This is a genomic window from Buttiauxella sp. A111, from assembly GCF_014189855.1.
Classification (GTDB): domain Bacteria; phylum Pseudomonadota; class Gammaproteobacteria; order Enterobacterales; family Enterobacteriaceae; genus Buttiauxella; species Buttiauxella selenatireducens.
Map to the genome: position 1 here is coordinate 460,081 of NZ_BJFN01000004.1, position 57,253 is coordinate 517,333.

General features: G+C 47.7%; 56 protein-coding genes and 1 tRNA gene (2 of these 57 running past the window's edge). 34 read left to right on the plus strand and 23 right to left on the minus strand.

Going from position 1 to position 57,253, the window contains the following annotated elements; genetic code table 11:
- The 6 genes from BSPA111_RS14430 to BSPA111_RS14455 form a co-directional block, all read right to left on the minus strand.
- Positions 1-1,381, minus strand: the 5' portion of a protein-coding gene (locus BSPA111_RS14430; protein ID WP_183271839.1) for an AAA family ATPase. Its footprint begins 53 nt before the window's first position; 1,381 of the gene's 1,434 nt are visible here — the first part of the coding sequence; the start codon lies at positions 1,379-1,381; the stop codon falls past the left edge of the window.
- Between the two features lie 233 nt (positions 1,382-1,614).
- A complete protein-coding gene (locus tag BSPA111_RS14435; RefSeq protein WP_183271840.1) occupies positions 1,615-2,220 on the minus strand; it encodes a hypothetical protein in 606 nt (201 codons plus the stop codon).
- A complete protein-coding gene (locus tag BSPA111_RS14440; protein ID WP_183271985.1) occupies positions 2,220-2,963 on the minus strand; it encodes an ATP-binding protein in 744 nt (247 codons plus the stop codon). The genes BSPA111_RS14435 and BSPA111_RS14440 overlap by 1 nt, the downstream gene beginning before the upstream one ends.
- A 2-nt stretch (positions 2,964-2,965) precedes the next feature.
- Complete coding sequence (locus BSPA111_RS14445; RefSeq protein WP_183271986.1) at positions 2,966-3,697, minus strand: helix-turn-helix domain-containing protein; 732 nt, start codon at positions 3,695-3,697, stop codon at positions 2,966-2,968.
- Positions 3,698-3,839: 142 nt separating this feature from the next.
- Entirely contained in the window at positions 3,840-4,160 is a 321-nt protein-coding gene (locus tag BSPA111_RS14450; RefSeq protein WP_183271841.1) for a CII family transcriptional regulator, read from the minus strand.
- Positions 4,161-4,197: 37 nt separating this feature from the next.
- Entirely contained in the window at positions 4,198-4,428 is a 231-nt protein-coding gene (locus BSPA111_RS14455) for a YdaS family helix-turn-helix protein (RefSeq protein ID WP_183271842.1), read from the minus strand.
- Positions 4,429-4,517: 89 nt separating this feature from the next.
- Between BSPA111_RS14455 and BSPA111_RS14460 the strand changes: the two genes are divergently transcribed.
- From BSPA111_RS14460 to BSPA111_RS14475, 5 genes are all read left to right on the plus strand, one after another.
- Positions 4,518-4,946, plus strand: coding sequence for a helix-turn-helix domain-containing protein (locus tag BSPA111_RS14460; protein ID WP_183271843.1), 429 nt, complete (start codon positions 4,518-4,520; stop codon positions 4,944-4,946).
- 293 nt (positions 4,947-5,239) lie between these two features.
- Positions 5,240-5,368, plus strand: coding sequence for a hypothetical protein (locus BSPA111_RS22685; protein ID WP_255459281.1), 129 nt, complete (start codon positions 5,240-5,242; stop codon positions 5,366-5,368).
- A 138-nt stretch (positions 5,369-5,506) separates the two neighbouring features.
- Positions 5,507-7,675 (plus strand): exonuclease, encoded by a 2,169-nt coding sequence (locus BSPA111_RS14465; protein WP_183271844.1) that lies wholly within the window; start codon positions 5,507-5,509, stop codon positions 7,673-7,675.
- 42 nt (positions 7,676-7,717) lie between these two features.
- Positions 7,718-7,975, plus strand: a complete 258-nt coding sequence (locus BSPA111_RS14470) for an excisionase (protein WP_183271845.1) — start codon at positions 7,718-7,720, stop codon at positions 7,973-7,975.
- Positions 7,956-9,095, plus strand: a complete 1,140-nt coding sequence (locus BSPA111_RS14475; protein ID WP_183271846.1) for a phage integrase Arm DNA-binding domain-containing protein — start codon at positions 7,956-7,958, stop codon at positions 9,093-9,095. Before BSPA111_RS14470 ends, BSPA111_RS14475 begins: the two co-directional genes overlap by 20 nt.
- Positions 9,096-9,334: 239 nt before the next feature.
- On the opposite strand, the gene BSPA111_RS14480 is transcribed toward BSPA111_RS14475, so the two are convergent.
- A complete protein-coding gene (locus BSPA111_RS14480; protein ID WP_183271847.1) occupies positions 9,335-9,691 on the minus strand; it encodes a D-Ala-D-Ala carboxypeptidase family metallohydrolase in 357 nt (118 codons plus the stop codon).
- 311 nt (positions 9,692-10,002) lie between these two features.
- On the opposite strand from BSPA111_RS14480, the gene BSPA111_RS14485 reads away from it, so the two are divergent.
- Positions 10,003-10,449: a DUF441 domain-containing protein gene (locus tag BSPA111_RS14485; protein WP_183271987.1), complete on the plus strand. Its 447-nt coding sequence runs from the start codon at positions 10,003-10,005 to the stop codon at positions 10,447-10,449.
- A 5-nt stretch (positions 10,450-10,454) separates the two neighbouring features.
- Here BSPA111_RS14485 and BSPA111_RS14490 read toward each other — a convergent pair whose 3' ends face one another.
- A complete protein-coding gene (locus tag BSPA111_RS14490) occupies positions 10,455-11,243 on the minus strand; it encodes a helix-turn-helix transcriptional regulator (protein ID WP_183271848.1) in 789 nt (262 codons plus the stop codon).
- A 97-nt stretch (positions 11,244-11,340) separates the two neighbouring features.
- Here BSPA111_RS14490 and BSPA111_RS14495 point away from each other — a divergent pair, with 97 nt between their 5' ends.
- Entirely contained in the window at positions 11,341-12,546 is a 1,206-nt protein-coding gene (locus BSPA111_RS14495; protein ID WP_183271849.1) for a CynX/NimT family MFS transporter, read from the plus strand.
- On the opposite strand, the gene BSPA111_RS14500 is transcribed toward BSPA111_RS14495, so the two are convergent.
- The 4 genes from BSPA111_RS14500 to cspA all read right to left on the minus strand — a co-directional run bounded on the left by BSPA111_RS14500 (position 12,547) and on the right by cspA (position 14,528).
- Positions 12,547-13,254 carry a CTP synthase gene (locus tag BSPA111_RS14500; RefSeq protein WP_183271850.1) on the minus strand — a complete coding sequence of 236 codons (708 nt, stop codon included), beginning with the start codon at positions 13,252-13,254 and terminating at the stop codon, positions 12,547-12,549. It lies immediately after the preceding gene.
- A 160-nt stretch (positions 13,255-13,414) separates the two neighbouring features.
- The gene (locus BSPA111_RS14505; protein WP_183271851.1) at positions 13,415-13,720 is read right to left on the minus strand and encodes a hypothetical protein; all 306 of its coding nucleotides are present in this window, start codon (positions 13,718-13,720) and stop codon (positions 13,415-13,417) included.
- A gap of 160 nt (positions 13,721-13,880) precedes the next feature.
- On the minus strand, positions 13,881-14,039 hold the full coding sequence (locus BSPA111_RS14510) for a YqaE/Pmp3 family membrane protein (protein WP_006687217.1): 159 nt from the start codon (positions 14,037-14,039) through the stop codon (positions 13,881-13,883).
- A 279-nt stretch (positions 14,040-14,318) separates the two neighbouring features.
- Positions 14,319-14,528, minus strand: coding sequence for an RNA chaperone/antiterminator CspA (cspA, locus tag BSPA111_RS14515; RefSeq protein ID WP_183271852.1), 210 nt, complete (start codon positions 14,526-14,528; stop codon positions 14,319-14,321).
- A 369-nt stretch (positions 14,529-14,897) separates the two neighbouring features.
- Between cspA and BSPA111_RS14520 the strand changes: the two genes are divergently transcribed.
- Both BSPA111_RS14520 and BSPA111_RS14525 read left to right on the plus strand, forming a co-directional pair.
- On the plus strand, positions 14,898-16,340 hold the full coding sequence (locus BSPA111_RS14520; RefSeq protein ID WP_255459282.1) for a lytic transglycosylase F: 1,443 nt from the start codon (positions 14,898-14,900) through the stop codon (positions 16,338-16,340).
- Between the two features lie 105 nt (positions 16,341-16,445).
- Complete coding sequence (locus BSPA111_RS14525) at positions 16,446-16,688, plus strand: DinI family protein (RefSeq protein ID WP_183271853.1); 243 nt, start codon at positions 16,446-16,448, stop codon at positions 16,686-16,688.
- Positions 16,689-16,976: 288 nt separating this feature from the next.
- Here the strand turns inward: BSPA111_RS14525 and BSPA111_RS14530 are convergent.
- Positions 16,977-17,052, minus strand: a tRNA-Thr gene (locus tag BSPA111_RS14530).
- A gap of 843 nt (positions 17,053-17,895) precedes the next feature.
- Between BSPA111_RS14530 and BSPA111_RS14535 the strand changes: the two genes are divergently transcribed.
- A complete protein-coding gene (locus tag BSPA111_RS14535) occupies positions 17,896-18,600 on the plus strand; it encodes an oligogalacturonate-specific porin KdgM family protein (protein ID WP_183271854.1) in 705 nt (234 codons plus the stop codon).
- Between the two features lie 247 nt (positions 18,601-18,847).
- Complete coding sequence (locus BSPA111_RS14540) at positions 18,848-19,297, plus strand: hypothetical protein (RefSeq protein ID WP_183271855.1); 450 nt, start codon at positions 18,848-18,850, stop codon at positions 19,295-19,297.
- A gap of 235 nt (positions 19,298-19,532) precedes the next feature.
- Here the strand turns inward: BSPA111_RS14540 and BSPA111_RS14545 are convergent, their stop codons facing one another.
- Together BSPA111_RS14545 and BSPA111_RS14550 are read right to left on the minus strand one after the other, a co-directional pair.
- Positions 19,533-19,709, minus strand: a complete 177-nt coding sequence (locus tag BSPA111_RS14545; protein WP_183271856.1) for a hypothetical protein — start codon at positions 19,707-19,709, stop codon at positions 19,533-19,535.
- Between the two features lie 228 nt (positions 19,710-19,937).
- A complete protein-coding gene (locus tag BSPA111_RS14550; protein ID WP_183271857.1) occupies positions 19,938-20,180 on the minus strand; it encodes a hypothetical protein in 243 nt (80 codons plus the stop codon).
- Positions 20,181-20,855: 675 nt separating this feature from the next.
- Between BSPA111_RS14550 and BSPA111_RS14555 the strand changes: the two genes are divergently transcribed.
- The 6 genes from BSPA111_RS14555 (at position 20,856) to BSPA111_RS14580 (ending at position 27,795) form a co-directional block, all read left to right on the plus strand.
- Entirely contained in the window at positions 20,856-22,193 is a 1,338-nt protein-coding gene (locus BSPA111_RS14555; RefSeq protein WP_183271858.1) for a carbohydrate porin, read from the plus strand.
- A 481-nt stretch (positions 22,194-22,674) separates the two neighbouring features.
- Positions 22,675-23,379 (plus strand): GntR family transcriptional regulator, encoded by a 705-nt coding sequence (locus BSPA111_RS14560; protein WP_183271859.1) that lies wholly within the window; start codon positions 22,675-22,677, stop codon positions 23,377-23,379.
- 8 nt (positions 23,380-23,387) lie between these two features.
- The gene (locus BSPA111_RS14565; RefSeq protein WP_183271860.1) at positions 23,388-24,344 is read left to right on the plus strand and encodes a sugar phosphate isomerase/epimerase; all 957 of its coding nucleotides are present in this window, start codon (positions 23,388-23,390) and stop codon (positions 24,342-24,344) included.
- Positions 24,345-24,469: 125 nt separating this feature from the next.
- Positions 24,470-25,723, plus strand: a complete 1,254-nt coding sequence (locus tag BSPA111_RS14570; protein WP_183271989.1) for an MFS transporter — start codon at positions 24,470-24,472, stop codon at positions 25,721-25,723.
- Between the two features lie 293 nt (positions 25,724-26,016).
- Positions 26,017-27,402, plus strand: a complete 1,386-nt coding sequence (locus BSPA111_RS14575; protein ID WP_183271861.1) for an FAD-binding oxidoreductase — start codon at positions 26,017-26,019, stop codon at positions 27,400-27,402.
- A 219-nt stretch (positions 27,403-27,621) separates the two neighbouring features.
- On the plus strand, positions 27,622-27,795 hold the full coding sequence (locus tag BSPA111_RS14580; RefSeq protein WP_183271862.1) for a hypothetical protein: 174 nt from the start codon (positions 27,622-27,624) through the stop codon (positions 27,793-27,795).
- A 153-nt stretch (positions 27,796-27,948) separates the two neighbouring features.
- Here the strand turns inward: BSPA111_RS14580 and icd are convergent, their stop codons facing one another.
- On the minus strand, positions 27,949-29,199 hold the full coding sequence (icd, locus tag BSPA111_RS14585) for an NADP-dependent isocitrate dehydrogenase (protein ID WP_064547705.1): 1,251 nt from the start codon (positions 29,197-29,199) through the stop codon (positions 27,949-27,951).
- A gap of 133 nt (positions 29,200-29,332) precedes the next feature.
- On the opposite strand from icd, the gene rluE reads away from it, so the two are divergent.
- Positions 29,333-29,965: a 23S rRNA pseudouridine(2457) synthase RluE gene (gene rluE / locus BSPA111_RS14590; RefSeq protein ID WP_183271863.1), complete on the plus strand. Its 633-nt coding sequence runs from the start codon at positions 29,333-29,335 to the stop codon at positions 29,963-29,965.
- Here the strand turns inward: rluE and BSPA111_RS14595 are convergent.
- Positions 29,960-30,457, minus strand: coding sequence for a methylglyoxal synthase (locus BSPA111_RS14595; RefSeq protein WP_183271864.1), 498 nt, complete (start codon positions 30,455-30,457; stop codon positions 29,960-29,962). The genes rluE and BSPA111_RS14595 overlap by 6 nt on opposite strands.
- Positions 30,458-30,571: 114 nt before the next feature.
- On the opposite strand from BSPA111_RS14595, the gene BSPA111_RS14600 reads away from it, so the two are divergent.
- From BSPA111_RS14600 to BSPA111_RS14640, 9 genes are all read left to right on the plus strand, one after another.
- Positions 30,572-31,021: an NUDIX hydrolase gene (locus BSPA111_RS14600; RefSeq protein ID WP_183271865.1), complete on the plus strand. Its 450-nt coding sequence runs from the start codon at positions 30,572-30,574 to the stop codon at positions 31,019-31,021.
- Positions 31,022-31,087: 66 nt separating this feature from the next.
- Positions 31,088-32,200, plus strand: a complete 1,113-nt coding sequence (gene mnmA, locus BSPA111_RS14605; protein WP_183271866.1) for a tRNA 2-thiouridine(34) synthase MnmA — start codon at positions 31,088-31,090, stop codon at positions 32,198-32,200.
- Positions 32,201-32,219: 19 nt separating this feature from the next.
- A complete protein-coding gene (gene hflD, locus BSPA111_RS14610; protein ID WP_183271867.1) occupies positions 32,220-32,849 on the plus strand; it encodes a high frequency lysogenization protein HflD in 630 nt (209 codons plus the stop codon).
- 20 nt (positions 32,850-32,869) lie between these two features.
- Entirely contained in the window at positions 32,870-34,240 is a 1,371-nt protein-coding gene (gene purB, locus BSPA111_RS14615) for an adenylosuccinate lyase (RefSeq protein WP_183271868.1), read from the plus strand.
- Positions 34,241-34,368: 128 nt separating this feature from the next.
- A complete protein-coding gene (gene phoP / locus BSPA111_RS14620) occupies positions 34,369-35,040 on the plus strand; it encodes a two-component system response regulator PhoP (RefSeq protein WP_183271869.1) in 672 nt (223 codons plus the stop codon).
- The gene (gene phoQ / locus BSPA111_RS14625) at positions 35,040-36,503 is read left to right on the plus strand and encodes a two-component system sensor histidine kinase PhoQ (RefSeq protein ID WP_183271990.1); all 1,464 of its coding nucleotides are present in this window, start codon (positions 35,040-35,042) and stop codon (positions 36,501-36,503) included. The genes phoP and phoQ overlap by 1 nt, the downstream gene beginning before the upstream one ends.
- A gap of 71 nt (positions 36,504-36,574) precedes the next feature.
- Entirely contained in the window at positions 36,575-37,696 is a 1,122-nt protein-coding gene (locus tag BSPA111_RS14630) for a cupin domain-containing protein (RefSeq protein WP_183271870.1), read from the plus strand.
- Between the two features lie 406 nt (positions 37,697-38,102).
- Positions 38,103-40,082, plus strand: coding sequence for an alkyl/aryl-sulfatase (locus tag BSPA111_RS14635; RefSeq protein ID WP_183271871.1), 1,980 nt, complete (start codon positions 38,103-38,105; stop codon positions 40,080-40,082).
- Positions 40,083-40,438: 356 nt separating this feature from the next.
- Positions 40,439-40,879, plus strand: coding sequence for a hypothetical protein (locus tag BSPA111_RS14640; protein ID WP_183271872.1), 441 nt, complete (start codon positions 40,439-40,441; stop codon positions 40,877-40,879).
- A 124-nt stretch (positions 40,880-41,003) separates the two neighbouring features.
- Here the strand turns inward: BSPA111_RS14640 and pepT are convergent, their stop codons facing one another.
- Positions 41,004-42,230 carry a peptidase T gene (gene pepT / locus BSPA111_RS14645; RefSeq protein ID WP_183271873.1) on the minus strand — a complete coding sequence of 409 codons (1,227 nt, stop codon included), beginning with the start codon at positions 42,228-42,230 and terminating at the stop codon, positions 41,004-41,006.
- A 289-nt stretch (positions 42,231-42,519) separates the two neighbouring features.
- Between pepT and potA the strand changes: the two genes are divergently transcribed.
- From potA to potD, 4 genes are read left to right on the plus strand one after another with little or no spacing between them, the layout of a single operon-like run.
- Positions 42,520-43,656: a spermidine/putrescine ABC transporter ATP-binding protein PotA gene (gene potA, locus BSPA111_RS14650; protein ID WP_183271874.1), complete on the plus strand. Its 1,137-nt coding sequence runs from the start codon at positions 42,520-42,522 to the stop codon at positions 43,654-43,656.
- Positions 43,640-44,497 (plus strand): spermidine/putrescine ABC transporter permease PotB, encoded by an 858-nt coding sequence (gene potB / locus BSPA111_RS14655; RefSeq protein WP_183271875.1) that lies wholly within the window; start codon positions 43,640-43,642, stop codon positions 44,495-44,497. Before potA ends, potB begins: the two co-directional genes overlap by 17 nt.
- Positions 44,494-45,270, plus strand: coding sequence for a spermidine/putrescine ABC transporter permease PotC (potC, locus tag BSPA111_RS14660; RefSeq protein ID WP_183271876.1), 777 nt, complete (start codon positions 44,494-44,496; stop codon positions 45,268-45,270). The genes potB and potC overlap by 4 nt, the downstream gene beginning before the upstream one ends.
- Positions 45,271-45,294: 24 nt before the next feature.
- The gene (potD, locus tag BSPA111_RS14665; protein ID WP_183271877.1) at positions 45,295-46,341 is read left to right on the plus strand and encodes a spermidine/putrescine ABC transporter substrate-binding protein PotD; all 1,047 of its coding nucleotides are present in this window, start codon (positions 45,295-45,297) and stop codon (positions 46,339-46,341) included.
- A 106-nt stretch (positions 46,342-46,447) separates the two neighbouring features.
- On the opposite strand, the gene cobB is transcribed toward potD, so the two are convergent.
- From cobB to lolC, 5 genes are all read right to left on the minus strand, one after another.
- Positions 46,448-47,269, minus strand: coding sequence for a Sir2 family NAD+-dependent deacetylase (cobB, locus tag BSPA111_RS14670; protein WP_183271878.1), 822 nt, complete (start codon positions 47,267-47,269; stop codon positions 46,448-46,450).
- 3 nt (positions 47,270-47,272) lie between these two features.
- Complete coding sequence (nagK, locus tag BSPA111_RS14675; protein ID WP_183271879.1) at positions 47,273-48,184, minus strand: N-acetylglucosamine kinase; 912 nt, start codon at positions 48,182-48,184, stop codon at positions 47,273-47,275.
- Positions 48,185-48,256: 72 nt separating this feature from the next.
- Positions 48,257-49,501: a lipoprotein-releasing ABC transporter permease subunit LolE gene (gene lolE, locus BSPA111_RS14680; RefSeq protein ID WP_183271880.1), complete on the minus strand. Its 1,245-nt coding sequence runs from the start codon at positions 49,499-49,501 to the stop codon at positions 48,257-48,259.
- On the minus strand, positions 49,501-50,205 hold the full coding sequence (gene lolD, locus BSPA111_RS14685) for a lipoprotein-releasing ABC transporter ATP-binding protein LolD (protein ID WP_183271881.1): 705 nt from the start codon (positions 50,203-50,205) through the stop codon (positions 49,501-49,503). Before lolD ends, lolE begins: the two co-directional genes overlap by 1 nt.
- Positions 50,198-51,397: a lipoprotein-releasing ABC transporter permease subunit LolC gene (gene lolC / locus BSPA111_RS14690; protein ID WP_183271882.1), complete on the minus strand. Its 1,200-nt coding sequence runs from the start codon at positions 51,395-51,397 to the stop codon at positions 50,198-50,200. The genes lolD and lolC overlap by 8 nt, the downstream gene beginning before the upstream one ends.
- A gap of 297 nt (positions 51,398-51,694) precedes the next feature.
- Here lolC and BSPA111_RS14695 point away from each other — a divergent pair, with 297 nt between their 5' ends.
- The 3 genes from BSPA111_RS14695 to BSPA111_RS14705 all read left to right on the plus strand — a co-directional run.
- Positions 51,695-52,768 carry an acyltransferase family protein gene (locus BSPA111_RS14695; RefSeq protein WP_183271883.1) on the plus strand — a complete coding sequence of 358 codons (1,074 nt, stop codon included), beginning with the start codon at positions 51,695-51,697 and terminating at the stop codon, positions 52,766-52,768.
- 150 nt (positions 52,769-52,918) lie between these two features.
- Entirely contained in the window at positions 52,919-56,365 is a 3,447-nt protein-coding gene (gene mfd / locus BSPA111_RS14700; protein ID WP_183271884.1) for a transcription-repair coupling factor, read from the plus strand.
- A 214-nt stretch (positions 56,366-56,579) separates the two neighbouring features.
- On the plus strand, positions 56,580-57,253 hold the 5' portion of the coding sequence (locus BSPA111_RS14705; RefSeq protein WP_183271991.1) for a L,D-transpeptidase family protein. The gene runs 247 nt beyond the window's last position; the window shows 674 of its 921 coding nt (coding positions 1-674); it begins with the start codon at positions 56,580-56,582; the stop codon falls past the right edge of the window.

Below are 57,253 nucleotides of genomic sequence, written 5' to 3' on the forward strand. Positions count from 1 at the left end.
CAAATATAAATGGAGAGTGTGTAATTGCTATAACTTGAGAGACTGTATTACATTGATCCACATCAGGGAGTAGTAGTTTTTGCCATGGCAATGACAAGGATAATTCAGGCTCATCTATTAATATTATTTTATTATTATTATCGTACAAATAAAGAATAGACATAAGAGAAATAACCTGTTTCTCACCCGATGAAAGATCATTTAAAGCAATTCGTTCACCTGAAAAATCATCATATACGACAACTACTAATTTAGATTGATCAAATGTTAAAAATTTCGAGTCACCAGCACTTTTTAAATACTTATTACATATGGCAACAAATGTTTCTATTTTGGACTCTTGCTCCTTAGTATCCTGAATTATAGGATTCAACTGAGAAAGGAAATAATTTAGATATTCATTATCTTTAATTCTATCTTTGGCATATAACTCTCGTAGAGCTTGGATAAGGGGGGCTGTTTTTTCAGGGACTGGGCCTGTATTTATATTAGATGATTGAGGTTTATCAATACGACTGAGAAACCTTGCCAAATCTCCAATTTCTGGTAAAACATACTTTTCAGCATCTTTTATCTTATGCTGATAACGAATGAGATCGTCTAACATTGTTGCGCTAAGTTCTCTATATCCAGCACTAGATTGACGTTCAATATCAAGTGTTATTGAACTGAGTGTTTCTTCAACGTCTCGTAACCCAAACGATATTTTATCTTGGTTATGAAATTTTGCATTACTACGTCTTGACATGCCTCTTCTGCGAGAATCTATTTTATTTTCAACATCAAATGATTTTTCGACTCTTCGGTAGGTTGGTAAATAAATCACTTCATAGCCAGATAGGCAATTAGACAACTCACTTAACTCAACACTATTTTTAAAGGAAAATACATCAGTATTATTCTTAAGCTCTTCAAGTCTTTCCAAAAAATCATTCATTTCACAAGAAGACTCAGCCCACAACCTATTAATAACACTATCATCTCTAATTGAAGAACCCGTTACATGACCTTTAATACTTTGTAGTACATCATGTATTGAATGGTCATCCCAAATGTCATCATCCATTAACTCCAAAGTGGATGTGATAATATTTTGCATTTCCAGAGGAGTTTCTTTGATTGAATCTTTTTTTATTATAAAAGAACCATCTCTGTTGGAAATTTTTACTTCTATCTCGTCAAAAGAAATACCATGCAACTTATAATACTCCCCCTTGAGAAGATAGTTCAGAGCATTTAATATCGTCGTTTTACCCGACCCATTTTCAGAAACAAATATAGTCGTCCTACCTTTCATGTTCATGGTCAGTGTTTTATAACCATAAACACCTCTCATTATAAAAGATTCGATTGGGAAAGACATACATTCTATTTGTGCCATACATAGTCCTTTTGATAATTTCAACAAACTTAAGTAAACCTAAAAATGCTTATCGTATGAAAAAAATGATTACTCCACCATCCTTAAGTATCAATTATACGTAACATTTCTGTGAATGCTAGACTACCAATTTAGCAGATATTGCTCACCAAGATACTTTTTATAACTTTTAGTCTTAGGGTTATCCTGGACCGGCTACTATGCAAGAATACAATTGTTTTTTTGTTCTTTTACTATCGACTCCCAAAAATTTTGTGTACCTGATAGCCCTGCCAGTTTTGGCGACATTCTTCGAAAACGATATTGATTTCAATTGGTTTGATCATTGCGTCTACAGCCTGATTTCCTGCTCTGAGTGCACGCTGCGCTTCCCGATATGCAGCGCCATTCGCACGGCGCTTTTGCAACCGTTTCTCAGTAGCAATCTCAATGTACTTTTCGTAACTGGCAAAATTCAGGAAGTACCCTTGTTTGCTGTGCTTGTAGATATCGCCATTCTTGAGGGCTTCATCAAGAAAAGCCCTCGCCATCCAGTCTGACTCGTTAATCAATTTCCGAATATCCTTGAGCGTCAGGCGTAGAACAGTTGCCAGCTTTTCTCGAACAATACTCAGGCGAACTTGATAAACCGTAGTGGGGTCAGTTCGGTCCGGAGATAACGAATAAACATAACGTCGCATGTATCCTGTGCGGGTCAGTGTTCCTGCGCGCAACATGACCCCGAGCAAATTTGAACACTGACGTGGTTCCATGTGGATAGCCGCTGATATTGCAGGAAGCATTGCTTCTTTACCCTCAAGAAAACTGATGATTGCCTGAGCTGTATTTGCTGTAACCATCAGAAGCTTCCCCCTTCAAAACTCTTCACATTGCTGCGGTAACTTCCCCAGGTGAATGCCACCCACATCCCGTTATCCATGGTCAGACGATCCATTACCCGCGCCCCTAATAAGTCAGCCATTTGATTCGAGTTAAGATTCGTCAGAATGCCCACAGGTCTCATGGATGACAGTCGGCGATCGATAATCTGGTTCAAAAGGACAAATTCACTTTTCGTCTCACGTTGAACCCCCACCTCATCGAGTACAAGCAGGTCAACGGCACACAGGCCGTCAAGTAGGTCAGATTCAGATTTCCCACTGTCATAACAAGCCCTGACACGTAACATCAGGTCAGGAACAGTAACAACCAGAACTGTTTTGCCTTTTGCCATCAGTTCATTACCGATTGCCGCTGCTAAATGGTTTTTACCGGTACCTGGGTTTCCACTAAACACAAAACTCGCAAACCCATTCCCGAACCACTGGGCATAGCTTTTGGCGTGGCTCAATGCTCGTTGCTGTTCAACATTCCCGACGTGATAATTCGAAAACGTACACTTGCGATGTAATTTGCATATGCCTGAACGCCCCAGAACACCACGCACTTTGGTTTGCTCGTTATCACGGCGAATACGCGCCGATTCGAGATCGCTTTGTTCCTGATGCCATGCCATCAGCTCTGCGGCACTTTGGAATTTCGGTTGTACATGCGCAGGCATGAGATTCCGTAAGCGCCCGATTAAATCAGTTGAAGTTTTCATCATTAGCCTCGGAACCCTGGTGGGATGTCGCTGGTGGCAGGAAGAATTTCCGTCAACCGTGTTTTTGGTTTTTGCGAGTAAGTCTGTCGTGAGTTTCGTAGCCAGACGTTAAACGCTGCATTCCAGTCCAGCAGATAAATTCCTCTTGCCATGTAGTGATCGCGGAAACTCGACAACTCAGAATCGATATCTGCACCACGCTGATTTGCAATCTGCCTGTGCTCGTCGTTAGGGCTAAATTTGGGAGGGAACGGGATTTTCCCATCCACCGAAATTCCGAGATGTTTTCTTGCAGCCGGACTGATGAAATTCCCGCCAGTGCTGTTTGGAGTTTCAGGTTCAATGACTGGTTCAAAAGAGTGACTGGTTCTGGTGCCATCTGGTGGCATAGGGGGTGTAGCATCAGATAACACAGGGGATGCCATCTGATGACATACCCCTGTGTCACCATATGGCATAGGGGGCTGGTCAAGGTTCAGGTAATACACATTCGAAGTGTTACCTTTTCCGTTGTTGTTACCGAGACGGTTTTCACGTTCAAGGAGTCCCATTTCTTCAAGTGCATCAATATGATTGCGAACAGCAGACTTGCTACACTCACATTGATCCGCGATGTGCTGATAAGACGGCCAGCATTCACCTTTGTCGTTGGCATTATCCGCCAGTTTCAGGAGAACTAATTTACGCAGTGAATTGCCCACTTTGACCCCCATTGCTTTTGCCATAAGCGTCATGCTCACGCGTTACCTCCTGATTATTTACACTTGTTGATTTACTCGGCATACTGGCCTCGCAATTGCTACCCGTTATTGCACTAGAAAGCCGTTGGTGTTCGAGCACCGCGGCTTTCTCCCTTCTGTTGATTAATCTCATGTATCAATCCCACCCAAGCGGCCCAGGCCTGGCTCTTTCGGCTTTAAGTCCGATATCAGCCAGAGTTTCAACAGAAGCCAGATATTCCCGCGATACCAGAACAGCTTCAGGTGGTGCGGCCTGAATTCCCAGGAAAGCAAGCTCCTTCGCCAAGGCTGTAAAATGCCCATCCGCCTTACGACGACTCACTGTCGATTCGCTGATCCCCATATGTTCCGCGTAAGCCTTTTGCCCAACCGATGAAAGCCGGGTGAGCAAAACACTCTCAATCTCAACTGGATTGAGAATTGGGGGTTCTAACTTGCGTGCGATTGCGTTCTCCATAGTTGAAACTTCCCATATTGATTAAGTGAATGGATGGCTATGCTTGTTGACTTGGAAGGCCATCAGTTGGGTTTGGATAGAGATCAGGGCGCAGTTCGTGGGGAGTGACTTGCCACTCAAGAGCACGACTTGCATTTATGACCTCGGTGCTAGCGACTTGGGTTCGAAACCAGACAGATACTGTCTGGGAGTTTTTACCCAATCGCCTCGCCAGCTCAGATTGGCTGCCGCAAAGAGATATGATTTTCTGTTGAATAGTTTCTTGCATGTGTCCTCCTTAATTTTGTATCACATCATTGATATAAAACATATCAGTGTCAAGAAAATTAATCAGACACAACTGAAAAGAATCTTTGTATGCTTGGTTACTGGTTAGATTTGGAAAAGAATATGAACTTCGAAGAAAGGCTGCAGAGGGCTATTGATGAAGCCGGTATTTCTCAATCCGAGCTTGGCCGTCGCATAGGTGTGAACTCGCAAACCGTCAGCAACTGGTGTAACTCCGGAATTTTTCCACGCACCGAAAAATTAGCGTTATTTCCTCAAGCTCTTGGAAAACCACTGTATTGGTTCTTTATGACTGATGAGGAAGAAGAACAAATAGCTTCCATTACTGCCAGCAAGACAGTATTGAATCAAAAGCAGAAAGCCCTTTTAGAAGTGTTTGATCAACTTCCAGAGTCTGAACAAGAACGTTTTATAGACCTCGCCAAAGCTAGGCTGGAAGAACTAGATGCGTTTATGGCAGAATTCTTACGCCGAAGAAAGATTGACCCTCCCCTCTGAAAAAATTGCCTACCCACTAATTAAAGCCGCTTAATGCGGTTTTTTTTTCGTCCCCAAAAGCACCCTCACCTCAATAAAATCAATCACTGATTAATTTCATATCAATTATACATTGACGACTGACAAATTTATTTGTAGCCTTATCCTATCAACACGCAGCAACGAACCACTCAGGCAGGATGCCCACGAAGTAGCGGCCCGACGCATACGAAGATCGGGATGAGGTGGAGAAATTAACGCGCAGCAGGTTTAGCACCGTTCTGGCAGCCGGGAAGACGGCAAAGGGGATTGATATGTTCGATTTAATGCGTAAGCCAGCAAAGCAGCAGGCAGTAAAGCTACCAGTGCTGATGGTAGTAGTTCGTAAGGTTTGTTATGTGCTCGCCCAGAAAGGCGATCCAACAAAAACAAAGTCGCAGTAACGCAAAAACCCGCCGAAGCGGGCTCTACGTCCAGCGGTACCGACCAAAGCACGCTGGAAATCTGAAATACCAAAGTAACTACCCAATGGGCGCTATCAATGGCTCGGGGATTCTATTACCCAAAGGAGCGTAAACGCAATGATGTACGCATATCTGATTAAAAGCCGGAAGAGATCCGGAAAGCCGAATCTATTCGTTTGGTTTGAAAGTAAATCCGATTCTCGCGCTGACCGTGAGGTCATGAACATCCTTGAAGATTCAGGAATAGAAACTGGTCGCGGCGCTAACTATCAATTACCGGTTCGCACTGATATGCCAGTTTTCGACGATTTGCCAGAAGAGAGTGAACTGGATGCTACATGGTGCGACCGCTACGAGCTGGCAGAAAATGATAAGACCTGGCAGAAAATTGTTGTTGGTACAGCGACCACTGATGCAGCCAATGTAACGACTAACGTTGTTGATACCCTCCCCACTCTTCCAGAAACATCTACAACCGTAGAAACTCTGGCAGAAACAAACGATGTATCTGATGCGACGTCAGTGGATATAGATCTGGTTGTTGATGCTAACGACGATGACAATACAGAGTACCCAGTCGCAGAAATGAATTTCAGTAGAAGACTGCTTTCACAGTTTACCTCTGACGCCACCAGACATCACATCAAGCATGCGCAGCGCGTCCAGATTATGGTCATGTCACTGGATACCGACGACAGCTACGTCCAGAACCTGCTGCTGACTGCCAGCAACACGCCCGAACTGCAGAGTTTCAGCACAGCACAATTGTGGAAATATACCGATGCTATCAAAACCGTGTTTCCCATGGAAAAACGACACGAACTGAACCTTTTCATACAGTTCACAAAGCTCTGGGCATCTACCGAGCATATTGATCGTGGAATTCTGGTACGTGAGTGGACTAACGGCAATCGCATTACGTCGGTTCAGCGCACTGACGCTGGCACCAATGCCGGTGGTGGCAATCAGACTGACCGTAACCCAGATATGGTTCACTCTCTGGATACCCTTGATATCGAGGTTGCTCTCGCACTGCTGCCTTTTGATTTCAATATTTACGATTTCGAGCAAGCCATTTTACGTCGTGCCAAAGAAATGGTTGCCGCCAAAGAATCTCCATGGAAAGAGTGGTCACGTAAGCTGCGCAATTGCCCTGGCATTCTGGATTATTCCCGCGCTGCTATCTTTGCCGTCATTCGCAGCGCCGCTCCAAACGTCCACATGATGCCAGGTACCCACCAGGCGTGGATTAACTCGAAGCTGACCGAAACAAATCACGCAAATCCTGATGCTGAAACTGTGGCGATTGCTATGCGTTCAACAGCATTGAACACAACCGATGAAACCAGTAATGACGCAGCTTCGGAAGAGGTTCAACACGATGTGGCCAACACTTTAGATAACCCTGATGTAAAGAGCCTTGGCAAAGGTGTGTTTTCAATTGAAGGTTTGATGGGAGAGCAACCGAACAAAACAACTGAAAATAATGCCGACTCAAATGAAGCCGAAAAAGAAGAAACTCAGGCTGCAGAGAGCAATTCTGATGTGTGGAGGCAAGAAACTCGAGGGGGTGAAAGCGAGGTTGAAACTGAAATAAAAATGGGCAAAACAGCAAATGTGCCAACTGAAAATCATTCTGGCATTAGCGAGCAGACAGCCCCTCCAAATTATGAATCCGGTCATCATATTGATGAACCTACAAGAAAGTTATACACCCACATGATGGTGGATACGGAAACGATGGGAATCAATCCTGACGCTCCGATTGTTTCTATCGGTGCAGTATTCTTCAACCCTGCAACAGGTCATATCGGTGCGCATTTTTACAAAGTCATATGCCTGGAATCGGCCATGGAGTTCGGTGGAATACCTGACGCAGGAACGATACTTTGGTGGATGAAGCAATCCTCTGAAGCTCGCTCGGCCCTTCTCGTTGATGAAGTTCTTCCGCTTGATGATGTATTACTGCAGTTGAATGATTTTATCAGCGAAAACTCTGCCAATGGTCGGGACAGTGTTCAGGTATGGGGTAATGGTGCTTCATTTGACAATGTAATACTCCGACAGGCATACCTTCGTACTGCCATTTTTTGTCCGTGGAATTTCAGGAATGATCGCGATGTCCGCACAATTGTTGAGTTGGGCAAAGCGGTGGGTATTAACCCACGTGACGATATCCTGATTGAAGGTGATAAACACAATGCGCTGGCCGATGCGACACATCAGGCTAAATACGTGTCTGCTATCTGGCAGAAGTTAATACTTGCCACCAGCACCAATTTGTAATTCATTGCGCCCGGGCGCAGTCGGGCTTTATGGAGTAATAGCATGGGCCAATTAGTTTCTTTATCAGACTGGGCCGCAGGGCCAAATGGTTTTAAGAATCCCCCAGGAATGGCGGCTCTTCATCGTATTGCTAAAACTAAGCAAACTTATCCACCAGCAGTGAAACAAGGTCGCCGATGGGTAGTAGATGAAGAGGCAAAATTTATAGGCATGGTGGGTCGCGTAGAAATATCAAACCATTTGCCACCCAATGCCCGCTCATTAGTGGAGAAAGCACTCAATGGCTGCAAGACCCCGTAAACATAATATTTCCACCCCTAACCTTTATTGCAAGCTTGATAAGCGCAATAGCAAAACATACTGGCAATATCGTCATCCCATTACAGGAGTTTTTGTTGGGTTTGGAACTGACGAGGACGCGGCAAAGTCGGCCGCAGAAGAGATGAACCGTATTTTATCAGAGCAAGAAAATACACAGTCTTATCTTCTGGTTGATATGGCTATAAAGGCTCAAGCAAAACGTGAACCAGGGGTCAGAGTTAAAAACTGGGTAAACAGGTACATGCTCGTTCAACAGGATAGAATGGACAACGGTGAAATAAGAAAACCCACATATAAAAGCCGGAAAAATTGCTCTAATACACTCTCTTTAAGAATGCCAAATCTACGGCTGCAGGATGTCGATACCAAAATGTTGGCAACTATTATAGATGAGTACAAAGCGGCAGGAAAAGTAAGAATGGCACAGCTATTGCGGGCGGTCTGGATTGATGTATTTAAAGAAGCCCAACATGCTGGTGAAGTTCCTGCTGGATATAACCCAGCGCTCGCAGTACGTAACCCTAAAAACAAAGTGTCGCGATCAAGGCTTACCTTCGAACAGTGGCAGAAAATATATGACCATGCATCTGGCCTAGCCCCATTCGCACAAAATTCAATGCTGTTAGCCTTAGTAACTGGCCAGCGGCGTGGGGATCTCGTTGAAATGAAATTCAGTGATGTTTGGGATGGATATCTGCACATTATTCAGTCGAAGACAGGGGTTCGTCTTGCTCTCCCGCTAACACTGAAGTGCGAAGCAATTGATTTAACCCTCGGTGAGATCATTTCAAGATGCCGGGATCGAGTAGTCAGTAAGTACATGCTCCACAGTCAGCGTAATCACGCATCTAACAAAGCTGGGGAAAAGATTGATGTGAATAGCCTCAGCCGCGTATTCCTGGAAGCTAGAGTAAAATCAGGTTTAACTTTCCCTAAAGGAAGCACTCCTCCTTCGTTTCATGAACAGCGTTCTTTATCGTCACGTCTCTATGAAGCACAGGGTATAAATGTGAAAACACTTCTGGGCCATAAAACGGATGCTATGAGTGAACAATACAAGGATGAGCGCGGTCAGGGTTGGATTACGCTTGCTGTTTAGCTACGTAAATTGTGAGGGAGATAGCCCCCTCCAACTCAATAGAATTTAAAATCCGTTTTGGGGAACAATTTTGGAGGGATTTTGGAGTGGATTTTAGGAAGCATAAAATCAATAGGTTACGCGTTGGTTATCTGCTCCAGAAGCAGTCCAGTAGCTCTTACAATTAATAAATAAAATCAGCCAGTTAATATACATGCTGGCTGATTTATTCCTTCCCAATGGCTAATACGACGCGTAATTTACTCTCGCCAACGAGCAACCGATAAACGCATATCAATATGTGTCCAGGATTCGCTTCGCCCAATTCCATATTTTTGCGGATACGTCGCCTCAAGATAATTAGCGACGTCATCAGGGGAAGTATTTTTCACCGTTATATCCGCCGCCGTTCCTAATAAATGCTGACTTGCGTATTCACCACCACAGGCTTTGTTGTGTTGCGTGCAACTACATCCCCGCCGTATCAAGACAGGTTGTTGAAAATACTCGAATACTGCTTCGAGAAGATCCACTAATTCAATGCTGACATCAGCAAAACCGCACCCGCACGGGCAACAAAAATCATTTCGATGAAAATGAGGAGATATGGCTTTCACATTAAAATTTCGCTACTGGTAAGAAGAACGCATTGATGTGTAAATATGCGCATTCAGAATGGAAGAAGTAAAAAGTCCAATTCAGTGGCGTCAGAGTATGAGTGAATACCCACAGTGTTCAAATAGTTTTTATAGATCAATACCCGCTTTATTGATCGTCAAAAACGATTCAACTTTCTCATCATTGCTATGCAACTGCACAAAACATTCGCTATCTGTTTAAAAAGGCTTAAGAAATAACTCGGCTGCACGTAAAATAAAAAATAACAATAAAAAAGCCTTCCCGTCATTTTTCGCAAGGAACAACGATGATCGTCGATTCGACACTTTTAATCCTGCTGGCACTCGCCGCGCTAGGATTTGTCAGCCATAACACTACCGTTGCGGTATCCATTCTGGTGCTTATCATTGTCCGGGTGACTCCATTGAGTCATTTTTTCCCCTGGATTGAAAAACAGGGACTGACGGTGGGGATTATCATTCTGACGATCGGGGTCATGGCTCCGATTGCCAGCGGCACCTTACCTGCAAGTACTCTGTTGCACTCTTTTACCCACTGGAAATCGCTGGTTGCGATTGCAGTCGGCGTGTTTGTCTCATGGCTCGGTGGGCGCGGCGTAACGCTAATGAGCAGCCAACCGAGTTTAGTGGCTGGCCTATTGGTTGGAACGGTTTTAGGTGTGGCATTATTCCGTGGTGTGCCTGTTGGGCCACTTATCGCTGCGGGACTGGTATCACTTATCATCGGAAAACAGTAAATCAGCTACCTGAGTTCCAGCGATGCCAGATAGCGTCCAGGTGTGTTTCCCAGCGCCTTTTTAAACATTGTTATAAATGCATTGGTCGAATCATACCCGAGTTCGCCAGCAACCTTTTGTACCGATGAACCGCCAATCAGCAACTGAAGTGCCACGATCAGTTGTAACTGTTGCCGCCACCGCCGAAAACTGAGCCCTGTTTCTTTCACCACCAGGCGCGCAAGATTTCGCTCACTCATCGCCAGCTGTGAAGCCCATTGCTCCAGAGTGTGGCGTTGCTGTGGATCTGACACCAGGCGTTCAGCAATAAAACGGATTTTAGGGTGCCGCGACATGGGCAAATGTAGCTGTTCCACGGCCTGGCGTGGCAGTTCATCGAATAAAACCCTTACCAATCTTTGCGTCTCTGGTTGTGCTAAACCAGACTCATCTTGCTGGGTCAAATGCAGGATCAATTCACGCACCAACGGGGTAATCCGTAATGTGCAGCATTGTGCTGGCATCTCAACAACACCCGGTTCAATAAACAGAAAGCACAGCCGGGCGTTTGCGGTCGCGCGATTACTGTGCGGCATTTCACCGGGGATCCAGACCGCATGTTGCGTGGGCACCATCCACATCGCCTGCTCAACTTCACAGGTAATCCCGCCATGTAACGCCAAAATCAGCTGGCCTTTGCGGTGATGATGGAAGGCAATTTCGTTCTCACTTTCTGACACCAGGATCCTGAACGCCTGAGCAGGCTGACGGTTGCTATCAGGGTCGAATCCTTCGAGGGCTAATCCGCGCTCCATAATCTTGTCCGGTTTTAGGGATAAACTGGCATTTTACGTTGATTTCTTCCATTCCTAAAACGTGTATCTTGAGCGCATCGTTTTACGGGGTATATGTATGTCATCGATTTCGGCTTTAAATGTGAAAAAACACGGTTTGTTACTGCTCGGCATCTTAATGATTGCCACCACGCTGCGCGTGACGTTTACCGGCGCGGCTCCCTTGCTGGAGATGATTCGCGAATCATTCAGCCTGACAACGGCACAAACAGGCGTGCTCACCACTCTCCCACTTTTGGCCTTTGCGATAGTTTCTCCACTGGCGGCAGGGATTGCTCGTCGATTCGGTATCGAACGGTGTTTGTTTGCTGCCCTGCTGATTATCTGCGCGGGGATTACACTACGCTCAATGGGAAATACGGCACTGCTTTATATTGGTACCGCGGTTATTGGTTGCGGAATTGCAATAGGGAACGTGCTTTTACCCGGCCTGATTAAGCGTGATTTTCCAGGCCAGGTCGCACGATTGACCGGCGCGTATTCGTTGACGATGGGTGTCGCGGCCGCTATCGGCTCCATGATGGTGGTCCCTCTATCTCAACAGGGCTATGGTTGGCCCGGAGCGCTGATGGCTCTGATGATTTTCCCTGTAGTGGCCTTGTTGGTTTGGCTACCGCAATTGTCTAATCACAGCATATCAACCTTAAGCAACAGTAATGCCTTACATAGCCGGGGAATATGGACATCCGCACTTGCATGGCAAGTCACTCTGTTTTTGGGGATCAACTCGCTCATTTACTATGTGGTGATTGGCTGGCTGCCTTCGATACTGATAAGTCATGGTTATAGTGAAGTGCAAGCAGGCTCATTGCACGGCCTGATGCAATTAGCCACCGCCGCCCCTGGCTTATTTATCGGGATGATTTTAAGTCGGCTGAAAGACCATCGCGGTATCGCTATTGTCATGGCCTTGCTGTGTGGAGTGAGTGCTGTTGGGTTACTTATGGTACCGAGCCTCGCCAGTGTGTGGGTTGTGATATTTGGTTTTGGCTCTGGTGCGACAATGATTCTCGGCCTGACATTTATCGGCCTGCGCGCAAACAGTGCGCATCAAGCCGCCGCGTTGTCCGGTATGGCACAATGTATGGGATATTTATTGGCGGCTTTTGGCCCACCGCTGATGGGCAAAGTGCATGACCTCTCTGGCCAGTGGAGCCTGCCATTATTAGGATGCGCAATACTGGCGTGCGTGATGGCTGTATTCGGCGGATTTGCCGGGCGTGATGCAGAGATCAGCCCAGCGCGCCCTACCCACTCTTCCTGACTAAAGCAGCGCCGCTTTAAGGAATGCTTCGACTAGCGGCGCAGGCTTATCCTTCAATGCGTTACGTTCATGCTGGAAAAGTGTTCCGACAAAAAAGGGATGCCCACGAAGTTCGACCACGCGGATTTCACCTTGATTATCCCATCCGGTGGGCTGTAATTGAGATGACGCCAGGTGGGCGGTAAAAAAATCGGCTATCCCGTAATTGCAGTGGTAGCCCTCTTCAATTTGTGACCGCCCATAAGCCTCAGCAATCAATGACCCCGCCTTAAGTTCGATAGCGTCGGATTTTTCCACCAGCGAACAACTCAATGGCCCAATCACCAGGCGCCCATCACGACTCGTTTCGGCATGACCGGCATCATGCCAATCCAGCACATTGCGCGCATATTCAATAATGGCGTGCTGGAAACCACCACATGTACCAAGAAACGGAATTTGGTTCTCGCGAGCATAGCGAATTGCCAGTAAAGCACCGTCTTCATTTTGATAGGGACTGGCCGGAACACACCAAATGGCATCATACCCCACCAGATCTTCAGGACTTGTCACTTCAGGAGTGGGCAACCAATCATAGTCAACGGCGACGTCAACATATTCAGCTGCATTATCTAAAGCCAGAGGGATCGCCTGATGCGCGATAACCGTAGAGTTGTAGTCACCGACCAGCGCAACGCGAAGAGTTTCTTTCAAAGGTAAGGGAGACATTTGTTTGATTATCCTTATGTTTAACAACATCGACTACATAAGGAATGATAGATTATGCCACTGCAATCTGCCTTGCAACGCCCAAAATTAGCAGGGTGACTGGCATTAAAAACGGCTCAAGATTCAGGCTAGCGTCTGGCGCTAATGGCCGTTTAGTCGGCTAGTGAACAGCCTGCTCTTGTTCAATCTCTGGCAATAACGTCTTATCGAGTGGCATCAGATATTCAGCACGGACAAAGGTGTAACCTTCGCGTCCATCGAAAGCCACAACATTACCCGTAACTAACCACAGCGAATGATTCGCATCATGAGGAAGTTGCGTCACCACACCAGTGACTGGATTAACAAAACTTTCACCCGGTTCGCACAGGCCAAAAAGCTCGACTGATTTACCGATATTCACACGCCCGGCGGCAGTACGGGAACCAATAATCACTGCCAACATTCCCGGTTTCAACTGATACATAAAATGACTCTGTAGCTCATTAAATAATTGGCAGTATCAGAACATTCTTAGGTGCAAAAGTAAACAGGGAGCCGTTAGATGCCGCCCCACGCTTCCTTGCGAGCGACCTTTTCAGCCACCCGCTGCGTCAGTTGCTAATCAATAAATCAGTTTTATTTTATTAATCGCGGGTTTGCACCCAGAAGGCGTGGATTAATCCAGGAATATAACCCAACAGGGTGAGTACAATATTCAGAATAAATGCCCAACCGAATCCCTTACCTAACAAAACACCAAGCGGGGGTAAAATAATAGTAAAAACAATACGCCAAAAACCCATAAAAAAACTCCAGTCATTAATTTGATATACCTTCAAAAAAGTATATTCCGCTACCAGCATAGTCTACCCTGCGTAAACCAACTGAAGGTACATCGTTAATTAATGTAAAGAATGACGATATCCATATAAATATAATGGGATTATTGATGAGGATAGCGGAGGGATTTGAGGGATTTTAGATAACAAAAAACCCGCACATGGCGGGTTTATTCACTTTGACTACCGGCTCGGGCTATTCACCGTCTTCGCATGCGTCAGTCGCAGTATGCGTTAGCAGTCTTACAGAGCAACAACGTTAGTTGCTGATGGACCTTTAGCGCCGTTCTCGATAGAGAACTCAACTTTCTGGCCTTCGTCCAGAGTTTTGAAATCATTGCTCTGAATGGCAGAGAAGTGAACGAACACATCTTTGCTACCATTGTCAGGAGTGATGAAGCCGAAACCTTTTTCTGGGTTGAACCATTTTACTAAACCAGTCATTTTAGACATAGATACTTCCTCGATATTTTATAGCCATTTAATATGGCGAACGTGGTCTGTATTGCAGAACGTTTCTTATTTAGGCACTTAGGAGGAGACTCACGAAGAAGGGTATCTGATGACTTGATAGCGCTTGAACTGAGGACTGCTTTACTAAAACTGCTTTCATAAGGTCTGTCTTCCAAACCGATGACGCATTAACGCACGCCAGCCCGCTGGAAGCAAGAATTATTTTCAATTAATAATTTTCTCATTTAGAGAGGGAAACATTCCCCTCCACACTCTCCAACAACCAAACCTGTGCATTTTGTAACCAAAACAGGTTTGCGCGAGCTATAGTTAAAAGGTCTGCAGCTGAATTGTTTAGATGGTGTGAACATGGCGCGCCTGGTGCTACTACTTCTCTTGATCACTTCACTTTTGCCGATGACGAACGCAGCCACCGATGAGCAGCATTTGAAATTTGATACCAAAATCAATGTTGTTTATGGTGACTATGATGTGATGAAGGAAAGGCGGATCATTCGAGTTTTGATTCCTTACAGTAAGACATTTTACTTTATTGATAACAGTGGGACTCAGCGAGGCATCATGTTGGAGTTGATGCAACAGTTTGATAAACAGATCAATAAAGGTCTTAAACCCTCACAAAAAACACATCTTCTCTTTGTACCCACAGCCCGTGACCAACTTATTCCGCAACTTATCGCAGGACGTGGAGATATCATCGCCGCTAATTTGACGATTACCCCTGAACGCGAAAAATTGGTCGATTTCAGTGAACCATTGGCAAAAAATATCCATGAAGTGCTTGTCGCCAGTAACAAAGCGCCCGAACTCAAAAGTGTCGATTCCCTTTCGGGACAGTCTCTGTTTGTGAATCCTTCGACCAGCTACATTTCAAGCATTGAGATACTGAATAAAAACCTGGCGGAGAAAAAGCTGCCACCCGCTGTGGTTATCAAAGCGCCGGGAAATTTCGAACAGGAAGACATCCTGGAAATGGTGAACGCCAACCTTGCCGATTACACAGTGGTTGACCGTTACCTTGCCATCTTATGGAAGCAGATTTATCCAAACCTGGTTGTTTATGAAAACATTACCCTGCGTGATGACGGCTCTATCGCCTTCGCAATGCGTAAAAACTCCCCTCTTCTTAAAGCCCAATTGGATAAATTTACTGCCACGCATAAAATTGGCACGTCATTCGGCAATCAACAGGTTTATAAGTATTTACGCAATACTAAATGGGTAAAAAATGCGCGTTCGGAAAAAGATATAGAGAAGTTTAATCAGGTTACAGAAATTTTCCGCAAGTACGGTCAACAATACAACATCGACTGGCTCATGATGGTGGCTCAAGGTTATCAAGAGTCCCGTCTTGACCAAAAAGTACGTAGCAAAAGTGGCGCGATTGGTGTCATGCAAGTGCTGCCTACAACCGGTAAAGAGCTAAACGTCGGCGATATCAGGCTGATAGACCCCAACATTAATGCTGGCGTGAAATATATCCGTTTCATGTGCGACCGTTATTTTGCTGACGAAAAAATGACAGATTTAAACAAACTGCTTTTCACCTTCGCCTCTTATAATGCTGGCCCTGCAAAAATAGCCCGATTACGCAAAGAAGCTGTGGCGCAAGGCTATGATCCTAATGTCTGGTTTAATAATGTTGAACGTATTGCACAACTGCGCATAGGTAATGAAACCGTGCAATATGTGAGCAATATCTTCAAGTATTACGTGGCTTATCAACTCATAATAGAGCAGGCGAAATCACGTAAGACAGAAACCCCACTTATCGCCGAAAAATCGGAATAGATTGCGCAATTATCTTACCTGGTGCTCCATTTTCATGAACACCGCTTGCCTTGAATGTAGAGATTCATTACTGTATATAAACACAGCCTTAATAGGGAAGTATCCATGTTTGTAGAATTGGTTTACGACAAACGAAATGTGGCGGGTCTTCCCGGCGCAAATGAAAAGATTCTTGCAGAATTAACTCGACGGGTTCACGCCATCTTCCCGGATGCGGAAGTCAGGGTGAAACCCATGCAGGCAAATGCAGTAAACAGCGACTGCACCAAGAATGAAAAAGAGAAAATCAACCGTCTGGTTGAAGAGATGTTCGACGAAGCAGACTTCTGGTTGGTTTGTGAAGAATAAATGTCAGCCGACGTATTGTTGAAAAACGAGATTATCCACGGCATGTCTCCTGCTATGATCTTCGCAACGAAACGTCAGGTGTCTTTTTAACAGGTTGAGAAGTCATGAGAAAAACAACGGTAATATTGATTGTCGTGGCAATTGTGGTTTGGTTTGCAAGCCATCAGGGATGGATCTAACCCACAGCCATTGAGGAAGCGCTTTAGCATTTAGCCTTCCTCTTATCCTCGTCACATTTGCTAAAGTACAGACGAAAAAAAACCACCTGAAAGGTGGTTTCTTTAAAAATGGTGCCGACTACCGGAATCGAACTGGTGACCTACTGATTACAAGTCAGTTGCTCTACCTACTGAGCTAAGTCGGCGTGGAGAACATCCTACACAAAGCAGATCCACGATGCAATTCCCCGTGAATCGTTCGCTTAAAAATTCAACTTATTGATATTAAATCAACCAGTCGAGGATAAAAAATTACCGTTTTGCTCAAAATTTAACATGTGATAATTATCATCACGTTTCTTTAAACCCGAAAAATTTTTGGGTTTTGGCCTTAACATGGCTTAACGACCTGGTGATGAAACCCTCACTCGCAGAAAAAACGTCTAAAAACCCAGAACGGCCCAAGGTTATGGGCGGCAGTGATACATGCGCCCCTCGCATTACTATGCATAAGAATTGAGACGGTCTATGAGAGTCACTCTCCTGAATGGCCGTTAAGGATGACCACGCTACGAAAATCCGGAAGCGTAAACGGCTAAAAGTGATTTTCTGGTTATGCTACGTTTACTTTATTACCTGCAATAGCTGTGATAGTGAGTTCTGCTTATTTAATTGCAGCGTGCATGGAACCTCTATGTATAAAATATTTGAGAGTAAAGCTATAACTAAACATGTATATCCGTAGTTCTATCTGCCGAATTCAGACCGAACAGATTGCTTTCCATTCCGGGTTTCACCACCTGCTTCCTCTCGGCCTCATGATAGCCATATATATTTATGACAATATACTTACAGTTTATTAACATCATTATTTTAGCACTTCCAGTATTACGCCATAAAATACAATAATTATTTTATTTAATAAAAAACAAAACAATTGAAACACGATTTCATTTTCTTGATCAAGTTATCTCTTTCTTGAAGCGAAATTAATTAGCATCGTTACCAGTCCGATGACTGATTTTTTAATTCACAACAGGGAAAGACAAATGAAATGTTTGTTTAAAATTAGCGCTCTTGCAACATTATTGGTTTCAGTTTCGTCTGGTGCAGTTACACTTGACTATCGTCATGAATTCAAACCTGAAAGTGGCACCAACGCTGACAGAATTAAGATTGGCCATACTACCGAAGATGGATATTTTGCAAGCGTCGAAGGTAAAATTTCTGAGAAAACAGAAGTTGATAACGAAGGCTACAAAAACGGTATTGAGAAATACAGTGGCAACGGTAGCGAATTTGAGTTTGGTAAGAACTTCATTATCAACGACAAGCTAACACTTGCGCCAGCGATTAACCTTGATGTAGGCGATTCCTATATCGGTTACCGCGCACAGATTAAAGCCATCTACAATATTAACGATAACTGGATGACCACCCTGCGCTGGCGTCCAGGTATTGAGGTGAATGAAAACTCCAATGTTAAGGATAAAAACTACAACCAATTTAACTGGGAGTTTGGCTACGCGAATGATCAATTCTCGATAGTCGGTGATTTTGAATATCGCTTCACCAACTACGAAGATTATGAAGGTGAACATAATTACTGGCTGTATAACGTTGTGGCCAGTTATAATATTGACAAACACTGGAAACCGTATACTGAAATCGGTTACGTACCACGTTACAACGAAAACCATGAGAAAGATGAAATGGAAGTTCGTTACCGTTTAGGTATTAAGTATACGTTCTAAACCATGATATTAAGAACGGGAGCTTAAGGCTCCCGTTTTAAGTCTGCATGACTCCGCACACCGCTTTAATTACAGATTATTTTTGCAATTAAACGCTTTTTTCCGCATGGCTCGCAGTATTTATGTAATCATCCCGCAGAGCGGTAATCAACAGGCGGATATCAATTCCCCCTTCCACTGCTCAAAGGCTTTGTGGCTTAATGCTTGCGCCTTTCGACACTGAATCCAATAAATCCAAAGAGGTTTTATGTTTAAGTATCCCGCTGCGGTCGCAATAGATGAAGAAACTGGTGAATACGAAATCAGCTTTCGTGACTTAGAAAATCTGCATTCAGTCGCATTTTCCGATGACGATATCGAACTGGAGGCGCAGGAGGCGTTGACGGCTATGATTGGAGAGTTGATTGATGCGCGTAAACCAGTCCCGCTCCCATCTCAAGCTGTGAAGGGCGAATTAGCTATTCACCTTCCTGTGCTGACATGCCTGAAGGCTTCGCTACACAATGCAATGATTAACACCGGCACACGTAAGGCTGACCTTGCAAGGATGTTGAACCAACATGGCCCGCAGATTGACCGCCTGTTAGATGTCCGTTATGCATCGAAAGTGGAGACCCTGGAACAAGCTTTATATTTATTAGGTTACGAGGTATCCGTGTCCGTTTCGATGCTTGCCAATAAGCAGTCTGGTCATTGAGTGAGACCTTGTCGCAAATAGTGGAAAAGAGAACCCAGCGCAGAGAAGGCTTTCAGTAAACAGTATTTGTAAAAGCGAGTGATATAGAAGTGGAAACAACCTTACTGCTGATTTAGCACATTGGCTTGAGGATTTCTTCACGAAGATGGGCGACAAATAAAGTCCCTAAAAAATAACCCGACGATTAAGCCGGGTTTTTCTGCACTAATCAGGAGTCATTCTTACCCCTTCTCTATCAGTGCTTGATATCGCGTTTTTCCTGGCGACAATCGGCATTGCCAACAAGACCATCACGACACTCTTGCTTAGCTTGACGTCCGTCCTGGCGCTCTTGCGCCTGCTCAGTTGCCAATGCTGGTACCGCGGTCATTAGGGTGGAAGCAGCAAGCAACACTAATGCATATTTTTTCATAATAAATTCCTAAATGTGTTAAGCCCAGAAGTGACTAGCGCACCCGTATGGCGGGCACAAATAATACCCTTCAGTGGCTTAGCTCGTCGCGCAGGAAGAAATACAATTTTAAACTTATCTTTCCGCGCGACGTGTTGAAATCATTTTGGAATCATGAAATACCCGGCCAGCAGATTCGCTTCAGTGCTATATCTGAGTGGCGCGAACTCTTACACCTCACAGTGCATCTCAATACTTGATATCGCGGGCTTTATCACGGCCTTCCTGCTTATTTTGACGGTGATCCTGGCGACAATCAGCATTGCCGACAAGACCATCGCGACACTCTTGCTTAATGTCACGCGACACCTGACGAGTGCCCTGTCTCACATCACGGGCATCCTGACGTTGTCTTGACTGTTCAGTAGCCTGTGCAGGAATTGCCGCTATCAGGGTAGAAGCAGCCAGTAGTATCAATGCATATTTCTTCATAATAAGTCTCCACAATAGGCGAGTCGCGCCAGGATGGCGTGTCTAAATTATAGTCATCACGAGTGCAACTTCTTAAATCAAAGTCGCTGTCTGGCTCAAGCGATTGATAACCTTCCGATCATCGCCTCGCTAAGCTTTTCACATTTCAGCAGGTTCGCTGTCATTTTTAACGAGAGGAATTGAGTAGTCAGTGCTGAATCGCAATATTTGGAACAGAACAATTACAATCAACAACCTGTTTGACCACATTAATATCACACTCTGCGAGATTAATTCCTCCGGTCATAAACACCTCTTTCACCTACCTTAAACGAACCAAAACATCCAGAAAATACATGATAATTCAAATAATACTGTTTGCGCTCATTAATTGTGTCAGGGCATCATTTGTAGCAGTACAGCATTATCGACCATCGTATATTGGCCATTCAACTTAACGCATTACCGAGATAAAAAACACACCCTGTTAACTTTATATGGTTTATTTTTAAATAAAAAACCGCCGCCCCTCCTCTAGCTTATCCAACTTACCAGACAATATAATGCAAAACTTATGAGGCCTATTTAATTAAACAATCAACACTTTAACTGCATTTCAGTTAAATGTGTTTATTTTGCCTTCTATTAAATTTAACAAAATTCTGTACTATTAATTTTAATTCAGGAAGAAATATAGTGAAAACAACTCTCTTACCCTTAGCTGTTTCCGTTACACTTGCACTACTCCCTACTACTGTATTCGCAACTGAAACTACAGCGGCAGCTTCTAAAACCATCGTTGCCGCAGATCCTTTAGCCGGTATTGATTTCTACGGATATTTCCGTGCTGGGGTTGCGGGTGGTGAAAACGGTTCGATGAAAGAAGCTGTCGGTGGCAGTTTTCAGAAAAATAAAGTAGGCCGTCTGGGTAATGAATTCGATACCTATGCAGAAATTGGCTTTGGGAAAGAGTTATATAACACAGGTAATCAGTCTGTTTATATTCAGACCATGATTAACATGTATGATGGTGATTCCAACAGTAATAATGGTGATAATCCATTCGGTTGGGAAAACCTGAATATGCAATTCCGTAACTTCCTGGGATTAGAAGAAACAACATGGGTTGGTATCCGTCAATATAACAAATACAGTATTGATGCAAACGACTATGACTACTGGAACCACACTAACGTTGGCGGCGGGATAGAAAAAATGTCTCTGGGGCAAGGCAAACTTTCTGTTGCCGTGCTTCATCGCGATATTGAAGAAGATAACTCAATTGGGGCTGATGGCGAACTCGACAGCGTTGATGTTGATGATTTAGTCGATTCCAACCAATTGGAATTAATGTATGACAGCCAACCTCTGTGGAGTGGTGCTACCCTCGCCGTGGGCTATAAATACCTTGGAGCTGATGCCAGCGATGAGCAAATTCAGCATAACAACCACGATTATTCTGATGGCCAAACTGTTATGGCCGTCGTGAAGCAGCAGGTCCTTGATACAGGCACCAACAATACCGTCATACAATATTATTCTGATGGTTCAGTCTTACAAGGGGTAACTTTCGGTGCTGCAGACACCCTGAACGGTACAGTGAAAAGCGGTAACGGTTGGGCATTACGCAACTACGGTGTCATCCCATTAGCAAAAGATTGGGATCTGAGTCACGCAATCAACTATGCAACCGCCAACGATGTTGAGCTGTGGAATGGAAACAAAGGGGAAGGCACAACGGTCTCCGCCAGCGCCAAAGTGACCTATCACTGGTCCGACTATACCCGCACTTACGTTGAGCTGGGTTACTTCGATGATGAGAAAACTGTTGATGGGGCAAACTATGACCGCAGCGGTTCGAAATATACCATCGCTCAGGCTCTGACTTACGGTCGCGACAAACCTGAATTACGTCTGTATGCCAGCTATTTTGATAGCAGTTCAGATAACTGGGATAACTCAGGTAGCGCCTTCGAAAACGGCCATTCCAACGACACCTGGGCCGTTGGTCTGCAAGCTAACGTTTTCTGGTAATCACAGTATTTGAGTTGTGGGCAACAGATTAAAGTATGCTGTTGCCCACAGCGTCAGCGAATACGGCCATATTCATATTAAGAAAAGCATTAATAGTCATATTATTAATGCTCATTGCTTATCGCCAGCCATGGTTCAATTAGCATAAATATCAAGTAACAACCTGAGATTTATTAATTTAAGCCCCCTCTTCTCTTTATTTCTTGTCCATCAAACAACACCGGGTTCCGGTGACAACGTGTAAGTTCAGCATCACAAACCAAAAACCCCACAACAACCCCCTCTTCAACCTCAACCCATCATTTTCTGTTCAGTTTGATCGTTATTTGGACTACATGTCCATCTCACTGTCGGCCAAAGCGTTCAAAGCTGACATATGGGACGGGAAGCACAAAAAACGATCACAACTGACGGAAAAACTTGCGATTAAAGCTAAATAACTTACCGTAGGGAAAAATTGGTTTATACCAGTCTGGTGAAAATGAAAAATTTAAGCAATGTAGATATCAACAGAGAGCGTCTTGAAAAGTGGTTATCTGAGACAAATCTGGCAGCAGGTTCAAGGCTTCCTTCCGAACGGGAACTCTGTGAATTGCTGGATGCACAGAGAATGACACTGAGACAAGTTTTACTTGAGCTGGAGGTTGAGTCCGTCATCTTCAGGAAAAATCGGAGTGGTTGGTTTATTGCCCCTAAACGCTTCATCTATAACCCTAAAGCACAGTCCAGCTTTAATGCTGAAGCTCGTGCTCAGGGGCGGAATCCGTTTTGGGGATATCTGGAAGAAGAGCAATGTGAAGCTCCTCCCATCAATGTGGTGAAAGCTTTCTCTGAAAATGCTCACAGTTATCGTGTTACGGGATGGTGTGGTCTTGATGGGCACAAAGTTTTTTATCACGAGTCCTATATTGATGCCGACTTTGCTCCTGGTTTTATAAAAAAAATCAACAATCAGTCTTTTGCAGATGTCTGGGAAAAAGAATATAGCCAGTTTCTGAGTATTAAAAGCATGATATTCAAACCCGTAAAAATACCAGACCAGGCGTGCAAAGAATTAGGTGTTGCACCAAATACTTTCGTCATTCTGGTCGAAAAACATCGGGCAACACGTGAAAAAAAAGTGGTTCAGGTTGACTTTGAGTACTGGAGACTGGAGTCCGTTGAACTATATATTCAAGATGAATGAGGGTAATTATGAAAACATCAGAAAGTGAATACCTCGCAGAGCGAGCCAGGAATATCCCTTTGTATTTGCATGCCTATGCATTCCATTTAAATATGCGATATGAACGAATTCTACCAGGAGATCTGTTAGATATCGCGCATCAGCATAAATTACAGGGTGTGAAAATTCATGTTGAAGATGGTGAGTCTCAGGCCTTACAAAAATTGAGTGATCATCAGTTAATTGACTTCAGGAAGAGAGCCGAAAATTACGGCCTGGATGTTAACATTGAAACAAGCGCTTCTGATAAAGAGACACTGGACGATGCCATCAGGATTGCCCGTGTTACAGGCGCATCATCTGTACGTTTTTACCCTCGCTATGAGGGGCATCTGCAAGATGTCATGAAAAAGATCTCTTTAGATATACAATATTTATCTCAATTCGATGATTGCGGCTTAACCTTCACTATTGAACAGCATGAAGATTTGAAAGGGGAGGAATTGGTCAGCTTAGTAAAAAATAGTGGGATGAAGAATCTCTCAATACTTTTTGATTTTGGCAATATGATTAACGCGAATGAAAAGCCACTTGACGCCCTAAAAATCATGGCACCCTATATAACGCAAGTACATGTAAAAGATGCCAAAATCATTAAGGAAAATTTAGGTTGGGCACATGAAGCATGCCGCTCCGGGTATGGTGAATTACCGATGGAAGAAATGCTCAGAGAATTATTATTGCTGGGAGAAGATAGACCCCAGGTGATTTCTTTCGGGCTTGAGGAAGAAGTCGATTACTTTGCTCCAGCTTTCCGTTTCGATGATGAAGGTGATAATCCATGGATACCCTGGAGAACCGCAAGTTATACACCATTACCTGATGCCGATAAAGTTGATGAGCGTCTTGCCAAAGAATCTGCACACGCAATAGAGCAAATTCACTACGTCAGAAATATATGCAGTAAATTTATTAATAATCAATAATGTTTTAAATTAACACCATACAGATAAAAATTATATAGCTTTCCTGGCGCATTGATATTTTCAATTGCGAACATGGGAGGTTCCCCCCTTTATGCTTTTCTGCCAGTGAAGGTGTAATTATGTTTATGAGCAAGTGGGCACGGCTGTGCTTTTTAATTCTCGGTGGTGGCACCATATTTAAACTATCCAGCATGAAGGATGTATTTTACGTCCCAATGCAAAGTGACTGGGGTTTAACCAATACACAGATTGGTCTGGGTTTCACGGTATACACCATAGTCCAGACTACAGGTCTATTTCTTTCTCTTTACATTGCTGACCGTTATTCTAAGAAAATACTGTTACCATTCGGATTGATTGGTGTTGGTTTATGCGGACTATATTTAGCAACACTGCCTTCATTTACGGGTTATCTGATTTGCTTTGCAGCAATGGCCTTCTTTGGTGACGTTGTTTTCTGGCCCGTGTTATTGAAAGCGGTACGCCTGTTGGGAAATAAGGAAGAACAAGGACGAATGTTTGGTTTCCTTGAAGCCGGACGTGGTGTTGTGGATGTTATTGTCGCATCAGGTGCATTGTTTATTTTTGTTCAATTTGGCGAAGGAAAAGCAGGCATGCAGGCTGGCCTACTTTTCTACACGTTAATAACACTTGCCGTAGGCGTTGTTACGTATTTCATTGTTGATGATGATGACAAAGTTGTCACTCACGATAACAGCAGCGCAAATATGGAAGTCATCAGAGGTATCAAGCACGTCCTGTCCTGCGTCAATGTATGGCTGGCAGCTTTTGGCATATTCTTCGTGTATGCTGCTTATTGTGGTTTAACCTATTTCATTCCTTTCTTAAAGGATATCTATATGCTGCCCGTCGCCTTTGTTGGGGCGTACGGTATCATTAACCAATATGCGTTAAAAATGGTCGGTGGCCCAATTGGTGGATTCCTTGCCGATAAAGTGACCAAATCTCCAACTGTCTATCTCAAATGGACATTCCTGATTGCGGCAATTGCCATGATCTTCTTTATTCAGTTACCTCACCAATCCATGAATGTTTATGTAGGGATGGCGGTGACATTAGGATTTGGTGCAATTATATTTTCCCAGCGTGCGATTTTCTTTGCTCCCATGGATGAGATCGGAATATCACGTCAATATAGTGGTTCAGCGATGGCATTTGGTTGTATTATAGGTTATATGCCAGCCATGTTTGCTTATACCCTGTACGGCGCACTTCTTGATAATTTTAAAGGAATCACCGGATATAATTATGTATTTAGCGTGATGGTAGCATTCAGCCTTATGGGCTTTGTGTGTTCAACGCTTCTCGCCAAAAGGATTAAGAAGCAAAAAATGGAGTTAGAAACAACGACGGCATAATTTTATCCGCCCAATAATTTTATTTCCTGGAAATTAAAATATATTTATGACGTGAAATAGAATATCAAGTCATTCATTTTAAACCCAGAATGACAGCCGGTAATCCTACCGGCTGTCATGTGCGGGCGCATCATTGTCTCTGAATACCTCAATGTCATCCTCCAGATGAGTGATCGGGTACGCCTCCTGATGACGGCGAACGTCAATAAACTCCCTAATAAGTGCCACTCAAACCATCAGATCCTGGGAAAACCACCATAATTAGTAGGGATACTCAACACCAGGAGACAATCATGAAGGAGTTACAAAAGGTAAATATCGACGAGTTCAAAACGCACTTCCAGGGGGAGGTGATGCTTCCTGACGATGCAGGCTACGACGAGGTGCGCCAGATCTGGAACGCCATGATCGACCGCAAACCCGCGCTTATAGCTCGCTGCTCGTCCCCTGAGGATGTGGTCAAGGCCATCGAATTTGGGCGCACGCAAAATCTCCTCATTTCGATCCGAGGAGGTGGCCACAATATCGCGGGTAATGCTGTGTGCGACGGCGGTCTGATGATCGACCTCTCGTTGATGAAGAACGTGCAAGTGGACCTGACAACCCGTAGGGCTAGCGTTGAACCTGGCTGCACCCTTGGCGACTTTGATGAGGTTGTGCAGGCGCATGGACTCGCCACACCGCTGGGCATCAACTCGACCACCGGTGTAGCCGGCCTGACACTCGGCGGCGGGTTCGGCTGGCTGAGTCGGAAGTACGGTATGACTATAGATAATCTGCTCTCCGCGGAGGTCGTCACGGCAGATGGGAGTCAACTGCACGCCAGTGAATCAGAAAATGCGGATCTCTTTTGGGGGCTTCGGGGTGGAGGTGGCAACTTCGGTGTTGTGACTCGCTTCGAATTCCAGCTCCATCCCGTCGGGCCGAACGTACTGAGTGGGCTCATCGTCTTTCCATTTGATCAGGCAAAGTCTGTGATCTCGCAGTTCGCCCGATTCACCGAGACGATGCCTGAAGAGCTCAATGTTTGGATGGTCACGCGCAAGGCACCTCCGCTACCCTTCCTGCCCGAGGACGTTCACGGGAAAGAGATGGTTGCGCTTGCTCTGTGCTATGTGGGCGATCCTGAGGAGGGCGAGAAGTTGATTGAGCCACTGCGCGGGTTCGGTACGGTGCTCGGTGAGCACATCGGAGTACAACCCTATACCGCCTGGCAGCAGGCATTCGATCCGTTATTGTCAAAAGGAGCGCGCAACTACTGGAAGTCACACAACTTCTCGCAACTCAGTGACGGCGTTATCGATGCCATCATCGAATACGCAGCGAAGTTGCCATCACCCCAGTGTGAGATATTCATCGGGACTATTGGTGGTCAGACGGCGAGCGTAGCACCCGAAGCAATGGCCTACTCAAGCCGGGATGCCAATTACGTGATGAATGTGCACGGTCGCTGGGAGTCCGCCACCGAGGATGAGCACTGCATCGCCTGGGCGCGCGAATTCTTCGCGAAATCACAACCGTTTGCCAGTAGCGGTGCTTACATCAACTTCCTCACTCAGGAGGAGGCCGACCGCATCGCCTTCGCTTACGGTGCGACCTACAATCGACTCGTGGAACTCAAGAATAAGTACGACCCGACGAACCTGTTCCGGATGAATCAGAACATCAAGCCGGTATAAGACCTGGTCTTGCGCCTGACAACAGCATGCAGCAGCTGACGCGCTACGCACAGGCTGATATAAAACGTTAGGCGCAGTAACCCGTGCGGGATACAAGTTCAAATTTGTATTAAAAAACTAATGCTGATTTCCTATATTCAGGGAATATATGTTATCTACATGGGGACAGGGATATCCAGCCCCATCGAAAAGCGGGCCATCATACGAAAGAGGAAAAACATGAAAAGATATGTTGTCGCTCTCAAAGGTGGCACGGTCGGTGACCTGTATGCCGATACGGTGCAGAAAGGTGATTTTGTGACCGTCTGGCTGCGTGATGCAGATGGCAACCCAAGCTACGTCTCTGAAATAGTAGAGGAAATCATCAAGGAGGATGAACTGCTCGATTTCTGATGCAAATAATTTCTTTGCGTTGTATTCATTTCTGCCAGTTTCTTTTTACTGCGTTGAACTATCTGAGTTTTAATAATTAAATCCGTTTTGCAAAAGTCTTTCATAAAAAACGGGAGCACCAGGCTCCCGCTTTAAAATCAGCAAAATCGCTAATTACATATGTTCGATCATCGCGTCGCCAAACTCAGAGCATTTCAGTAGTTTAGCGCCATCCATCAGACGTTCGAAATCGTAAGTTACAGTTTTCGCGTTAATCGCGCCTTCCATACCTTTAACAATTAAATCAGCCGCTTCGAACCATTCCATATGACGCAGCATCATTTCTGCGGACAGGATGATAGAACCTGGGTTCACTTTATCCTGGCCTGCATATTTCGGTGCTGTACCGTGGGTAGCTTCGAACAGTGCGCATTCGTCACCGATGTTAGCACCTGGTGCGATACCGATACCGCCAACCTGGGCTGCCAGGGCGTCAGAAATGTAGTCACCGTTCAGGTTCATACAAGCAATGACATCATATTCAGCAGGGCGCAGCAGGATCTGTTGCAGGAATGCATCAGCGATCACGTCTTTGACAACGATCTCTTTGCCGGTGTTAGGGTTTTTCAGTTTAACCCAAGGGCCGCCATCGATAAGCTCGCCACCAAACTCTTCACGCGCTAGCTGGTAGCCCCAGTCTTTGAAAGCACCTTCGGTGAATTTCATGATGTTGCCTTTGTGAACCAGCGTTACGGAATCACGGTCATTGGTGATTGCGTATTCGATGGCTGCACGAACCAGGCGTTTGGTGCCTTCTTCAGAACAAGGCTTGATGCCGATACCGCAATGTTCTGGGAAACGAATTTTCGTTACGCCCATTTCATCACGCAGGAATTTGATGACTTTTTCAGCTTCTGCGCTGTCAGCCTTCCACTCGATACCCGCATAAATATCTTCTGAGTTTTCACGGAAGATGACCATGTTGGTCAATTCTGGGTGTTTAACCGGGCTTGGCGTACCCTGGTAGTAACGCACCGGACGCAGGCAGACATACAGGTCAAGTTGCTGACGCAGAGCAACGTTCAGAGAACGAATACCGCCGCCAACTGGAGTCGTCAGTGGGCCTTTGATAGCAACGCGGTAGTCACGAATCAGATCCAGAGTTTCTTCTGGCAGCCAGACGTCCTGGCCATAAAGTTGGGTAGATTTTTCGCCGGTATAGATTTCCATCCAGGAAATTTTCCGCTCGCCTTTGTAGGCTTTCTGCACGGCGGCATCAACCACTTTGATCATCGCAGGCGTCACGTCCACACCGATACCATCACCTTCAATGAAAGGAATGATTGGGTTGTGAGGAACATTCAGTTTGCCATCTTGCAGGGTGATCTTTTTACCTTCCGCCGGAACAACTACTTTGCTTTCCATTAACCTCTCCTTCGAGCGCTTCTTTTTGTTAATGACTTGTAATGTGCGTGTCAATACTACTTGAATATCAGGCCCGCGCCAATCACTGGTGATTTCCGTTATAATGCGTTAATCCCTAACGTCTGAAAACACTATGAATAAAACTTCTTTTAGAAATCACCCAGTTGAACGATTCAGCACGCGACGTCCTGCCAAAAAAAAGCAGGATGTTGGACCGAAGCGGCTAGTTATCTTCAATAAACCCTACGATGTGCTACCGCAATTCACTGATGAAGCGGGTCGCAGCACGCTGAAAGATTACATACCGTTACAAGGAATTTACGCGGCGGGTCGCCTTGATCGCGATAGTGAAGGTTTGTTGGTGTTAACCAATGACGGTGTGTTACAGGCAAAACTGACGCAACCAGGCAAACGCACCGGTAAAGTCTATTTCGTGCAGGTTGAAGGTTCGCCAACGGAAGAAGCGCTGGAATCTTTACGCAAGGGCGTCACACTCAACGACGGCCCTACCCTGCCCGCTGGCGCGGAGCTGGTTGAAGAGCCTGAGTGGCTTTGGGCTCGAAATCCACCTATTCGAGAGCGCAAAGCTATCCCAACAAGTTGGCTGAAAATAACATTATATGAGGGACGAAACCGACAGGTGCGACGGATGACGGCGCATGTGGGTTATCCAACACTGCGCCTGATAAGGTTTGCTATGGGTAATCTGGAGCTTGCCGATTTGGCACCGGGTGAATGGCGGGAGATTCCGCTGGAATCGCTATAAAAGCTGCTGCGTATTAACGCCGTGTTGTGTGACGTGAGAGACCCGGCTGCTGAGGAACGCATCGCCATCCGGGACAGTAATTTCCAGTGCTTGTTCGAACAAAGATGAATGAATCAAGAAGTTTGCACTACACGCATTACTGGCAATGGGAATGTTCCAGGCTGTTGCCAGCCGCATTAATGCTTTGACGTCAGAGTGATGGGGTACGGCACTGAGCGGATCCCAGAAGAAAATAAGTACATCAATCTGGCCCGAGGCAATCAAATAACCAAGCTGTTGATCGCCCCTAATCGAGCCGCTCATTAACGCCAGAACGGACAAGCGTGTGTGGGTCTGCAACAGGTTCCCCGTTGTACCGGTTGCATAAATGATATGGTTGCTGAGCGCCATTTGATTATCAACGGCCCAGTTGAGAAGGTCAGGTTTGCAAGGATCGTGTGCCACTAAAGCGATACGTTTGCTCTGTGGCATAATGCGCGTGGTAAGTTGCATCGAAGTACCCTCGTGGAAAGTGCCAGACCTCACGAGTATATGTCACCTTAAAAAATGTGATCCATATCACTTTATAATGATCACGCTAACGATGTGTAAGGCAGGAGATTACTGATGTTTAAACCGCACGTTACCGTTGCTTGCGTGGTTCAGGCGCAAGGGAAATTTCTGGTCGTAGAAGAAACCATTAACGGCAAAGCGTTGTGGAATCAGCCCGCCGGGCATCTTGAAGCAGACGAAACGCTGGTTGAAGCCGCACGCCGTGAGCTGTATGAAGAAACCGGAATTCGCGCCGAGCCGCAGACGTTTATCCGCATGCACCAGTGGATAGCACCGGATAAAACACCTTTCTTGCGTTTCTTGTTCTCTATCGATCTTGAAGAACAACTCCCCACCACACCGCATGATAACGACATCGATCGTTGCTTATGGCTGGATCCGCAACAAATTGTTAACGCAGGAAATTTGCGCTCGCCTTTAGTTGCCGAAAGCATCCGCTGCTATCAACGCGCTGAACGATATCCGCTCAGCATGCTGGGTGCATTCAATTGGCCGTTTAGTTAGGGGTGCCAGCCCCGGTGATGCGTGATAGAATACGCCGCCTTTAAGTTCAATGTCGTGAGTTACTCCATGTCTGATAACAGCCAGAAAAAAGTGATCGTCGGGATGTCCGGCGGTGTCGATTCCTCCGTTTCCGCATACTTGTTGCAACAACAAGGTTACAAGGTGGAAGGCCTGTTCATGAAGAACTGGGAAGAGGACGATGGCGAGGAGTACTGCACCGCAGCCGCTGATTTGGCGGATGCGCAAGCCGTTTGCGATAAACTCGGCATTGAGCTGCACACCGTAAACTTTGCCGCAGAATACTGGGATAACGTGTTTGAACACTTCCTGGAAGAGTACAAAGCTGGGCGTACGCCAAACCCGGATATTCTGTGCAACAAAGAAATCAAATTTAAAGCCTTCCTCGAATTTGCCGCCGAAGATTTAGGTGCCGATTACATCGCCACCGGTCACTACGTGCGTCGCGATGATGTGGACGGTAAAAGTCGCCTGCTCCGTGGGTTAGACAGCAACAAAGATCAAAGCTACTTCCTCTATACGCTTGGACACGAGCAAATCGCGCAAAGCCTGTTCCCGGTCGGTGAGCTGGAAAAGCCTGAAGTGCGCCGTATTGCCGAAGAGTTGGATTTGGCAACCGCGAAGAAAAAAGACTCCACCGGAATCTGTTTTATCGGTGAGCGCAAATTCCGTGAATTCCTTGGCCGTTACCTGCCTGCGCAACCGGGTAAAATCGTCACAGTTGATGGCGAAACCATCGGCGAGCATCAGGGCCTGATGTACCACACGCTGGGTCAGCGTAAAGGTCTGGGCATCGGCGGTACCAAAGAAGGTAGCGAAGACCCATGGTATGTGGTCGATAAAGACGTTGAGAACAATATTCTGGTGGTCGCGCAAGGTCATGACCACCCGCGTTTGATGTCGGTTGGCCTGATTGCACAGCAGTTGCATTGGGTATCACGCGAAACGCTGACCGAGCCGTTGGCCTGTACCGTGAAAACCCGTTATCGCCAGACCGATCTTCCTTGCGTTATCACACCGTTGGATGCGGATCGCATTGAAGTTCGTTTTGAAGAACCCGTTGCCGCCGTCACCCCTGGTCAGTCTGCCGTGTTCTATCTCGGTGAAGTGTGCCTCGGTGGTGGTGTTATTGAGCAGCGTCTGCCGCTCGTTATTGAATAATAAGAGGACGGAACCCTTAGTGGCCAAAAATTACTATGACATCACTATCGCACTGGCCGGGATTTGCCAGTCTGCCCGTCTGGTTCAGCAATTGGCTCACCAGGGGCATTGCGATAATGATGCGCTTCATGTTTCGTTGAACAGTGTTATCGACCAAAACCCAGGCTCCACGCTGGACGTTTTTGGTGGCAACGAAGCAAACCTGAAACTTGGCCTCGAAACCTTGCTGGGCGTGTTGAATGCCAGCAATCGTCAGGGTCTGAATGCTGAGCTGACGCGCTACACGTTGAGCCTGATGGTGCTGGAACGTAAACTTCACGGCAGCAAAGGTGCGATGGATAAGCTCGGCTCAAGTATTTCCGGCTTACAACGCCAACTTGAACATTTTGATCTTGAGTCCGATACGCTTCTGAGCGCTATGGCAGGGATCTATGTTGATGTCATCAGCCCGCTTGGCCCACGTATTCAAGTCACCGGTTCCCCCGCAGTGCTTCAAAGCCCGCAGGTGCAAAGCAAGGTCCGCGCTTCGTTGCTGGCCGGTATTCGCGCCGCCGTGCTGTGGCACCAGGTGGGCGGTGGACGCTTGCAGTTAATGTTTTCTCGTAATCGCCTGTGTGCTCAGGCCAAACAAATTCTTGCTCATTGTTAACCTCTCTGGAGTTGTAACTTATGGAATTATCCTCACTGACCGCCGTTTCCCCCGTTGATGGACGTTACGGTGACAAAGTCAGCGCTCTGCGCGCTATTTTCAGCGAATTTGGTCTGCTGAAATTTCGCGTACAAGTCGAAGTACGTTGGCTTCAAAAATTGGCCACGCACACAGCGATCAAGGAAGTTCCTGCTTTTGACGCAGACGCAAACGGTTACCTTGATAAAATTGTTGCTGAATTCAGTGAAGAAGATGCAGCACGCATCAAGACCATTGAACGCACCACCAATCACGACGTAAAGGCCGTTGAGTATTTTCTGAAAGAAAAAGTGGCCGCCATTCCTGCCCTGCATGCGGTATCTGAATTCATTCACTTCGCCTGTACTTCAGAAGACATCAACAACCTGTCCCACGCTTTGATGCTGGAAACCGCCCGCAAAGATGTGGTACTGCCATACTGGCGTAAAGTGATTGACGCTGTGAAAGATCTGTCGGTTCAGTATCGCGACATTCCTCTGCTTTCTCGTACTCACGGCCAGCCTGCGACCCCATCGACCATGGGTAAAGAGATGGCGAACGTGGCTTACCGTATGGAACGCCAGTTCCGTCAGCTTGAGAAAGTGGACATTCTGGGCAAAATCAACGGCGCTGTCGGCAACTATAACGCCCACATTGCGGCTTACCCGGAAGTTGACTGGCACCAGTTCAGCGAGGAGTTCGTGACGTCTCTGGGCATCCAGTGGAACCCGTACACCACGCAAATCGAACCACACGATTACATCGCTGAATTGTTTGATTGCATTGCGCGTTTCAACACCATTCTGATCGACTTTGATCGTGATGTTTGGGGTTACATAGCCCTGAATCATTTCAAACAGAAAACCATCGCAGGCGAAATCGGTTCTTCTACCATGCCGCATAAAGTGAACCCAATTGACTTCGAAAACTCCGAAGGCAACCTGGGCCTGTCTAACGCGATGCTACAACACCTGGCGAGCAAACTGCCTGTTTCCCGCTGGCAGCGCGACCTGACTGACTCCACCGTGCTGCGTAACCTCGGTGTTGGCATTGGCTATGCGCTGATTGCGTACCAGTCCACTCTGAAAGGCGTGAGCAAACTGGAAGTGAACCGTGACCGTCTGCTGGCAGAGCTGGATCTCAACTGGGAAGTGTTGGCTGAGCCAATTCAGACCGTGATGCGTCGTTACGGTATTGAAAAGCCGTACGAGAAGCTGAAAGAACTGACGCGCGGTAAGCGTGTAGATGCCGAAGGCATGAAACAGTTTATCGACAGCCTCGAACTGCCAGAAGAAGAGAAAGTTCGTCTGAAACAGATGACCCCGGCTAACTATATTGGCCGCGCCATCACAATGGTTGATGAATTGAAATAACGCCTCCAACGCCACCCTCTGCGGTGGCGTTTTTACATTCCCGCCTGTTTACTCACGGTTTATGCCCTCTGGTCGATAATTAGCGTTAAACTATTTATGCCATTTATATTATGCACTGAGGAAATACGATGCGTGTTCTGGTTGTGGAAGATAATGCTCTGTTGCGTCACCACCTCAAGGTTCAGTTGCGTGAATCCGGTCATCAGGTTGATGCTGCTGAAGATGCCAAAGAAGCAGACTATTTTCTGAGTGAACATACCCCCGATATCGCCATTGTCGATTTAGGTTTACCCGATGAAGACGGCTTAAGTTTGATTCGCCGCTGGCGCAGCCACGATGTGACCCTCCCTATTCTGGTTCTCACCGCACGTGAAGGTTGGCAGGATAAAGTCGAAGTGCTGGGCGCGGGCGCTGATGATTACGTCACCAAACCCTTCCATCTGGAAGAAGTCGTTGCTCGCATGCAAGTTCTGATGCGCCGTAACAGCGGCCTGGCTTCCCAGGTCATTTCTCTCCCGCCATTCCAGGTGGATTTATCGCGACGTGAATTGCTTATCAACGACAATCTGATCAAGCTGACCGCTTTCGAATACACCATTATGGAAACGCTGATTCGCAACAATGGCAAAGTGGTGAGCAAGGATTCGTTGATGCTTCAACTCTATCCCGATGCTGAACTGCGCGAGAGCCACACCATCGACGTTTTAATGGGGCGCTTGCGTAAAAAGATTCTGGCTGAATATTCGCATGATGCTATCACCACAGTACGTGGTCAGGGCTACCGTTTCGATCTGCGCTAATCATGAAATTCATTCGGCATTTTTTACCGTTGTCCTTACGGGTCCGCTTCTTACTCGCGACTGCCGTCGTCGTCATGGTGCTGTCACTGGCCTATGGTGTTGTTGCTCTGGTGGGTTATAGCATCAGTTTTGATAAAACATCTTTCCGTTTATTGCGCGGGGAGAGCAACCTGTTTTATACCCTCGCGACCTACGAAAATGGTCGCATTAACGTTGTCCTGCCAGAAAACCTGAATCTGAAAACCCCGACCATGGCCCTCATCTACGATGACCAGGGTAAGCTGTTGTGGACACAACGTGACGTGCCGCACGTGGTGCAACAGATTAAAAAAGAGTGGCTTACCAGCAATGGTTTTCACGAGCTGGAAGCGAATTTTGATACCAGCCACGCCTTGCTCGCCAACGACGAAAAGCTACAAACCAGGCTTAAAGATTTTTATGATGGCGATTATAGCTATGATGTCAGTCACTCCGTTGCCGTAAATAAGTATCCAGCGGCGGGGAAAATGCCTGCTTTAACTATTGTGGTTGTCGACACGATCCCTATCGAATTAAAGCGTTCGTATACGGTCTGGAGCATGTTTACCTGTGTGTTCCTTGCCAATTTGTTGCTCGTCGTACCGTTACTTTGGTTCGCTGCACGCTGGAGTTTGCGCCCTATCGAACACCTTTCGAAAGAAGTGCGCGAGCTTGAAAAACACGACCGTGACAGTCTCAATCCCGAAACGACACGCGAGCTGACGAGCCTTGTGCGTAATCTTAATCGCCTGCTGCGTACCGAACGTGACCGCCATGACAAATACCGCACCACATTGACCGATTTAACACACAGTCTGAAAACGCCGCTGGCCGTCATGCAAACCACTCTGCGTTCATTGCGTACAGAAAAACAAAATATCGAAGAAGCGGAGCCGGTGATGCTTGAGCAAATCAGCCGTATTTCGCAGCAAATTGGTTACTACTTGCATCGCGCCAGTATGCGTGGCGACAGCCCGTTACTCAGTCGGGAACTTCATCCCGTGGCCCCGTTACTCGACAGCCTCTGCTCGGCGCTCAATAAGGTGTATCAGCGCAAAGGCGTTACCATCACGCTGGATATTTCGCCGGAAATCACCTTCATGGGTGAGAAGAATGATTTCATGGAAGTGATGGGGAACGTGCTGGATAACGCCTGTAAATATTGCCTTGAATTTGTTGAGATCTCCGGTCGCCAATTGGATGACACGCTGCATTTATTCGTTGATGACGACGGTCCGGGCATCCCTGAAAGTAAGCGCAGCCTGGTGTTTGACCGTGGTCAACGCGCTGATACCCTGCGGCCAGGTCAGGGCGTGGGTTTATCCGTCGCCCGTGAAATCGTGGAACAGTACGACGGTCAGATCCAAACCTCGAGCTGCGAACTGGGCGGCGCACGTATGGAAGTGATTTTTGGCCGTCAGCGTCCAGATAGGGAAGAAGATTGAAAATACTCCCGTAACCCGGTGCCCCATCCGTTATAATCCTCGGCAGGCTCCTTCACCTGCCGGATAATAATATGGACTATCAACTCGACCTAAACTGGCCCGATTTTATTGAGAACTACTGGCAAAAGCGCCCGGTGGTGTTAAAACGCGGCTTCAAAAACTTCATCGATCCCATTTCTCCAGATGAGCTCGCCGGCCTTGCGATGGAAAACGAGGTGGACAGCCGCCTGGTCAGCCATCACAACGGTAAATGGCAGGTCAGCCACGGCCCATTCCAGAGCTATGATCATCTGGGTGAAAACAACTGGTCTTTACTGGTCCAGGCGGTTAACCACTGGCATGAACAAAGTGCGCGATTAATGCGCCCGTTCCGTGCTCTGCCGGACTGGCGAATCGACGATCTGATGATCTCGTTCTCGGTGCCTGGCGGCGGCGTTGGCCCCCATTTCGATCAGTACGATGTGTTTATCATTCAGGGCGTTGGCCGCCGTCGCTGGCGTGTCGGGGAAAAAGTGGCCCTGAAACAACACTGCCCGCATCCTGATTTGCTGCAAGTTGAACCGTTCGACGCCATCATCGACGAAGAGCTGGAGCCGGGCGATATTGTTTATATTCCGCCAGGCTTCCCGCACGAAGGCTACTCGCTGGAAAACTCGATGAACTACTCCGTCGGTTTCCGCGCGCCAAGCGGCCGTGAGTTAATCAGCGGTTTTGCTGATTACGTGCTGCAACGCGAATTGGGCAGCCAACGTTATACCGACCCTGATGTGCCTGCGCGCCAGCATCCTGCGGATGTTCTGCCACAGGAAATGGACAGCCTGCGTAACATGATGCTGGAACTGATCAATCAGCCGGAGCATTTCAAAACCTGGTTTGGTGAGTTTGTTTCCCAGTCACGTCATGAACTGGACGTCGCACCGCCTGAGCCGCCATACCAGCCTGATGAGATTTACGACGCCCTGAAACAGGGTGACGCGATTACTCGTCTGGGTGGGCTACGCGTGCTGCGTATTGCCGATGAGATTTACGTGAACGGCGAGAAAATTGACAGCCCGCACCGTCCGGCCCTTGAAGCGCTGGCAAGCAATATCACCCTGAAAGCAGAAATGTTTGGTGACGCGTTAGAAGATCCATCATTCCTGGCGATGCTGGCCGCACTGGTCAACAGCGGGTACTGGTACTTCGAGGACTAATGTCCCTCTCCTGCCTTCTCAGCAAAAATTGACTGGTTGAGAAGGCGGGAATCTCTACCCAAACTAATTCGAGTTCCATCAAGGCGACCAAACGCGGCGTCTTCAGAATCGAGCTCAATCTGCGAGTCAAATTTTAGCTGAGATTCTCTAGCCACATAGTTCGATGATCCGTCACATCTGACCTCTCTCCTGTTAACTTTCTGCGTTCCTCCAAACAGCCTTAAGCCTACAAACGTTACATTTTAAATATTTTGTATCCACGACTGGCGAAATGTAACTCCTTGGTTATATTTAAAAAACGTTTCTGGCCTATGACAATTATTATCATTTGCATTAACGAATTATATCTCAAGGTAACTATTCGAAATACCTGAGTAGTTAGAGAGTTTTCACATAAGGATTACAAATGAGACTTAAGTTGATCGTCAAAAGTCTTGCTCTGGCAGGGCTAATCTCTACCACTGCACTCACACCGCTGTTTGCGCAGGAAGCAGCAAAACCAGCTACCGCTTCGACAAAGCAAGCTAACGATGCACTCTATAATCAGCTTCCTTTCTCTGATAACACTGATTTCACCAACGCCCACAAAGGCTTTATCGCTGCTTTACCTCAGGAAGTCATTAAGGGTGAACAAGGGAATGTCGTCTGGGATCCCCAACAATACGCTTTTATAAAAGAAGGGGAAAAAGCCCCTGACACAGTGAACCCAAGTCTGTGGCGTCAGTCCCAGCTCATCAACATCAGCGGTCTTTTCGAAGTCACAGACGGCGTTTACCAGATCCGTAACCTTGATTTATCCAATATGACCATCATTGAGGGTAAAGAAGGGATTACCGTCGTTGATCCGCTGGTTTCAGCTGAAACCGCAAAAGTTGGCATGGATTTGTACTTTAAAAACCGTGGCAAAAAACCTGTTGTCGCCGTCATTTACACCCACAGCCACGTTGACCATTACGGCGGCGTGCGTGGCGTTGTCGATGAAGCGGATGTGAAATCCGGTAAGGTAAAAGTTTATGCGCCAGCTGGCTTCATGGAAGCAGCGGTTGCTGAAAACATTATGGCCGGGAATGTCATGAGCCGCCGTGCCAGCTATATGTATGGCAACCTGCTGAAACCTGAAGCGACAGGACAGGTTGGTGCTGGTTTAGGCACCACAACGTCTGCGGGTACCGTTACGCTGATTGCGCCAACGAATATCATCGAAAAAGATGGTCAAAAAGAGGTCATTGATGGCCTGACTTATGACTTCATGCTGGCGCCAGGTTCTGAAGCCCCGTCTGAGATGCTGTGGTATATCGAAGAGAAAAAACTCATCGAAGCCGCAGAGGACGTGACCCATACCCTGCACAATACCTATTCGTTACGCGGTGCAAAAATCCGTGAACCGCTGCCATGGTCGAAATACATCAACGAAGCTATCGTTCGCTGGGGTGACAAAGCCGAAATTATTATGGCTCAGCACCACTGGCCAACCTGGGGTAACGATAATGTGGTTGGCCTGCTGAAGAGCCAGCGTGACCTGTATCGTTATATCAACGACCAGACCCTGCGTATGGCAAACGAAGGCCTGACCCGCGATGAAATTGCGGCAAACTTCAAACTGCCGGATAGCCTGGCGAAAACCTGGGCTAACCGTGGTTACTACGGTTCAGTCAGCCATGACGTGAAAGCGACCTATGTGCTGTACCTCGGCTGGTACGATGGCAACCCGGCAACCCTCGACGAACTACCACCAGAAGAAGCGGCGAAGAAATTTGTTGAGTACATGGGCGGTGCCGATGCGATTCTTCAGAAAGCGAAAACCGACTTTGATCAGGGTAATTACCGTTGGGTGGCGCAGGTTGTCAGTAAAGTGGTATTCGCCGATCCGAATAACCAGAATGCACGTAACCTTGAAGCGGATGCGCTTGAACAGTTGGGTTATCAGGCAGAGTCTGGCCCATGGCGTAACTTCTACCTGACCGGTGCTCAGGAGTTGCGTAATGGCGTGGTGAAAGGTCCAACGCCGAATACGGCAAGCCCGGATACCGTTCGTGCTATGACGCCTGAAATGTTCTTCGACTACCTTGCTGTTCACATCAACGGTGAAAAAGCAGGTAATGCTAAAGCGGTGTTTAATATCGATTTGGGCAATGATGGCGGCAAGTACAAGCTGGAGCTGGAAAACGGTGTACTGAACCACACCGCTAACGCCGAAGCGAAAGACGCCGACGCCACGATTACGCTGAACCGTGACACGCTGAATAAGATCATCCTGAAAGAAGAAACGCTGAAACAGGCTGAAGATAAAGGTGATGTGAAGGTAACCGGTAACGGTGCGAAGATGGACGAAATGTTGGGCTATATGGACAAGTTCGAGTTCTGGTTCAATATTGTGACACCATAAATAAACCCCCTGAGGCTTAAACACCTCAGGGGTATTTCCTTAGGTAATAATCAGCGCGTTACTCTTCTTCTTTCCCTTCATTTTATTCACAATAAAAACCAAGCTAAATACCATCATTATTTAATAGGAAGAATCTGGTTTATTAAAAATAAAATCAGCAACGTTTGATAAGTGTCTTATAAATTAAACAGTTAAAGAAAACTTTCACAACACAATAAAAGAACGACAAAGTTTTTTATTATATAAATAATGTTGTGATAAAAATTAACGAAGCACTTATGATCCTAGAAAAGTTGCATCAACAACTTCAAATACCATATCTGATCTCTCACATAGAGAGTCCACCAGGAATAAGTATGAAACTGATTAATCTCATTGGCATTTTTACTCTGACTTGTAGCATGTCATCTTTTGCTGAAACAGCCAGTTTTGAGCAGCGCCATGATGTTCGTGAGTCTGTTCGGGAAGGAAAACACGATGTTCGCGAAGGTAGTCGTGAATATCGTGTAGATAATAACACTGACATTGGCGATAACTCGAATGTAGACGAACGCCATGAAATTCGTGAAAAAGGCCGGGAAACTCATCACGATATACATGAAGCAAGTCGTGAGAATCGTATAGATAATGCGCCGCGATGGAATGGTAATAATGGTGAGCATCTAAAAAATATCGATGGAAACCACGACAGTCGGCAAAAAAATCGTAACAAAGACCAGACTAAACGAAATCATGACCGCAACAAAGACCAGAGCAAACGAAATCAAGAACGTAACAAAGATCAGAGTAAGCGTTAATAAAGACTGAATCGTAACTAAAGACAATTCTGGCGCTAAACTGACCGTCATTTTATCGATAATCTAATGCAACAAAGGGGCTCTCTGCCCCTTTGTTTTCTATCACCACCAGCACCCTGGTGACTCAGCTCTGCTTTGCCGTTAACTCAGCAATACGCACAATCACCGCCACCGCTTTTTCCATCCCTTCCAGCGTCACAAACTCGTGTTTGCCGTGATAGTTATAGCCGCCGGTGAACAGATTCGGGCAAGGCAAACCTTTAAATGACAGCTGCGCGCCGTCGGTGCCGCCACGAATCGGCTTCAGGATAGGTTCGATGTCGCAATCACGCATCGCCTGTTGCGCCACTTCCACAATGTAAGGATGCTCCGCGACTTTCTCGCGCATATTGTAGTAGCTGTCGTCGATAACCAGCTCGATGTAACAATCCGGGTGCAAGCCCTTGCCGACCTTCTTGGCGATATCCATCATTTTGCGTTTGCGGGCTTCAAACTGTTCGCGGTCGAAATCACGGATGATGTAGTGCATTTCTGCTTTATCGACCGAACCTTTCATGCTGTTCAGGTGGTAAAAACCTTCGTAGCCATCGGTACATTCAGGGCTTTCGTCAGCAGGCACTTCTGCATGAATGCGGGCTGCAAGTGACAACGCATTTACCATCACCCCTTTAGCAGAACCTGGGTGCACGTTGTTACCCACGATTTTGATCGTGACCGAGGCTGCGTTAAAGTTCTCGCACTCCAACTCACCCACACCACCGCCATCGACGGTGTATGCCCAACGGGCATCGAATGCGTCGACATCAAAATACTTCGCGCCTTTACCCACTTCTTCATCAGGGGTGAAAGCCACACGAATGTCACCGTGCGGGATTTTTTTCTCTTTCAGCACCGCCAGCGCGGTCATGATTTCAGCCACGCCGGCCTTATCATCAGCGCCAAGCAGCGTTTTGCCATCGGTGGTGATAAGCGTATGTCCGAGCAACTGATGCAGTACCGGGAACATCACCGGCGAGAGCACTTCATCGCCAATTCCCAGCGCGATATCACCACCACGATAGTTTTCTACAATTTGCGGATTGACATTTTTACCCGTGAAATCAGGCGCGGTATCCACATGAGAGATAAAACCAATTGGCGGGACTTTTTTGTCGACGGTAGACGGGAGTGTTCCCATGACGGTGCCATGTTCGCCCAGCGTAACATTCACCAAACCCATCTCTTCCATTTGCTCTTTCAGCAAGCGCAACAACTTCCGCTGCCCTTCAGTGCTGGGAACTTGCTTCACGCCAGATTTGGACTGGGTATCCAAAGAGACATAATGTAAGAAACGTTCAAGTAATTTATCCATGTCGCTACCCTCAATTTTTGTGACTTCATTATCAGTAAGCCACAAATGCAAATATTGCGTCAGGTCACTTTTAGCCTGCCTGAGATGAAAATAGTCACGAATGTAATGCAATGCGAGTGGATTTGGTGTTTGCTGCTTGGATCCTCATCACGTTCAAACCCGCCAACAGGCATCAAGGATTGGCGATTTCAATGCTTTGCCGTAGAATGCGTGCCCTTACTTAAACGTGCAAAACCGCAAGGTGGTTAATCACAAACCCCGCATCAGCTCGCAATTTGATGCGTCATTTATGGGACAGAGTAAAAAATTGAATACACAGCTTCGTTCGCTCTCACCGCTGGTAGAACTGGCGGGTGTAGGTAAGCGCTTTGATGGCAAAAACGTAATTTCTGATTTATCTCTCACCATTAATAATGGTGAATTTCTGACGCTCCTTGGCCCTTCCGGCTGCGGCAAAACAACGGTGCTGCGCATCATTGCCGGTCTGGAAAGCGCGGATTCTGGCACGATTTCACTCGATGGCCAGGATATCACGCAGGTTCCGGCCGAACACCGCCACGTTAATACCGTCTTCCAGAGCTACGCTCTGTTTCCTCATATGACCGTTTTTGAAAACGTCGCCTTCGGTTTAAGAATGCAAAAAACGCCGGATGCCGAGATTGCTCCGCGTGTGACCGAAGCGTTGAAAATGGTGCAGCTAGAGGCGTTCGCGCAACGCAAACCCCACCAGCTTTCTGGCGGACAGCAACAGCGTGTTGCGATTGCACGGGCGGTAGTCAATAAACCCCGTCTGTTACTGCTTGATGAGTCGCTTTCTGCGCTCGATTACAAATTGCGCAAGCAGATGCAGAATGAATTAAAAGCGCTCCAGCGTAAGCTCGGCATTACCTTTGTTTTTGTCACGCACGATCAGGAAGAAGCGTTAACCATGTCCGACAGGATTGTGGTGATGCGCGATGGTCGCATTGAGCAAGACGGTACGCCGCGCGAAATTTACGAAGAACCCAAAAACCTGTTCGTGGCGAGTTTTATCGGTGAGATCAATATTTTTGATGCGACCGTCATCGAACGTGTCGATGAACAGCGTGTGCTGGCCAACGTCGAAGGCCGCGAATGCCATATTTATGTGACGATGCCTGTCACCGTCGGGCAACGACTGAAAGTCTTGTTACGCCCGGAGGATCTACGCGTCGAAGAGATAGGCGATACTCACGTCGCCGACGGCTTAATGGGCTATGTGCGAGAGCGCAACTATAAAGGCATGACGCTTGAGTCAAACGTCGAACTGGAAAATGGCAAAATGGTGATGGTCAGTGAATTCTTTAACGAAGATGATCCTGATTTTGACCACTCGCTTAACCAAAAAATGGCGGTTACCTGGGTTGAAAGCTGGGAGGTAGTGTTGGCAGATGAAGAGCTCGCGTAAATTCCAGAATCTGGTGATTACCACCATCGTAGGTTGGTTGGTGTTGTTCGTATTCCTGCCGAATCTGATGATCATCGGGACGAGCTTCCTGACGCGTGATGACGCCAATTTCGTCAGCATGGTGTTCACGCTGGAAAACTACACCCGGCTCGCCGATCCTCTGTACGCGCAGGTACTTCTGCACTCGCTAAATATGGCGTTGATTGCCACCCTCGCCTGCCTGGTGTTGGGCTACCCGTTTGCCTGGTTCCTGGCTCGATTACCGGAGCGTGTGCGCCCTTTGTTGCTCTTTTTGCTGATTGTCCCCTTCTGGACCAACTCATTAATTCGTATCTATGGGTTGAAGATTTTCCTCAGCACCAAAGGGTATATGAATGAGTTTTTGCTGTGGCTTGGGGTCATTGATACGCCGATTCGTCTGATGTACACCCCAAGTGCAGTGATCATCGGCCTGGTGTATATCCTGCTGCCATTTATGGTCATGCCACTGTATTCGAGCATCGAGAAGCTTGATAAGCCTCTGCTGGAAGCAGCGCGTGATTTGGGTGCCAGCAAATTTCAGACGTTTATCCGCATTATCATTCCGCTCACCATGCCGGGAATTATTGCGGGCTGTTTGCTGGTGATGTTGCCTGCAATGGGGCTGTTTTACGTTTCCGACTTGATGGGAGGGGCGAAAAACCTGTTGATTGGCAACGTCATTAAGAGCCAGTTCCTGAATATTCGCGACTGGCCGTTTGGTGCCGCGACCAGTATTACGCTCACGTTGGTGATGGGTCTGATGCTGCTGGTTTACTGGCGTGCTGCCCGTTTGTTGAACAAGAAGGTGGAATTAGAATGATGGGTCGCCTGTTCCGTGGCGGATTTATGACTGCCATCTACGCGTATCTGTACATTCCGATTATCATTTTGATCGTTAATTCGTTTAACAGTTCGCGTTTCGGTATTAACTGGCAAGGCTTTACGGGCAAGTGGTATAGCCTGCTGATGAACAACGACAGCCTGCTGCAAGCGGCACAACATTCATTAACCATGGCAGTGGTTTCCGCCACTGCGGCGACGCTGATTGGCTCGCTAACAGCGGTGGCGTTGTATCGCTACCGTTTCCGTGGCAAACCCTTTGTCAGCGGCATGTTATTTGTGGTGATGATGTCGCCCGATATCGTGATGGCAATTTCACTGCTGGTGCTGTTTATGCTGCTGGGTGTGTCACTTGGCTTCTGGTCGCTGCTGTTCTCACACATCACTTTCTGCCTGCCATTTGTCGTCGTCACGGTCTATTCACGGCTGAAAGGGTTTGATGTGCGAATGCTTGAGGCGGCGAAAGATTTAGGTGCCAGCGAGCTAACCATTCTTCGCAAGATCATCCTGCCACTTGCCATGCCCGCGGTTGCCGCGGGCTGGCTATTGAGTTTTACCCTGTCGATGGATGACGTGGTGGTTTCATCGTTCGTGACAGGGCCAAGTTATGAAATTTTGCCATTGAAGATTTACTCAATGGTGAAGGTCGGTGTTTCGCCAGAGGTGAATGCACTTGCCACCATTTTGTTAGTGCTCTCGCTGGTCCTGGTGGTTGCCAGTCAGCTTATTCTTCGTGATAAAACCAAGAGCTAGGCTCTAAATTCAGGGGACGTTAAAATGACTAAATGGCCACGCCACCTGCTCGCTGCGGGCGCTCTGGCACTGGGTATGGGCGCTGCACATGCCGATGACAGTAAGACACTCTACTTCTATAACTGGACAGAGTACGTGCCGCCAGGCCTGCTTGAGCAGTTCACCAAAGAAACGGGTATCAAAGTGATTTATTCGACCTACGAGTCGAATGAAACCATGTATGCCAAGCTGAAAACCTACAAAGAAGGTGCGTACGATCTGGTTGTTCCTTCAACCTACTTTGTGGCGAAAATGCGCAAAGAAGGGATGATCCAGAAGATCGACAAAAGCAAACTGAGTAACTTCAAAAATCTCGATCCTGAGATGCTCAACAAGCCGTTCGATCCCAACAATGACTATTCCATTCCGTATATCTGGGGTGCGACAGCCATTGGCGTAAACAGCGACGCTATTGATCCAACAACCGTCACCCGTTGGGCCGATTTATGGAAACCAGAGTACAAGCAAAGCCTGTTGCTGACCGATGACGCGCGCGAAGTCTTCCAGGTCGCATTACTGAAACTCGGTTATTCCGGCAATACTACCGATCCAAAACAGATTGAAGCGGCGTACCACGAGTTGCAAAAGCTGATGCCAAACGTGGCCGCGTTCAACTCGGATAACCCTGCCAACCCGTATATGGAAGGCGAAGTGAATCTCGGTATGGTGTGGAATGGTTCAGCCTATGTTGCACGCCAGGCGGGCACTCCACTGGAAATTGTCTGGCCGAAAGAAGGCGGGATTTTCTGGATGGATAACCTGTCTATTCCTGCAAACGCCAAAAACGTAGACGGTGCATTAAAGCTGATTAACTTCCTGCTGCGTCCCGATGTGGCAAAACAGGTAGCCGAGACTATTGGTTATCCGACGCCAAATCTCGAAGCGCGCAAGTTGCTACCAAAAGAAGTGTCTGGGGATAAATCGCTTTACCCTGATGAGGCAGTGATTAAAAACGGGGAGTGGCAGAACGATGTCGGTGATGCCAGTGCGATTTATGAGTCTTATTATCAGAAGTTGAAGGCTGGACGGTAGTTCGGTTTTTAGCTTTTTCCCCTCACCCTAACCCTCTCCCTGAGGGAGAGGGGACTTAACCGTTCTCCCCCTCTCCCTCAGGGAGAGGGTCGGGGTGAGGGTTGTTTCAAAGCCCTTTCAATAATCTGTCCACGTACTCCGGCACCACCTCACTGGCTAAACCGTAAAACTTCTCTTCAAACTCGCTACCCACCTGGCTCGGTTCAAGATTCAGCTCAACGGTATGTGCGCCTTGCAATCGGGCTTCGTGGACAAAACCTGCGGCAGGATAAACATGGCCCGAAGTGCCGATGGCGATAAAGTAATCTGCCGTCGCAATCGCCTGATAAATCTCATCCATCCCCAACGGCATTTCACCAAACCACACCACGTGCGGGCGCAACGGTGCAGAAAGTTGGCAGCAGTGGCAACGATCATCAGAGGTGATATCCCCTTTCCACTCCAGTACTTGCCCACTGCGCGCACAGCGTACTTTCAGCAGTTCACCGTGCATATGGATAATATTTTTATTACCCGCGCGTTCGTGGAGATTATCAATATTTTGCGTCACCAAAAGGAAGTGATCGCCCAACTCTTCCTCAAGCCTTGCTAACGCCCGATGAGCCGCATTGGGCTGGATTTCTGCCTGCTGGAGTTGCTGACGGCGAGCATTATAAAACGCCTGAACCAGTTCTGGGTCGCGGGCAAATCCTTCTGGCGTTGCCACATCTTCAACACGATGCTCTTCCCACAAACCATCAGTCGCGCGGAAAGTCCGAATACCTGACTCGGCGGAAATCCCTGCCCCGGTCAGGACCACAACTCTGGGTTTTTCCATCGCTTCAGGTCCAGGACTGTCGCGGAAAAAAGCGCGCTGGCGCAGACGCTGTCTCAACAAGCGTTTGTTTTTTCTGAACCGGCTTAACCGATGTTGACGACGGGTTAACATAATTTACTCCGTGAGATGGAGGAACGCCGCGCCACGCATACCGCCAGCATCCCCATGTCGCGCAGGTTCAATGCGCGGTACACGGGCAACCGGCAGCAAATGTCGAGGCAATCGCCCGGACAGCTGTTCCGTAATTGCAGAAAAGTTGGATAATCCACCACCGATCACCAGTAAGTCGGGATCGACAATGGTCAGAATATTGCCCAGACACACCGCCAGCAGATCGAGATACCGTTCAACGTGTTCGCGGGCTTGTTCATCCCCCTGCTCCCACAAGGCGATGATTTCCGGAGCGTCACGTTTCTGATGATAGAAGTGTTCGTAAAGCCATGCAAACCCTCGGCCTGAAAGATAATTCTCAATACAGCCGTGCTGTCCACAGCCGCAGCGCGTCAGGGGGAAATCACGCCCGACCACCTCCAGCGCATCGACTGGCAGACGAATATGACCAAACTCACCGGTGATATAGCTGCGACCGGTAATCGGCTTACCGTTAATGACAATCCCACCGCCCACGCCCGTTCCCAGGATCAGTCCCATGACAAGCGGATACTGGCGGAACTCATCGTCCCAGGCTTCGGAGAGGGCAAAACAGTTGGCATCGTTATCGAGACGCACGTCGCGTTCGAGTAAAGCAGAGAGGTCGGCACGCAGCGGTTTGCCACTGGCGGCAGGAACATTGGCGGCGTAGAGCGTGCCATCGTCGGTTTCCGGCATTCCCGGAATACCAATCCCCACTGAGCCCTTCACGCCAAAGCGGGTATCGGCTTCGGTCACCAGGGCGGCGACCGCGTTTAAAAATTCGTCGTAACTTTCGCGCGGCGTGGGAACGCGGGTTTCCCACTGCAATTTAAGCTGTTCATCAAAGACGCCAAGCGCAATTTTGGTGCCGCCAATATCAAATCCATAATACATAACGCATTCCTCTTTCTGATTTGGCGACACATTGATTTAACAACACAAAGTGCAGCTCAAATCATGACAAAATTACTGGCCACTTAACACCCTCGCCGGATCAATTCGGCTTGCGCGACGCGCAGGGTACCAGCTTGCCAGCAGACTCAGTAAAAGTGCTGTCACCAGCACATAAAAAACATCCAGCCAATGAAGTTCGGATGGCAGGAAATCAATAAAGTAAATATCCCCGGACAGGAATTGGTGGCCGATAAGCTTTTCAATCACGCGGATGATATTGGTCAGTTGCCAGGAGGCCAGCACTCCGATAATCACACCGCTCACGCTACCCAACAGACCGGCTAACAGCCCGTACCAGATGAAAATGGCACGAATCAAACCATCTTTTGCACCCAGGGTACGCAGGACGGCGATATCGCTGCTCTTGTCCTTCACTGCCATAACCAGCGTGGAAACGATGTTGAAACAGGCTACGCCAATCACCAGCACCATCGCCAGATACATGATGGCGCGAATCATTTGGATGTCGCGGTACATGTAACCGTAGGTGCCAATCCAGCTTTTGATGTAAACGTAAGCGTTGGTGACTTCACCGGCATCTCGCACCAACTGGTTGGCGTTAAACACATCATTCACTTTGATAGCGATGCCGGTGACGCTGTCCCCCATATCCAAATAGCTCTGCGCATCAGCCATTGGCACCATCGCGAAGCTGTGATCGAGCTGCCCGCTGAGTGCAAGAATACCCTCAACTTGCAGGCGTACGCGCTTCGGTTGTAGCAGTTTGTGATCGGCATTGCTGTTGGGGATCATGATAGAGATCCAGTCGCCCTGCTTCACTTTCAGGGCATCAGCGACCCCTTTACCAATAATGATTTGCTGCTGACCGGCCTTAAAGTTAGCCCACGCGTTATTTTGCACATACTGTGGCAACGCACTGAGGCGAACCTCCTGTGCAGGATCGACCCCTTTTACCTGAATAGCGCGCAGATTTGGCCCACTTTCCACCAGACCAGTGAAGTTGATGTACGGCGCAGCCGCCGCAATCCCCTTCACTTTCTCAACACGTTGTAAAACACCGCTCCAGTCATGGAATGGCTGATTTACCGGCTCGATTTCACCATGTGGTACTACCGCTAAAATGCGGTTGTTAAGCTCACGCTCGAAACCGTTCATCGCGCTCAGCCCTACGATCAGCACCGCTACACCCAATGCGATACCTAAAGTGGAGATGATTGAAATCAATGACACCATACCGCTGCGACGACGCCCGCGGCTAAAACGCAAACCAATAAGCAGTGACAGTGGCGAAGCCATTAATGGGCTCCCATCAGAGTCAGCTCATTGGTCAGGCGACCATCACGCATTTCTAACTGGCGAGACATGCGACGCGCCAATTGCAGATCGTGAGTCACCACGAGGAATGCGGTTCCCTGGCGCACGTTAAGCTCACCAAGCAGTTCGAAAATGCTGTCTGCATTACGCGCATCCAGGTTACCGGTCGGTTCATCGGCCAGCACCAGACGCGGGTTATTTACCAGAGCACGTGCTATCGCCACACGCTGACGTTCGCCACCGGACAGCTCTGAAGGACGGTGATTACTGCGGTGATCAAGACCGACAGCTTTCAGCATTTCCAACGCACGTTGCCTGGTTTCATCCGTATTGTTTTTGCCGATTAACAGCGGCATCGCGACGTTTTCCATCGCGGTAAAATCAGGCAGTAGATGGTGGAACTGATAAATAAAGCCCAACTCACGGTTACGCAGTTCTGCTTTAGCTGAAGACGACATTGAGCTCATCGGCTTGCCGTTGAAAATCACATCGCCAGAGGTTGGCGTATCAAGCCCACCTAACAGGTGCAACAGAGTACTTTTGCCAGAGCCGGAGCTGCCGACAATAGCCATTAGCTCGCCGGTATCGATGCTGAAGCTGACATCATGCAATACGTCCGTTTGCACTTTGCCTTCCTGATAGCGTTTGCACAGCTTGTCACACTGCAACAGGATAGAATTACTCATAACGTAAAGCCTCAGCGGGATGTGTCGCGGCAGCACGCCACGATGGATAAAGCGTGGATAACAGCGCAACCGCCATAGCAACGACGGCAATCACGATAACTTGTAGTGGATCAATGGCAACCGGCAGCGTGGCACCATCCAGCATGGCGCCAATAATCGGCATCAAATTATTTAACTGGCTGGCAAGTAGCGCGCCAAGCAGTGCGCCAAGCAGTGCGCCAATCACGCCAGCACTCGCCCCTTGCACCATAAACACCGCCATGATTTGGCGACGGGTTAGCCCCTGAGTCTGGAGAATGGCGACTTCGCCTTGTTTTTCCATGACCAGCAGGCCGAGAGACGTAATGATGTTAAATGCGGCAACCGCCACAATCAGGCTCAATAACAGCCCCATCATATTTTTTTCCATGCGCACGGCCTGGAAAAGCTCCCCTTTACGTTCGCGCCAGTCTTTCCACTCGGTGCCCTGCGGCAAAGTCTGTTGACTCAACACATCCACTTTTAGGGGCTCTGCCAGCCACAAACGCCAGCCGGTAATATTGCCCGCCGGATAGCGCATCAGGCGCGACGCATCTTGCTGGTTCACCAACATTTGATAACCGTCGACTTCGCTATTGGCCGCAAAAGTACCAATGACCGTGAACAGACGCTGGCTAGGCAAACGCCCCATCGGCGTAAACTGGCTGGCGGACGGCACCATCACACGGATGCTATCACCACGTTTAATACCCAGTTGCCCGGCAAGCTGCTCACCCAGAATAATGTTGTACTTCCCGGCGACCAGGTCAGTTTGCTTAACGTTGACCAAAAACGGCGAAAGCGGATCTTTTTCGTCCGGCTTCACACCCAGCATCACACCGACCGCCACGCTGCGCGCGCTTTGCAGCACAACATCACCCGTGGTGATAGGAGCAATGCGTGTGACGCCCTGGAGTTTCAGATCTTTTGCAGGAAGCGTTTCTGGATTAATGGAACCTTGAGGCGCGCTGATTATCGCCTGTGGCATCAGTCCAAGAATGTTGTTTTGCAGCTCACGCTCGAATCCGTTCATTACGGAAAGCACGGTAACCAGCGCCATTACGCCAAGCGTAATGCCGATAGTCGACAGCCAGGAAACGAAGCGACCGAAGCGGTCAGCTGCTCGCCCACGCATGTAGCGCAGGCCTATAAATAACGCGACAGGTTGATACATGTATTCCGTCTTGTTGCAGTTGCGGATGCAAAGTTGGCGAGAAGTATATAAGTGATACCTTATCAAGTAAATGAAACATAACGTTTTTTTGATATTTCAGAACATGTGAAATCCAATTAAATCAATCTCATAACATCTTGTTTTCGAAGTCAAAGCTCTCGCGAATCGGTTATTTACTGACCCTGCGGAATTTCTGAAAGGCGCCGAATTCTTACAAAAACAGACAAATCAGGTAAAAAAACTGCCGCCAATCTTCCACCCTGAAGGCAATACAGACCCACAGAAGATATTGCTCGTATGAATAACAAACAACTATGGATAAACCATATCAAGGGATTGTGCATCTGCCTTGTGGTTATCTATCACTCGGTGATCACTTTTTATCCGCACCTGGTGCAATCCCAAACTGGATTGCCTGAGTACATTGCCAAAAGCTGGATTTACGTGAATCTTTACCTCGCGCCTTTCCGTATGCCGGTCTTTTTCTTTATTTCCGGATTTTTGATAACCCGCTATATCGACGTGGTGAAATGGCGGGACTGCATTGATAAACGTCTCTGGAATATCTTTTATGTTCTGCTGTTATGGGGCGTGTTGCAGTGGCTTGGTATTACGTTAATCAATGAGTGGCTGGGCCCCGAACTGGTGCGAAACCCGACATCCAACGCGGCCTATTCAGAAAACCTCTTACAATTTGCCACCAGCATGGCAAAAGCCAGCACCAGCCTTTGGTATCTCTATGCGCTGGTGATCTATTTTCTGGTTTTCAAAAGCCTGCGCCAGTACAAACTTCCGATCATCATGATGTTACTGGCGCTGAATGTAGTGATTAGCTTTATGCCGTTGCCATGGTGGGGTATGAACAGCGTGGTGCGTAACATGTGTTATTACGGGCTGGGCGCGTGGTTTGGACCACAATTGATGAACGCGATGAAAGCATTTTCCCCTCGCCAACGACCATTATTCTGCGTAGCTGCTGCTTTGGTTTCTACCGCGTTGTATCTGGTGAACGTCCCGCTGGTGATTTCAGTACTCTCTATTTTCGTCATTATGAAGCTGTTTTATCTACTTGATAATTGGCGAGAAAGTCGCTCCGACGCCTTCCTGAATATTGTCGGCACTAACACCATTGCGATTTACACGACCCACCGCATTGTGATTGAAGCATTAAGCTTATTCACACTTGCGCAAATCCACGCCGGACACTTCTCCGATAACCTGGTCCTCGCCATTTTGCTGGTTTATCCGTTCTTCAGCCTGGCAATATGTACCTTGCTGGGTTTAGGCTTCAGGAAATTATCGCGGGGACTGTGTGGTGATATGTTCTTTTCACCGCCGAAAAAAAGGGTGATGGCAACGGATGCGGGTTAAGTGGCATCCGCAGGATGGTCAAATCTCAGGCTGCTTTGCGATTGGGTTGCTAATACAAAACGATCGCGGATAATAATAAGCAACTTCTTGCCGCGTCAGGGTTATATACCCATAAAATTCGATGCAACCTGAGAGATTCTGACACCTTCTATGCCTGAAAATTATCGCTATTCCTTACCTGTTAAAGCTGGCGATCAGCGTCAGCTTGGAGAACTCACCGGTTCTGCTTGTGCAACCGAAGTGGCCGAAATCATAGAACGCCATAATGGGCCGGTGGTGTTGATTGCTCCAGATATGCAGAATGCGCTACGTCTGCATGACGAGATTACTCAGTTTACGGAAAGCCTTGTGGTGAATCTTGCCGACTGGGAAACCCTGCCCTACGACAGTTTCTCGCCGCATCAGGAAATTATCTCTTCGCGTTTATCGACATTGTATCAGTTGCCAACCATGCAGCGCGGCGTGTTGATTCTGCCGGTGAATACGTTGATGCAGCGCGTCTGCCCGCACAATTTCTTGCACGGCCATGCGTTGGTGATGAAAAAAGGCCAGCGCTTATCACGCGATAATCTCCGCCACCAGTTAGAACAGGCCGGATATCGCAGTGTCGATCAGGTGATGGAACACGGTGAATTTGCTACCCGTGGCGCATTGCTGGATTTATACCCGATGGGGAGCGAACAGCCCTACCGCATCGATTTCTTCGATGACGAAATCGATAGCCTGCGTGTATTTGATGTTGATACACAGCGCACGCTCGAAGAAGTTGATGCGATTAACTTGCTGCCCGCACACGAATTCCCGACCGACAAAACCGCCATCGAACTGTTCCGCAGCCAGTGGCGCGACAAGTTTGATGTGAAACGTGAGCCGGAACATATCTATCAGCAAGTGAGTAAAAATACGCTCCCTGCCGGGATTGAATACTGGCAACCGCTGTTCTTCAGCGAGCCTTTGCCGCCGCTGTTTAGTTATTTCCCAAAAAACACCTTGCTGGTGAATACCGGCGACATCGAAAACAGTGCCGAGCGTTTCTGGCAGGATACCGTTGCCCGATTCGAAAATCGCGGCGTCGATCCGATGCGGCCATTATTGCCGCCAGAAAGCCTGTGGCTGCGTGTGGACGAACTGTTCAGCGAGTTAAAGTCCTGGCCGCGCATCCAGCTCAAAACTGAATCATTAGCCGATAAGGCTGCGTTTACCAACCTGGGCTATCGCGCATTGCCGGACCTTTCCGTTCAGGCGCAGCAGAAAGCTCCACTCGATAACCTGCGTAAATTCCTTGAATCCTTCGCGGGACCCGTGGTGTTTTCCGTAGAAAGCGAGGGTCGCCGTGAAGCATTAGGCGAATTGTTATCACGCATCAAAGTGGCACCAAAGCGTATCTATCGCCTTGATGAGGCCAAAGATAATGGCCGCTATTTGATGCAGGGTTCCAGTGAACATGGTTTCATCGACACCCTGCGTAACCGCGCGTTGATTTGTGAAAGCGATCTGCTGGGTGAGCGCGTCAGCCGTCGCCGTCAGGATAGTCGTCGCACCATTAACCCTGATACCTTGATTCGCAACCTGGCCGAGCTGCATACCGGTCAACCGGTTGTGCATCTTGAACATGGTGTTGGCCGGTACGCCGGATTAACTACCCTTGAAGCCGGTGGCATTACAGGTGAATACCTGATGCTGACCTATCACGGTGACGCCAAACTTTACGTGCCGGTTTCTTCACTGCATTTGATCAGCCGTTACGCGGGCGGAGCTGAAGAAAATGCGCCGCTGCATAAACTGGGCAGTGATGCATGGTCACGGGCGCGCCAGAAAGCCGCCGAGAAAGTGCGTGATGTAGCGGCGGAATTACTGGATATTTATGCGCAGCGTGCAGCAAAACAAGGCTTTGCTTTTAAGCATGACCGCGAACAATATCAACTGTTCTGCGATGCCTTCCCGTTTGAAACCACGCCGGACCAGGCTCAGGCGATTAATGCGGTGTTGAGCGACATGTGCCAGCCGCTGGCCATGGACCGTCTGGTGTGTGGTGATGTGGGCTTTGGTAAAACTGAAGTGGCGATGCGTGCCGCATTCCTCGCAGTGGAAAACCACAAACAAGTTGCCGTACTGGTTCCGACCACCCTGCTCGCTCAACAGCATCTGGATAACTTCCGTGACCGTTTCGCCAACTGGCCAGTGCGCATCGAAATGCTGTCGCGTTTTCGTACCGCCAAAGAGCAAGCGCAAATCCTGCAAGATGCGAGTGAAGGGAAAGTCGATATTCTTATCGGCACCCATAAGCTGCTTCAAAATGATGTGAAGATGAAAGACCTGGGGCTCCTGATTGTCGATGAAGAGCATCGCTTTGGTGTGCGTCATAAAGAGCGAATTAAAGCGATGCGTGCTGACGTCGATATCCTGACGCTGACTGCGACACCGATTCCGCGCACGCTGAATATGGCAATGAGCGGGATGCGCGATTTGTCGATTATCGCGACGCCTCCGGCACGCCGCCTGGCAGTGAAAACTTTCGTTCGCCAGTACGATGAACTGGTTGTCCGCGAAGCGATTCTGCGTGAAGTTCTGCGCGGCGGGCAGGTTTACTATCTTTATAACGATGTGGAAAATATCCAAAAAGCAGCAGACCGCCTCGCGGTATTAGTGCCAGAAGCGCGCATCACCATTGGTCACGGCCAAATGCGTGAACGTGAACTGGAACGCGTGATGAACGACTTCCACCACCAGCGTTTCAACGTGCTGGTCTGTACCACGATTATCGAAACCGGTATCGATATTCCGACTGCGAATACCATCATCATCGAACGCGCAGATCATTTCGGCCTGGCGCAGTTGCACCAGCTACGTGGCCGCGTTGGGCGCTCGCATCACCAGGCGTATGCCTGGCTGCTGACGCCACATCCAAAAGCGATGACGACCGACGCGCAAAAACGCCTCGAGGCTATCGCTTCTCTCGAAGATTTGGGCGCAGGTTTTGCCCTGGCGACTCACGACCTGGAAATTCGTGGTGCGGGTGAGTTGCTCGGCGAAGGCCAAAGCGGTTCGATGGAAACCATCGGTTTCTCGCTGTATATGGAGTTGCTGGAAAACGCGGTCGATGCGCTTAAAGAAGGCCGTGAGCCGTCGCTTGAAGATTTGACCAGCAGCCAGACCGAAGTTGAACTGCGTATGCCAGCCCTGCTGCCTGATGATTTCATTCCGGACGTCAATACACGCCTGTCATTCTACAAACGCATCGCCAGTGCAAAAACGGGACATGAACTCGACGAGTTAAAAGTAGAGTTGATTGACCGCTTTGGTTTGCTACCCGATCCTGCGCGCAACCTGCTGGATATTGCCGCATTGCGCCAGCAGGCACAGAAATTAGGTGTACGTAAAATCGAAGGAAACGAAAAAGGTGGCGTGATTGAATTTGCCGAGAAGAACCATGTTAATCCAGTATGGTTGATTGGTTTACTGCAAAAACAGCCTCAGCATTACCGTCTGGATGGGCCAACTCGCCTGAAATTTATTGAAGATCTCGCCGACCGCAAAGCCCGTATGGAATGGGTGCGTAACTTTATGCATCAGCTTGCTCAGAACGCAGCGGCTTAATCCGTTCACAGTGCCTTAGAAATATCTAAGGCACTTACTTTGTAACATTTACACATTCTTTCAATCCGCCAGGATTTCCCTACACGCTCTCCCGCCATAATCATCGATTAACTTTTTTATAACATACACATTTTTCATAGGGTTTATCGTGATTACCTCTCTGAGCGTTTCATCATCCCGCAAAGCTCGCGTCATTCGCTGGCTCGCGTCGATCATGCTGGTTAGCGCAACACTGGCCTCGTTTCAGGCTGTCGCCAACTCTTACCCATTGCCCCCAGAAGGAAGCCGTCTGATCGGCAAGAATATTTTCCATGTTGTGGAGAATAATGGGGGTTCGCTTGAGGCGATTGCGAAAAAGTACAATGTGGGTTTCCTGGCTTTGCTTCAGGCAAATCCGGGGGTTGACCCTTATGTTCCTCGTGCGGGAAGCGTGCTGACGATCCCACGTCAAATGCTGTTGCCCGATGCCCCACGCCAGGGGCTGGTACTTAATCTCGCAGAGCTTCGCGTTTACTATTATCCGGCGGGTAAAAACAGCGTCACCGTTTACCCTATTGGAATTGGCCAACTTGGTGGCGACACCGTAACGCCAACCATGGTGACGACTATTTCAGATAAACGTGCCAACCCGACCTGGACACCAACAGCGAATATTCGTGCACGCTATCTGGCAAATGGCATCAAACTCCCGGCCGTAGTGCCTGCCGGGCCGGATAACCCAATGGGCCACCATGCGATTCGCCTTGCCGCCTATGGTGGCGTCTACCTGTTACACGGCACCAACGCAGACTTTGGTATTGGTATGCGCGTCAGTTCTGGCTGCATTCGTCTGCGTGATGACGATATCAAGGCTCTCTATAAAGAGATGCCGGTCGGGACGCCAGTGCG

Bases quoted from the DNA above. Each gene is read 5' to 3' on its own strand.
- BSPA111_RS14435 (WP_183271840.1), bottom strand. From the start codon at position 2,220: ATGGTTACAGCAAATACAGCTCAGGCAATCATCAGTTTTCTTGAGGGT.
- BSPA111_RS14440 (WP_183271985.1), bottom strand. From the start codon at position 2,963: ATGAAAACTTCAACTGATTTAATCGGGCGCTTACGGAATCTCATGCCT.
- BSPA111_RS14445 (WP_183271986.1), bottom strand. From the start codon at position 3,697: ATGACGCTTATGGCAAAAGCAATGGGGGTCAAAGTGGGCAATTCACTG.
- BSPA111_RS14450 (WP_183271841.1), bottom strand. From the start codon at position 4,160: ATGGAGAACGCAATCGCACGCAAGTTAGAACCCCCAATTCTCAATCCA.
- BSPA111_RS14455 (WP_183271842.1), bottom strand. From the start codon at position 4,428: ATGCAAGAAACTATTCAACAGAAAATCATATCTCTTTGCGGCAGCCAA.
- BSPA111_RS14460 (WP_183271843.1), top strand. From the start codon at position 4,518: ATGCTTGGTTACTGGTTAGATTTGGAAAAGAATATGAACTTCGAAGAA.
- BSPA111_RS22685 (WP_255459281.1), top strand. From the start codon at position 5,240: ATGTTCGATTTAATGCGTAAGCCAGCAAAGCAGCAGGCAGTAAAGCTA.
- BSPA111_RS14465 (WP_183271844.1), top strand. From the start codon at position 5,507: ATGATGTACGCATATCTGATTAAAAGCCGGAAGAGATCCGGAAAGCCG.
- BSPA111_RS14470 (WP_183271845.1), top strand. From the start codon at position 7,718: ATGGGCCAATTAGTTTCTTTATCAGACTGGGCCGCAGGGCCAAATGGT.
- BSPA111_RS14475 (WP_183271846.1), top strand. From the start codon at position 7,956: ATGGCTGCAAGACCCCGTAAACATAATATTTCCACCCCTAACCTTTAT.
- BSPA111_RS14490 (WP_183271848.1), bottom strand. From the start codon at position 11,243: ATGGAGCGCGGATTAGCCCTCGAAGGATTCGACCCTGATAGCAACCGT.
- BSPA111_RS14495 (WP_183271849.1), top strand. From the start codon at position 11,341: ATGTCATCGATTTCGGCTTTAAATGTGAAAAAACACGGTTTGTTACTG.
- BSPA111_RS14500 (WP_183271850.1), bottom strand. From the start codon at position 13,254: ATGTCTCCCTTACCTTTGAAAGAAACTCTTCGCGTTGCGCTGGTCGGT.
- BSPA111_RS14505 (WP_183271851.1), bottom strand. From the start codon at position 13,720: ATGTATCAGTTGAAACCGGGAATGTTGGCAGTGATTATTGGTTCCCGT.
- BSPA111_RS14510 (WP_006687217.1), bottom strand. From the start codon at position 14,039: ATGGGTTTTTGGCGTATTGTTTTTACTATTATTTTACCCCCGCTTGGT.
- cspA (WP_183271852.1), bottom strand. From the start codon at position 14,528: ATGTCTAAAATGACTGGTTTAGTAAAATGGTTCAACCCAGAAAAAGGT.
- BSPA111_RS14520 (WP_255459282.1), top strand. From the start codon at position 14,898: ATGGCGCGCCTGGTGCTACTACTTCTCTTGATCACTTCACTTTTGCCG.
- BSPA111_RS14525 (WP_183271853.1), top strand. From the start codon at position 16,446: ATGTTTGTAGAATTGGTTTACGACAAACGAAATGTGGCGGGTCTTCCC.
- BSPA111_RS14535 (WP_183271854.1), top strand. From the start codon at position 17,896: ATGAAATGTTTGTTTAAAATTAGCGCTCTTGCAACATTATTGGTTTCA.
- BSPA111_RS14540 (WP_183271855.1), top strand. From the start codon at position 18,848: ATGTTTAAGTATCCCGCTGCGGTCGCAATAGATGAAGAAACTGGTGAA.
- BSPA111_RS14545 (WP_183271856.1), bottom strand. From the start codon at position 19,709: ATGAAAAAATATGCATTAGTGTTGCTTGCTGCTTCCACCCTAATGACC.
- BSPA111_RS14550 (WP_183271857.1), bottom strand. From the start codon at position 20,180: ATGAAGAAATATGCATTGATACTACTGGCTGCTTCTACCCTGATAGCG.
- BSPA111_RS14560 (WP_183271859.1), top strand. From the start codon at position 22,675: ATGAAAAATTTAAGCAATGTAGATATCAACAGAGAGCGTCTTGAAAAG.
- BSPA111_RS14565 (WP_183271860.1), top strand. From the start codon at position 23,388: ATGAAAACATCAGAAAGTGAATACCTCGCAGAGCGAGCCAGGAATATC.
- BSPA111_RS14570 (WP_183271989.1), top strand. From the start codon at position 24,470: ATGAGCAAGTGGGCACGGCTGTGCTTTTTAATTCTCGGTGGTGGCACC.
- BSPA111_RS14575 (WP_183271861.1), top strand. From the start codon at position 26,017: ATGAAGGAGTTACAAAAGGTAAATATCGACGAGTTCAAAACGCACTTC.
- BSPA111_RS14580 (WP_183271862.1), top strand. From the start codon at position 27,622: ATGAAAAGATATGTTGTCGCTCTCAAAGGTGGCACGGTCGGTGACCTG.
- icd (WP_064547705.1), bottom strand. From the start codon at position 29,199: ATGGAAAGCAAAGTAGTTGTTCCGGCGGAAGGTAAAAAGATCACCCTG.
- rluE (WP_183271863.1), top strand. From the start codon at position 29,333: ATGAATAAAACTTCTTTTAGAAATCACCCAGTTGAACGATTCAGCACG.
- BSPA111_RS14595 (WP_183271864.1), bottom strand. From the start codon at position 30,457: ATGCAACTTACCACGCGCATTATGCCACAGAGCAAACGTATCGCTTTA.
- BSPA111_RS14600 (WP_183271865.1), top strand. From the start codon at position 30,572: ATGTTTAAACCGCACGTTACCGTTGCTTGCGTGGTTCAGGCGCAAGGG.
- mnmA (WP_183271866.1), top strand. From the start codon at position 31,088: ATGTCTGATAACAGCCAGAAAAAAGTGATCGTCGGGATGTCCGGCGGT.
- purB (WP_183271868.1), top strand. From the start codon at position 32,870: ATGGAATTATCCTCACTGACCGCCGTTTCCCCCGTTGATGGACGTTAC.
- phoP (WP_183271869.1), top strand. From the start codon at position 34,369: ATGCGTGTTCTGGTTGTGGAAGATAATGCTCTGTTGCGTCACCACCTC.
- BSPA111_RS14630 (WP_183271870.1), top strand. From the start codon at position 36,575: ATGGACTATCAACTCGACCTAAACTGGCCCGATTTTATTGAGAACTAC.
- BSPA111_RS14635 (WP_183271871.1), top strand. From the start codon at position 38,103: ATGAGACTTAAGTTGATCGTCAAAAGTCTTGCTCTGGCAGGGCTAATC.
- BSPA111_RS14640 (WP_183271872.1), top strand. From the start codon at position 40,439: ATGAAACTGATTAATCTCATTGGCATTTTTACTCTGACTTGTAGCATG.
- pepT (WP_183271873.1), bottom strand. From the start codon at position 42,230: ATGGATAAATTACTTGAACGTTTCTTACATTATGTCTCTTTGGATACC.
- potA (WP_183271874.1), top strand. From the start codon at position 42,520: ATGGGACAGAGTAAAAAATTGAATACACAGCTTCGTTCGCTCTCACCG.
- potB (WP_183271875.1), top strand. From the start codon at position 43,640: ATGAAGAGCTCGCGTAAATTCCAGAATCTGGTGATTACCACCATCGTA.
- potC (WP_183271876.1), top strand. From the start codon at position 44,494: ATGATGGGTCGCCTGTTCCGTGGCGGATTTATGACTGCCATCTACGCG.
- potD (WP_183271877.1), top strand. From the start codon at position 45,295: ATGACTAAATGGCCACGCCACCTGCTCGCTGCGGGCGCTCTGGCACTG.
- cobB (WP_183271878.1), bottom strand. From the start codon at position 47,269: ATGTTAACCCGTCGTCAACATCGGTTAAGCCGGTTCAGAAAAAACAAA.
- nagK (WP_183271879.1), bottom strand. From the start codon at position 48,184: ATGTATTATGGATTTGATATTGGCGGCACCAAAATTGCGCTTGGCGTC.
- lolE (WP_183271880.1), bottom strand. From the start codon at position 49,501: ATGGCTTCGCCACTGTCACTGCTTATTGGTTTGCGTTTTAGCCGCGGG.
- lolD (WP_183271881.1), bottom strand. From the start codon at position 50,205: ATGAGTAATTCTATCCTGTTGCAGTGTGACAAGCTGTGCAAACGCTAT.
- lolC (WP_183271882.1), bottom strand. From the start codon at position 51,397: ATGTATCAACCTGTCGCGTTATTTATAGGCCTGCGCTACATGCGTGGG.
- BSPA111_RS14695 (WP_183271883.1), top strand. From the start codon at position 51,695: ATGAATAACAAACAACTATGGATAAACCATATCAAGGGATTGTGCATC.
- mfd (WP_183271884.1), top strand. From the start codon at position 52,919: ATGCCTGAAAATTATCGCTATTCCTTACCTGTTAAAGCTGGCGATCAG.